At 65.2% G+C, this 56944-nt stretch carries 47 protein-coding genes (2 of these 47 running past the window's edge); 15 read left to right on the top strand and 32 right to left on the bottom strand.

Annotated features, from left to right (window positions below; genetic code table 11):
• A protein-coding gene (locus tag AC05QJ_RS19905; protein ID WP_476743002.1) for a Tc toxin subunit A-related protein crosses the window boundary here: on the top strand, window positions 1-1980 show its final stretch. The gene continues 2130 nt to the left of window position 1, outside the view; 1980 of the gene's 4110 nt are visible here — the last part of the coding sequence; its start codon lies beyond the left edge, outside the window; the stop codon is at window positions 1978-1980.
• Window positions 1981-2244: 264 nt separating this feature from the next.
• Here AC05QJ_RS19905 and AC05QJ_RS19900 read toward each other — a convergent pair whose 3' ends face one another.
• The 11 genes from AC05QJ_RS19900 to AC05QJ_RS19850 form a co-directional block, all read right to left on the bottom strand.
• A complete protein-coding gene (locus tag AC05QJ_RS19900) occupies window positions 2245-5091 on the bottom strand; it encodes an RHS repeat-associated core domain-containing protein (protein WP_476743001.1) in 2847 nt (948 codons plus the stop codon).
• Window positions 5088-9389, bottom strand: a complete 4302-nt coding sequence (locus AC05QJ_RS19895) for a SpvB/TcaC N-terminal domain-containing protein (protein ID WP_476743000.1) — start codon at window positions 9387-9389, stop codon at window positions 5088-5090. The genes AC05QJ_RS19900 and AC05QJ_RS19895 overlap by 4 nt, the downstream gene beginning before the upstream one ends.
• 98 nt (window positions 9390-9487) lie before the next feature.
• On the bottom strand, window positions 9488-10339 hold the full coding sequence (locus tag AC05QJ_RS19890; RefSeq protein ID WP_476742999.1) for a CAP domain-containing protein: 852 nt from the start codon (window positions 10337-10339) through the stop codon (window positions 9488-9490).
• Window positions 10340-10534: 195 nt separating this feature from the next.
• Window positions 10535-11155, bottom strand: coding sequence for a cell wall hydrolase (locus tag AC05QJ_RS19885; protein WP_476742998.1), 621 nt, complete (start codon window positions 11153-11155; stop codon window positions 10535-10537).
• Window positions 11156-11529: 374 nt separating this feature from the next.
• Entirely contained in the window at window positions 11530-12237 is a 708-nt protein-coding gene (locus AC05QJ_RS19880; protein ID WP_476742997.1) for a GNAT family N-acetyltransferase, read from the bottom strand.
• A gap of 108 nt (window positions 12238-12345) precedes the next feature.
• On the bottom strand, window positions 12346-12621 hold the full coding sequence (locus AC05QJ_RS19875; protein WP_476742996.1) for a hypothetical protein: 276 nt from the start codon (window positions 12619-12621) through the stop codon (window positions 12346-12348).
• A gap of 228 nt (window positions 12622-12849) precedes the next feature.
• Window positions 12850-14475, bottom strand: coding sequence for a methyl-accepting chemotaxis protein (locus AC05QJ_RS19870; RefSeq protein ID WP_476742995.1), 1626 nt, complete (start codon window positions 14473-14475; stop codon window positions 12850-12852).
• 112 nt (window positions 14476-14587) lie between these two features.
• A complete protein-coding gene (locus AC05QJ_RS19865; RefSeq protein WP_476742994.1) occupies window positions 14588-15442 on the bottom strand; it encodes an AraC family transcriptional regulator in 855 nt (284 codons plus the stop codon).
• On the bottom strand, window positions 15439-15759 hold the full coding sequence (locus tag AC05QJ_RS19860; RefSeq protein ID WP_476742993.1) for an AzlD domain-containing protein: 321 nt from the start codon (window positions 15757-15759) through the stop codon (window positions 15439-15441). The genes AC05QJ_RS19865 and AC05QJ_RS19860 overlap by 4 nt, the downstream gene beginning before the upstream one ends.
• Window positions 15759-16454, bottom strand: coding sequence for an AzlC family ABC transporter permease (locus AC05QJ_RS19855; RefSeq protein ID WP_476742992.1), 696 nt, complete (start codon window positions 16452-16454; stop codon window positions 15759-15761). Before AC05QJ_RS19855 ends, AC05QJ_RS19860 begins: the two co-directional genes overlap by 1 nt.
• Before the next feature lie 76 nt (window positions 16455-16530).
• A complete protein-coding gene (locus tag AC05QJ_RS19850; RefSeq protein WP_476747972.1) occupies window positions 16531-17175 on the bottom strand; it encodes a sel1 repeat family protein in 645 nt (214 codons plus the stop codon).
• 269 nt (window positions 17176-17444) lie between these two features.
• Between AC05QJ_RS19850 and AC05QJ_RS19845 the strand changes: the two genes are divergently transcribed.
• The 3 genes from AC05QJ_RS19845 to ahpF all read left to right on the top strand — a co-directional run bounded on the left by AC05QJ_RS19845 (window position 17445) and on the right by ahpF (window position 22196).
• Window positions 17445-19805: a DNA polymerase II gene (locus AC05QJ_RS19845; protein ID WP_476742991.1), complete on the top strand. Its 2361-nt coding sequence runs from the start codon at window positions 17445-17447 to the stop codon at window positions 19803-19805.
• Window positions 19806-19950: 145 nt separating this feature from the next.
• Window positions 19951-20514, top strand: a complete 564-nt coding sequence (ahpC, locus tag AC05QJ_RS19840) for an alkyl hydroperoxide reductase subunit C (RefSeq protein ID WP_476742990.1) — start codon at window positions 19951-19953, stop codon at window positions 20512-20514.
• Between the two features lie 119 nt (window positions 20515-20633).
• Window positions 20634-22196, top strand: coding sequence for an alkyl hydroperoxide reductase subunit F (ahpF, locus tag AC05QJ_RS19835; RefSeq protein WP_476742989.1), 1563 nt, complete (start codon window positions 20634-20636; stop codon window positions 22194-22196).
• Window positions 22197-22352: 156 nt separating this feature from the next.
• Here the strand turns inward: ahpF and AC05QJ_RS19830 are convergent, their stop codons facing one another.
• The 5 genes from AC05QJ_RS19830 to ribBA all read right to left on the bottom strand — a co-directional run bounded on the left by AC05QJ_RS19830 (window position 22353) and on the right by ribBA (window position 27623).
• Window positions 22353-23501: an ABC transporter ATP-binding protein gene (locus AC05QJ_RS19830; protein WP_476742988.1), complete on the bottom strand. Its 1149-nt coding sequence runs from the start codon at window positions 23499-23501 to the stop codon at window positions 22353-22355.
• A gap of 19 nt (window positions 23502-23520) precedes the next feature.
• Window positions 23521-24330 (bottom strand): ABC transporter permease, encoded by an 810-nt coding sequence (locus tag AC05QJ_RS19825; RefSeq protein ID WP_476742987.1) that lies wholly within the window; start codon window positions 24328-24330, stop codon window positions 23521-23523.
• A gap of 6 nt (window positions 24331-24336) precedes the next feature.
• Complete coding sequence (locus AC05QJ_RS19820) at window positions 24337-25260, bottom strand: ABC transporter permease (RefSeq protein ID WP_476742986.1); 924 nt, start codon at window positions 25258-25260, stop codon at window positions 24337-24339.
• Window positions 25257-26282 (bottom strand): ABC transporter substrate-binding protein, encoded by a 1026-nt coding sequence (locus AC05QJ_RS19815; protein ID WP_476742985.1) that lies wholly within the window; start codon window positions 26280-26282, stop codon window positions 25257-25259. The genes AC05QJ_RS19820 and AC05QJ_RS19815 overlap by 4 nt, the downstream gene beginning before the upstream one ends.
• A 225-nt stretch (window positions 26283-26507) precedes the next feature.
• Complete coding sequence (gene ribBA, locus AC05QJ_RS19810; protein ID WP_476742984.1) at window positions 26508-27623, bottom strand: bifunctional 3,4-dihydroxy-2-butanone-4-phosphate synthase/GTP cyclohydrolase II; 1116 nt, start codon at window positions 27621-27623, stop codon at window positions 26508-26510.
• Window positions 27624-27700: 77 nt separating this feature from the next.
• Between ribBA and AC05QJ_RS19805 the strand changes: the two genes are divergently transcribed.
• On the top strand, window positions 27701-27994 hold the full coding sequence (locus AC05QJ_RS19805; protein ID WP_476742983.1) for a DUF1330 domain-containing protein: 294 nt from the start codon (window positions 27701-27703) through the stop codon (window positions 27992-27994).
• 102 nt (window positions 27995-28096) lie between these two features.
• Here AC05QJ_RS19805 and AC05QJ_RS19800 read toward each other — a convergent pair whose 3' ends face one another.
• Complete coding sequence (locus tag AC05QJ_RS19800) at window positions 28097-28819, bottom strand: pirin family protein (RefSeq protein ID WP_476742982.1); 723 nt, start codon at window positions 28817-28819, stop codon at window positions 28097-28099.
• Window positions 28820-29023: 204 nt separating this feature from the next.
• Here AC05QJ_RS19800 and AC05QJ_RS19795 point away from each other — a divergent pair, with 204 nt between their 5' ends.
• Window positions 29024-29974, top strand: coding sequence for a GlxA family transcriptional regulator (locus AC05QJ_RS19795; RefSeq protein ID WP_476742981.1), 951 nt, complete (start codon window positions 29024-29026; stop codon window positions 29972-29974).
• Here AC05QJ_RS19795 and dsdC read toward each other — a convergent pair.
• The 3 genes from dsdC to AC05QJ_RS19780 all read right to left on the bottom strand — a co-directional run bounded on the left by dsdC (window position 29971) and on the right by AC05QJ_RS19780 (window position 33087).
• A complete protein-coding gene (dsdC, locus tag AC05QJ_RS19790) occupies window positions 29971-30903 on the bottom strand; it encodes a DNA-binding transcriptional regulator DsdC (protein ID WP_476742980.1) in 933 nt (310 codons plus the stop codon). The genes AC05QJ_RS19795 and dsdC overlap by 4 nt on opposite strands.
• Complete coding sequence (dsdA, locus tag AC05QJ_RS19785; protein ID WP_476742979.1) at window positions 30903-32240, bottom strand: D-serine ammonia-lyase; 1338 nt, start codon at window positions 32238-32240, stop codon at window positions 30903-30905. Before dsdA ends, dsdC begins: the two co-directional genes overlap by 1 nt.
• Before the next feature lie 154 nt (window positions 32241-32394).
• Window positions 32395-33087 carry an N-acetyltransferase family protein gene (locus AC05QJ_RS19780; protein ID WP_476742978.1) on the bottom strand — a complete coding sequence of 231 codons (693 nt, stop codon included), beginning with the start codon at window positions 33085-33087 and terminating at the stop codon, window positions 32395-32397.
• 456 nt (window positions 33088-33543) lie between these two features.
• On the opposite strand from AC05QJ_RS19780, the gene AC05QJ_RS19775 reads away from it, so the two are divergent.
• Complete coding sequence (locus tag AC05QJ_RS19775; RefSeq protein ID WP_476742977.1) at window positions 33544-34749, top strand: sugar transporter; 1206 nt, start codon at window positions 33544-33546, stop codon at window positions 34747-34749.
• On the opposite strand, the gene AC05QJ_RS19770 is transcribed toward AC05QJ_RS19775, so the two are convergent.
• From AC05QJ_RS19770 to AC05QJ_RS19735, 8 genes are all read right to left on the bottom strand, one after another.
• The gene (locus AC05QJ_RS19770; protein ID WP_476742976.1) at window positions 34716-36239 is read right to left on the bottom strand and encodes an FAD-dependent monooxygenase; all 1524 of its coding nucleotides are present in this window, start codon (window positions 36237-36239) and stop codon (window positions 34716-34718) included. The genes AC05QJ_RS19775 and AC05QJ_RS19770 overlap by 34 nt on opposite strands.
• Before the next feature lie 63 nt (window positions 36240-36302).
• Entirely contained in the window at window positions 36303-36878 is a 576-nt protein-coding gene (locus AC05QJ_RS19765; protein ID WP_476742975.1) for a TetR/AcrR family transcriptional regulator, read from the bottom strand.
• Window positions 36879-36944: 66 nt separating this feature from the next.
• Window positions 36945-37649 carry an SDR family NAD(P)-dependent oxidoreductase gene (locus AC05QJ_RS19760; protein ID WP_476742974.1) on the bottom strand — a complete coding sequence of 235 codons (705 nt, stop codon included), beginning with the start codon at window positions 37647-37649 and terminating at the stop codon, window positions 36945-36947.
• A gap of 2 nt (window positions 37650-37651) precedes the next feature.
• Window positions 37652-38251 (bottom strand): DsbA family protein, encoded by a 600-nt coding sequence (locus AC05QJ_RS19755; protein WP_476742973.1) that lies wholly within the window; start codon window positions 38249-38251, stop codon window positions 37652-37654.
• Window positions 38252-39221: 970 nt separating this feature from the next.
• A complete protein-coding gene (locus AC05QJ_RS19750; protein ID WP_476742972.1) occupies window positions 39222-41369 on the bottom strand; it encodes a TonB-dependent receptor in 2148 nt (715 codons plus the stop codon).
• Window positions 41370-41638: 269 nt separating this feature from the next.
• On the bottom strand, window positions 41639-42439 hold the full coding sequence (locus tag AC05QJ_RS19745; RefSeq protein ID WP_476742971.1) for a class II aldolase/adducin family protein: 801 nt from the start codon (window positions 42437-42439) through the stop codon (window positions 41639-41641).
• Between the two features lie 60 nt (window positions 42440-42499).
• The gene (locus AC05QJ_RS19740; protein ID WP_476742970.1) at window positions 42500-43444 is read right to left on the bottom strand and encodes a D-isomer specific 2-hydroxyacid dehydrogenase family protein; all 945 of its coding nucleotides are present in this window, start codon (window positions 43442-43444) and stop codon (window positions 42500-42502) included.
• Entirely contained in the window at window positions 43441-44637 is a 1197-nt protein-coding gene (locus tag AC05QJ_RS19735) for an acyl-CoA dehydrogenase family protein (protein WP_476742969.1), read from the bottom strand. The genes AC05QJ_RS19740 and AC05QJ_RS19735 overlap by 4 nt, the downstream gene beginning before the upstream one ends.
• Before the next feature lie 284 nt (window positions 44638-44921).
• Here AC05QJ_RS19735 and AC05QJ_RS19730 point away from each other — a divergent pair, with 284 nt between their 5' ends.
• The 3 genes from AC05QJ_RS19730 to AC05QJ_RS19720 all read left to right on the top strand — a co-directional run bounded on the left by AC05QJ_RS19730 (window position 44922) and on the right by AC05QJ_RS19720 (window position 47977).
• The gene (locus tag AC05QJ_RS19730; RefSeq protein ID WP_476742968.1) at window positions 44922-45887 is read left to right on the top strand and encodes an ABC transporter substrate-binding protein; all 966 of its coding nucleotides are present in this window, start codon (window positions 44922-44924) and stop codon (window positions 45885-45887) included.
• 14 nt (window positions 45888-45901) lie between these two features.
• On the top strand, window positions 45902-46861 hold the full coding sequence (locus AC05QJ_RS19725) for an aliphatic sulfonate ABC transporter substrate-binding protein (RefSeq protein WP_476742967.1): 960 nt from the start codon (window positions 45902-45904) through the stop codon (window positions 46859-46861).
• Window positions 46862-46936: 75 nt separating this feature from the next.
• Window positions 46937-47977: an NADP(H)-dependent aldo-keto reductase gene (locus tag AC05QJ_RS19720; protein WP_476742966.1), complete on the top strand. Its 1041-nt coding sequence runs from the start codon at window positions 46937-46939 to the stop codon at window positions 47975-47977.
• A 736-nt stretch (window positions 47978-48713) separates the two neighbouring features.
• Here AC05QJ_RS19720 and gloA read toward each other — a convergent pair.
• Together gloA and AC05QJ_RS19710 are read right to left on the bottom strand one after the other, a co-directional pair.
• Window positions 48714-49235: a lactoylglutathione lyase gene (gloA, locus tag AC05QJ_RS19715; protein ID WP_476742965.1), complete on the bottom strand. Its 522-nt coding sequence runs from the start codon at window positions 49233-49235 to the stop codon at window positions 48714-48716.
• Window positions 49236-49427: 192 nt separating this feature from the next.
• Window positions 49428-49787, bottom strand: a complete 360-nt coding sequence (locus AC05QJ_RS19710) for a histone-like nucleoid-structuring protein, MvaT/MvaU family (protein ID WP_476742964.1) — start codon at window positions 49785-49787, stop codon at window positions 49428-49430.
• Between the two features lie 340 nt (window positions 49788-50127).
• Between AC05QJ_RS19710 and AC05QJ_RS19705 the strand changes: the two genes are divergently transcribed.
• The gene (locus tag AC05QJ_RS19705) at window positions 50128-51417 is read left to right on the top strand and encodes an OprD family porin (RefSeq protein WP_476742963.1); all 1290 of its coding nucleotides are present in this window, start codon (window positions 50128-50130) and stop codon (window positions 51415-51417) included.
• Window positions 51418-51456: 39 nt separating this feature from the next.
• Window positions 51457-52194, top strand: coding sequence for a precorrin-6A synthase (deacetylating) (gene cobF, locus AC05QJ_RS19700; RefSeq protein WP_476742962.1), 738 nt, complete (start codon window positions 51457-51459; stop codon window positions 52192-52194).
• 13 nt (window positions 52195-52207) lie between these two features.
• Here cobF and AC05QJ_RS19695 read toward each other — a convergent pair whose 3' ends face one another.
• Both AC05QJ_RS19695 and AC05QJ_RS19690 read right to left on the bottom strand, forming a co-directional pair.
• Window positions 52208-53464, bottom strand: coding sequence for a glycosyltransferase (locus AC05QJ_RS19695; protein WP_476742961.1), 1257 nt, complete (start codon window positions 53462-53464; stop codon window positions 52208-52210).
• A 151-nt stretch (window positions 53465-53615) separates the two neighbouring features.
• Window positions 53616-54323, bottom strand: a complete 708-nt coding sequence (locus AC05QJ_RS19690; protein ID WP_476742960.1) for a DUF899 domain-containing protein — start codon at window positions 54321-54323, stop codon at window positions 53616-53618.
• A 342-nt stretch (window positions 54324-54665) separates the two neighbouring features.
• Here AC05QJ_RS19690 and AC05QJ_RS19685 point away from each other — a divergent pair, with 342 nt between their 5' ends.
• The 3 genes in view from AC05QJ_RS19685 to AC05QJ_RS19675 are tightly spaced (each overlapping or abutting the next) and all read left to right on the top strand, a layout consistent with a single transcriptional unit that may run on beyond the window.
• The gene (locus tag AC05QJ_RS19685) at window positions 54666-55427 is read left to right on the top strand and encodes an efflux RND transporter periplasmic adaptor subunit (RefSeq protein ID WP_476742959.1); all 762 of its coding nucleotides are present in this window, start codon (window positions 54666-54668) and stop codon (window positions 55425-55427) included.
• Window positions 55424-56743: an efflux RND transporter periplasmic adaptor subunit gene (locus AC05QJ_RS19680; protein WP_476742958.1), complete on the top strand. Its 1320-nt coding sequence runs from the start codon at window positions 55424-55426 to the stop codon at window positions 56741-56743. Before AC05QJ_RS19685 ends, AC05QJ_RS19680 begins: the two co-directional genes overlap by 4 nt.
• A protein-coding gene (locus AC05QJ_RS19675) for an efflux RND transporter periplasmic adaptor subunit (protein WP_476742957.1) crosses the window boundary here: on the top strand, window positions 56740-56944 show its beginning. Its footprint extends 1895 nt past the window's final position; only the first 205 of its 2100 coding nucleotides appear in the window; its start codon is at window positions 56740-56742; the stop codon falls past the right edge of the window. Before AC05QJ_RS19680 ends, AC05QJ_RS19675 begins: the two co-directional genes overlap by 4 nt.

Below are 56944 nucleotides of genomic sequence, written 5' to 3'. Positions count from 1 at the left end.
ACCCGCGACGCGCTGGCCGAGGCGCGGCTGATGTACAGCCGGGCGCTGACACTGCTGGGGCCCAGGCCCGACAACCGCATGATCGGCCGTTGGGAGCCGGTGGCGCTGGAGGCCGCGGCGCAACCGGACCCGGCCCTGTTCGCCGGAATCGCCGCGCAATTACCGGCCACGTCCGCCCTTGCCCTGGCCCCTGGCGCCAGCCCCTGGCTGGACCTGCTCGACGTACCGCGCTTCCGCCTGCCGATCAATACCGAACTGATCGACCTGTGGGACACCCTCGACAGCCGCCTGCACAACCTGCGCGACAACCGGACCCTGGATGGCAAGCCGCTGCTGCTGCCGTTGTACGCACCGCCGGTCGATCCCCGTGCGCTGTTGCGGGCGCAGAACGGCGGCAGCGGCCTGGTGCAGCGCAGCGTCGGCAGCCTGGCGCCGATTCCGCCGTACCGCTTCCGGATAATGCTGCCCAAGATCCAGAGCGCGGTGGACCTCCTCATCCGTTTCGGCGATCAGGTACGTCTCTACCATGAAAACCGCAGCCGGACGAAGCTGGAGGAGCTGCAGCAAACCCATGTGTGGGAGATGGCGCATTTCTCTATCCGGTTGCAGTCAATCGCTTTGGATCAGAGCGAGGCGGGGATGAAAGCCTTGCAGGCCACTCGCAGGAGTATCGAGCAACGTCGTGATCACTATGCCCGGTTGGCGGAGCAGAACGTCAGTTCTACCGAGAGCACTGTGCAGAACATGAATTTCTCGATTAAGTCGATGAAGATGTTTTCCAAGGCACTGAAGAGTGTCGCCGCCGGGACAGGTATGACTGCGGTAATCGTGACGGCCGTCGGTGGCGGTCATGTCAAACCTGATTCGGCGATAGAGGGCGCTGCCGAGGGGGTTGAGATGGTCGCCGATATGCTTGAAGCCGCCAGTGAGGCGTCGCTCGTCAGCGAGCAGTATCGCCGCCGTCGCGAAGACTGGATCTTCCAGCGTGACCAGGCCGAGGCCGAGTTGTTAGCGAGCGACGAGCAGATTGCCGCCCAGCAGGTCACCCTCCGACACAGCCTCGCCCAACGGGACCAGGCTATCAAGGCCGAGGAACACGCCCAGCATCATTTCAGTTACCTGAAAACCCGCACCGCCAATGCCAATCTCTATCAATGGCTGCTCAGTCAACTGTCGACCTTCTACTTCCAGGCCTACGACGCGGTGGTGTCGTTGTGCCTGAGCTGCGAGGCCTGCTGGAATTACGAAATGGGCGACTACAAGTCGCGCTTCATCCAGCCGGACGTCTGGTTCGACACCTTCCATGGCCTGACGGCGGGCGAGGCCTTGCGCCTGCAGGTACTGCGCATGGAGGCTGCCTACCTGAAACGTTTCGAACGGCGCCAGGAAATCGTCAAGACCGTGTCGCTCAAGACGCTGTTCGACAGCCAGCCGGGTACGGATTGGGCCACGGTGCTGAAGGCGTTGCAGGAAGGCAGCACCGGCACGCTGGCTTTCGAGCTGTCGCCGCGGATGTTCGACGGTGATTACCCCGGCCATTACCTGCGCCAGTTGATCAATGTGACGGTGTCGATCCCGGCAATTCTGGGGCCCTGGCAGAACATGCGCGCAGTACTGACCCAGGTGTCGAGCCGGACGGTGCTCGAGGCCGACAAGCGTGCGATGAACGCGCTGTACAACCAGCCCGACCAGGACACCCGCAACATCCTCTACAACCCGCGGGCCAGCCAGAGCATCTGCCTGTCCAGCGGGGTGGACGACAGCGGCCTGTTCCAGCTCAGCTACGCCGATGAGCGTTACCTGCCGTTCGAGGGCACCGGGGCGTTGTCCACCTGGGAACTGCATTTCCCCCGGCACGGTTCGGAACAGCAACAGGCGATCCTGCAGAACCTGACCGACATCATCGTGCAGGTGCGCTACATCGCACTGCCGGGCGGGCCGGAGTTCACGGCCCATGTGGAGTCGTTGCTGGACAGCTGATCCTGTTGTTTGCCGAAGCCGGGCGCTGCAAAGCGTCCGGCTTCGCTTTGTCCGTTGTACTCATCTGATGCGCTAGAGTCCCCGCCTGCCGCTTCGCCCTCGTTCCTGCACCCTCGATTCATGTGTCGCTGAGGAAACCCTGCGTCCGGGTTTCAGGCGTGCGTGTTGATGCTCTACAGAGCGCAAGGAACGGCAGGGCGGTGAAAGCTGTGCCCAAAAAAACGGGCGCCATTGGCGCCCGGTGTTGAGGTTTGCAAGCAGGTTTCAGAAGGGCGGGGTCCCTGCCCGAGAAACAAATTTGCTTGTATCGGGCGTAGTGGCATGCGGGAACCTCACTCCGGTCGGCACGATAAGCGTCGACGACAGGATTCCACTGCAGTTGTAGCAGGCCGGGAAAGCTGCTCCCGGTAGTTGCCCGTTGCCCTTGACCAGTCTCTCCGTGAAGATGATGGCGTCTTTCAGTACCGCGTCTGTTTTTTCTTTGTCGCTCTTCAGAAGCAGGATCTTGTTTATCGCGACGACTTCGGCATGAAGCCCGGGTATCCCGTCCTCATTGCGTAGCCAGAACTTGTTCGCTTTGATGTGAAGCCTGATTCGGTGCTCGGTATAGGCGTGGAGTCTGGTACCGGCTTTTCGGTATGCAGCCTGTACCCCTCCAATCAGCGCACTGATATCGGACACGTAGTACCTGTCCGAGGCATAAGATTCGGCCTGGGGAGGAGGGATGTGAAGCTTCAAGCCCCCCGAGGACGATTTGGGCGCCTCGAGTTTCAGGTCGACACCGGGGAAGGTGTTTTTCGGACTGAGGCTGCCGGGTAAATTGAAGAAGCCGGAGCGATAGCTCGCGCCCAGGTTCCACGTCACGGCAGCGTGTGCTGTCAGGGCCTCCAGTCTTTTTTTCGTGAGCATCCCGGGGTCTCGGCGCAGGGCGAATGCCTTTTTGCTTTCCGACAGCTTCGCGAGGTCCCTTGAGTTTTCTTCTGCCTGATCACGAAGGGTCTGTGTATCACGGGAGGCCTGGGCGCCTCGTATTCTAATGATAATGTCACGCGGCCCCTCCCTGAGTTTCTCGACATTACCCGCCGAGCCCGCCCGTTCCAGCCTCTCGATGGCCTTCTTGATTCCAGGTTGCACTTTCACCAAGCCATCGTCATCAACAAAGCCGACAGGATTGTTGCCCACCATTCGATAGCGATTCAGCCCATCCACATCCCCGGCAGGGTCCGGACTGATCCAGCGCTGCAGCCAGGGCGCGTAATAGCGGAAACCGTAGTCGTACAACCCGCTGGCATCACGTTCCTTGCCGGAGTAACGCACAGTCTTGTAGCCCGCCTCGACGGCGCTGCGCCCGGCCCACCAGGCGGTGCCGCCGAACGGGTAATACTGTTCCTGGCTGATCAGGGCGCCGTTCTGGTCCAGTTCCAGGGCGCTCGAACCGAGGTGGTCGGTGAGGCCGTAGCGGATCTGGTCGTTGTCGATGCCTTCGGGTTTGCCGTCCTGCCAATGCAGCACCCGCACGTCACTGGTCAGCACCTGGCAGGTGATGACCTGCAGCACCTCGCCGGTTGCCGTGCGGCGCAGTTCCAGGCCGGGCAGGTAACGCACTTCACTCACCAGGGTTCTGCCCTTCGCCTGGGCGAGCGCGGTCTTGCGGCAGCGCTGGCCACTGCTGTCGTAGCGGTAGTGTTCGCCATCGCTCTGTTCGTCACGCTCCAGCGTCGTGACCCGGTGCAACTGGTTGCCGGTATTCCAGGTGAGCGATTGGCCGCGCTGCAGCAGACACAGATTGCCATGGGCATCGAACGCTTCGTCGAAGCCTGCGCGGGTCAGTTCCGGCGGCAGGCAGCGGTTGCTGTCGTCGGCAACCTGGTAGTCGCGGGTGAAGGACTGGCTGCCCACGTGACGCAGGTGCAGCAGATTGCCCGCGGCATCGTAGTCGTAGTGCTGGACGTAGTTGGCCATGCGCGACGGGTCGCTCGGCAGTGGCTGCAGGTCCGGCAGGGCAGGGCCGTGGCTGGCGCCCTGGCTGACCTCGCGGCCACTGGCCTCGATCAGTTGATAGAGCGTGTCGTAGCCGAAGGCGCTGACCGGCTCGGTTTTCTGGTTGGCGAAGTGCAGGGTGGGTTGGGCCAGGTCTTCGATGCTCAGCAGATTGCCGACCGGATCGTAGCCGTAGCGCAGATCCTGAACCGCGCCCCGTTGCGCGCGACGGGCACTCAGGCGCAGCAGGCGGGCGTTGGCCGGATCGTACTCGGCGTGGCTGATCACGCCATTGCCGGCGGTCTGGGTTTCGATCTGGCCCTGGGCGTTGTAGCGGGCTTCGACCAGCAGCGGGTGCGTGCTGCCATCGGCCAGTACCAGGTCGAGGCCGATCAGTTCACCGGCCTGCGAGACCCGTGGCTGGTGGCGGTTGCCCAGGGCATCGGTCTGTTCGATCAGGTTGTTCAGGGGGCCGTGGCGGTAATGGGTCAGGGCGCCGTCGCCGGGCTCCAGCAGGGCGTCGCGGTCGCCTTGCGTTTCGGGCCAGTCCGGCAGGTCGAGGTCGGCGAGGAAGTGCCGGGTCTCATCCATCACCTGGCCGGTGAGGGCGTAGCTTTGCAGCAGAAGGCTGCCGACGTCGTCGTCCTGGCGGATCAGGCGCCCGCAGCGATTGGCGGCCTCATCCCAAGGCCCGCCCCAAGTGTGCCGTTCGGCCGTGCGGGGTGGCTCTCCGTCCAGGCGTGCATGGACCGCCAGCGGGCGCAGTTGTTCGTCGTAGTCGTAGGCCCAGTGGCTGGCACGGGCATCCCAGCGCTGCCTCGGCTCGCCCGCCACCCCCGGCAACAGCAGTTGCCAGCCGGCATCGGCGTTTTCCTCGATCAGCATCTGGCCGGACAGGCTGCACAAGGTGCTCTGGTTGGGGCTGACCGTCTGGTTCGTGGCGAGCCGGGCGGACAGCCGCGGGTCCCAGTGCCGTGACCGCCGGCCACTGGCGTCGTGGCGACTGAGGGTGAGGCGTGCAGCGGCGCTGTCATCGAGTTGCGCACGGTGGTAGGCGATCTGGCGCACGCCCAGTCCACGCGGGTCGACCACCCCGAGATCGGGGCTGCGATAGTGCAGTTCGGCGCTCATGAGGCTCGCTCCTTCGAATCGATGACCTCCTGCCAGGTATCGTTCTCGTCCTCGCTGATGCCGTACCACGGCAGGTAGCGCTCGCGGCGCAGGTAGCCCTTGGCGGTGAGGCAACGTACCTGGCGGCCCAGGGGGTCGTAGAACTGCTGGTCGTGGTAGCCGGCCTCCCGCAGCGAGCTGTCGTCGATGTAGCGCCAGCGATTGGCGAAATAGGGCCGGTAGACCCGCACCGGCAAGCCCTTGTTGTTGTATTCCACCCGCTCGCTGACGCGCCAGCGCTCTTCGCTGTCGATCACCTTGGGCACGCCGTTCTCCAGCACCAGCCGGCCGTCTTCATCCACCTCCCAGGCCTCGCCCGGATCGACTTTCTGCTTGCTCTGCAGCGAACGTCCGAAACCATCGGCGCTGGTCAGGCTGATGCGGATCTGCAGTTGCGGATCGCCGGGGTAGCGGTCAGCCAGCAGCACGGCGCTCTGCACGGGCTGGCCGTTGTGCATCCAGTTGAAGGGGTCATAGAAGCAGACGCTGGCCGCGTTCTGCAGTGCGGCAGCGGGATCGGCCAGCGCCTGTTCCAGGTCGTCGCTCTCGCGCTGGTAGTCCGACAGCGGGGCGAAGCCGGCCGGCTGGCCCGCTTCGGTGCCATGGAAGCTGCTCGCCAGCAGGCGGCCAAAGCCGTCGTAGCGCGCTTCCTGGGTATTGCGGTTGGGATCGACGATCCGCACCGGTTGCAAGCTGTGGTAGTCGAACTCGGCGTGGGTGAGGCAGCCGTCGGGCAGGGCCACGTCGCTGATCTGGCACCAGTAAGGGTCGTGGCCGACCTGGGTCAGGCCGTGGCTGTTGGTCTGGCGGAAGGACACGGTGCGGTGGAAGCCGGTGGCGGGGGCGAAGTGGGTGAAGCCCTGTTGCACCGACCAGAGTTCCAGTTCCGGCTGTTCCGGCAGCAACGCTGGCATGCGCCGGTACCCCAGCGCCAGCAGTTGCTCATGGAGCTCGTCGCGGCTCATGACCCGGTCATAGGCCTGCAGCGCCGTTTCATCCAGTTCGGCGCTTTCCAGCGGGCCGGGCAGGGCCTCGAAGCTGGCCTGCCCGTCGGGCAGGTCCTGGCGCACGCGGGTGTCGGCTGCCTGGTAGCGCTGGACGCTCTGTCCGGTGAGGTGGCGCTCGGCGTCGTCGCCCAGCGGGCTTTCCGGGCCGCTGAAGTGTTCGTAGCTGATCTGCCGCACCGGCAGTTGTGCTGCCGGCAGCACCAGGGCATTGCCGCGGGCCTGCCAGGGCAGGCCGAGGCGCCAGCCCTGGGGATCGTCGAGGTGGATCGGGCGCGCCCGGCTCTCGTTGAGATAGTGCTGGTATTGCGCGTCGTCGTGGGCGTCGCGCCACCAGCGCTGTTCGTGTTCGTCTTCGAACGGCGGCGGGTCACCGGCGCGGCGACGGCGGGCGCAGTGGATGACCACCGCATGGGTGACCTCACCAAAGGCGTCGGCACGCAGGGTGATGCTGTGCTGGCTGCGCGGGTCGTCGGCCTGGCGCTCGTACTGGTGCTCGACGCTTTCCAGGGGCATCGGCAGCATGCGCGGGTAAGGCTGGTGCGGGTCGGCGGCGGCCAGTTCGCGAACCCGGTAGCGATACTCCTGCACCGAGAACGGCACGTCCCGGTGCACATCGTCGTCCAGACCGTACTGTTCGACGCGGCGCAGGCTGCCGCTGAGGGCATGGGCCATGGCGTGCTGGCGGGCCGGGTCGGGAGCGTCGATCACCTCGTCGCTGTCGTCCTGCGGGTCGTGCCGGCTCAGCAGGTCGTCGCCGAGTGTCGCCGCTTCGCGATCCTGGAAAGCGCCGCGCAGTGGTGGCGGCGGGAACTGGCCGGCGTGGTACCAGGTCTTGGTCAGCATCGGCGCAGTGAACAGCTCGTCGTCGTCGTTGCTTGCGCTTTCGCTGTCGGTCTGCAGCACCAGGCCGTAGCCGCGCAGCTCGCGTTCATGGCGGTCGTAGTGGCCCTGGCGGTAGCTAAAGAGCTGGGTCAGTTGATTGCCGGTGATTTCATCCCGTTGCTGCTGCCGGTTCACCAGGTGCAGGGCCAGTGGCATCTGGCAGACCGGCTGGGTGCCGTTGCGTTGCAGCTCGTTTTTTTCATCCAGCCATTCCTGCGCCGAGCTGCGGTACCGAAGGTTGCTCTGGGCGCCCATGTTGTTGCGGCTGAGGGTCATCAGGTACGGCTTGTCGCTGACGAAGTCCAGGCGCCAGTGGCGGGGCGCCATGTGGGGCACCGTCAGGACCAGGCTGGCGCAGCCGAGCCCGAGCAAGTCGGCGGCGCTGACCTGGCACAAGGCGTCGTAGCGCACCCCCGCTGGCCAGGGCTGCTCGAACGGCGGCTCGAAGCCCACGCCCGAGCGGTTCATGAACACCAGCGCATGCTCGCTGCACAGGTAGATCAGGTCGACGGCCCCGGAGCCATCGAGGTCGGCCAGCAGCACGCGGCTGGCGTCGAACTCTTCGTAGGTGAAGGGCAGGCTGGCCAGGTGCATGCCCCGTCCGAAGCGCCCGTGGCCGAGGTTGGGCCAGAGCCGGACCTCGTTGTGACGAATGCGCACCAGATGCTGCTGGCCGCTGCCCAGCAGGTCGGTCAAGGCCACCAGTTCACTGCGGTGGTTACCGGGAATCGGCAGGCTGTCTTCGTCATGGGGCACTTCGCGGGCGGGGGCAAAACCATGGTCGCGGCGGTTGGCGTACACCCGCACACTGCGCGGGCCGATCAGGGCCAGGTCGAGCAAGCCGGCGCCGCTGAGATCGGCCAGTTGCGCCAGCGGGTGCAGGCTCTCGCTCGGCATGGCGCTGAACGGCACGAAGGCGGACCAGTCGCGGTTCTGGTCGAGGGTGAAGCAGCCACTGAAGCCGGGGGCGTTGACACACCAGTCCAGGCAGGCGTCGCCGGTGAGGTCGCCGAGGCTCTGCTGCGGTGACTTGCTGCTGTCGGCCGCCGGTACGCGGGGCAACAGGCGCCAGTCGTCATAGACGATGGCGTCGGGGTCATCGCTGTCCGTCGCACGGCGGGGCTCGCGGTACATCCAACCCTGGTCGCTGCGGTACAGCACGCCGGCAGTGCCTTCGCCGTACAGGTCTACCAACTGGTAGCGCTGGCCGTCATTGAGGCCGGGCAACTCGGGGAAGGCGACGAACTGCCCGGGCTCGCCGGCGAAGGTGGAATAGTCGAATTCCACCGGCGGCAGCGTACTGCGGTTGCCGTCGGCATCCCAGGCCTGGTGATGGGCGGCTGCCAGGAGCTGATAGGACAGCGCTTCGGTGTGGTACTCCAGCAGCAGACGTTGCACCAGAACCGGTTCTTCACCGAGTTCGGGAAAACGGTGGAACATCAGCAGTTGCCGGCACAGGCGCAGGCAGCCCAGCTCGAAGCCGTAGGCGTAGGCGCTGTGGCGGTCTTCGCGCACTGGCCAGGGCATCTGTTCGGGGTAGCCGGGCGTGTCGTCCACGCCGCTCGGGCGCTCGCCATAGTCCAGCAGCAGTTCGAAGTGCCAGGCATGGCGGCCGATGTCGTCCGGCTGCCAGAGCATCAGCCAGGGCCAGGCCTCGACATTGCCGTAGCACACCCGCGCCAGGTAGCGTCGGGCGCGGAAGTCGCGGGGTTCTGCCTGGGCCAGGCCGGCCAGGTCCTCGGCTTTGTACTCGTACAGAATGTGCTCGCCGTGGGCGTTCATGCTTTCTTCCAGCAGCCATTCGGCGACGCGCTGCGGGTCGAGGGGATCGGCGTGACGGGCCGAGGCGGTACGGCCATACAGATGCAGGCTGCCGTCACGGCCATGGATCAGCCAGAAACCGGGGTCGGCCGGGTTGGCGCGCCAGTGTTCGAGGCGTGAGAAGTCGCCTTCGACCCGGGGAAAATGCCGGATCACCTGCCAGGGATGCTCCAGTTCCAGCTCCCGGTAAGTGTCCACTTCGCTGAACGATGGCTGGCCGTCGGCGCCGCGTTCGGCCAGCCAGACGCCGCCGTCCGGGCCGAGGATCACGTCGTCATCGTCATAGTGCGGGACTCCGCGGCTGGTACGCCGGGCGACGCAGCCCGGACTCAGGCGCCAGCCGAAACCGAAGGGGCCATTGCTGATGGAGCTCTGATAGTGCAGCGACAGCTGCGGTGCATAGCCGCGGCCGGCGGAAAGTGGCACGGCGATGTCGAAGGAAGCGGCACCGCAGGTGCCGACGCCACCCAGGCCGCTGCCGGCGCTCTGGATCGCACCGCCGCCCTTGGGCAGCGAGGGTGGGGTAATGGCGGGCGTCTGGTCCTGCATGTCCTTTCTCCATGATGAGGCATGGAGCAAGAGTGCACCGTCCTGAAATTTTCGGTAACTGACAAAAATATCAGGTCGGTGGGGGCGTCACCGACCGGTCACGGGGTGCCGAACAGGGCGGTCCAGTAGATCCCGGCATCGCTTTTCGGGTCGGTGGCGTAGGCGGCGCCCAGCTCGCGCAACTGCGGGTTCATCAGGTTGGTGCAATGGCCGGGGCTGGACAGCCAGCCGTCGAGCACCTTGCGCGGACTGTCGAGGCCGGCGGCGATGTTTTCGGCGATGCCCTGGCCGCTGTAGCCGGCCAGGTCGGCGCGATCACCAGGGGTACGGCCCTCGCGGTCGATGTGGTCGAAGAAGTTCTGGTTGGCCATGGCCCGGCTGTGGCCCTGTGCGGTTTGCGCGAGCGTTTCGTTCCACACCAGCGGCGTGGTCGCGGCCATGGCCTGGGTGCCGCACTGCTGCGGTTTGGCGCGGGCGGCGTTGATGGCGTCGAGCAGTTTCCGGCCTTCGCTGTTCCAGTCGCCGAGGCGGGCGCTGAGCAGGGGGCGGGCGACGACGATGCGCCATTCGCGATCGACACGGCTGACGCCGATATCGACGAACTGCGGGTCGAGCACCACCTGGCAGAAACTCTCGCGGATTGCCTGCATGGCCGCTGCCGCATCGCGCGGGCCGGACAGGCTGATGGCCTGGACATTGACCATCGGGTAGGCGGTACGGGACAACTGCTGCTGCAGGTTGCCCATGTCGGTGATCGACAGCACCAGGCGTGGGTCGCTGCTCAGCGGTGGCAGTTCCAGCGAGGCCTGGCCGGCGCAGCCCTGGGACTGGTTGCGGTAACTGTTGATCGAGTCGATCAGTTGCGTCTCCTCGGTGGCCAGGGCCTGGCCGGCGAACACCGGTGCCAGGCAGAACATGGCGATACGCAGGACGGTAGAGCTGACGCGCATTTGAATCTCCCTTGATCTGGCACCACGCGGCTGCTGAATGGCCGGCGTGGCTGGTCTTGCGGTGAATCCGGCAGGTCGCGCTCGGGGCCTGCCGGTCGTCCCCGGTCACTTGGGGAAAAGGTTGCATGGTAGCCAGATATGGCGTGCGCGTGTCGTCTTTGTCTGGTGCAACGCGCAAGGGTTCCCTGTCGCGGCTCAACGGGCATCGCCGTTGCGCGGCTTGTAGAAGAGGAACTTGCCGGTCTGGGCGGTGCGCAGAAAGGTTTTCGACCAGTCCGGAGACACCTTGCGGTCATGGAAATACAGCGCGCCGCGGCTGTTGTCCGGCAGTTGCCGGTTGAGCACCTTGCGGGCGATTTCCTTGGCCTGGAGGTATTCGTCGTCTTCCTTGATCTGGTCGGCGCGCCCGTCGCACCACCAGGAGAACTGGCAGGCGTGGCGCTGCGAACCGTCCTTGACCACGGCGCACACGGTATCCGGAAACCCGTCGTGGCCGACCCGGTTCATCACCACATTGGCCACGGCCTGCATGTCGGCATCGGTGGCGCCCTTGGATTCCCAGTAGATGGTGCGGGCCAGGCAGGTGAGGGTGTCGTCCAGGGGCGCGGCGCCTTGCGGGTCGACGGCCTTGGCCTCGGTGGCGGTGATGGTTTCGTTGCGGGCGGGGCTGGTATCGGCCGCCTGGGTGGCGACGTCGTGCTCCAGCGCGGCGGCCTTTTTCTCGGCCTTGACGGCGATCGCCGGATCGGCGGCGAGCGCGGTGGCGGTGAACAGTACAGCGGTGAGCAGGCAGACGGCATTCAGCATGAGGCGCATGATCGGACCCTTCCCGTGACAGGAGCTACCTGGTTCGGTAGACCTGCGGGGAAGTTCAATCATTCCGGGGTTGCCGCCGGACGGTAGCGTTTCGCTTGTTTTGCGCAGGGGCGATGAGTTGCTGCCGCCGCTACAGTTGCTTGGTTGCCAGCTCCCACAGAATTTCGGCCAGCCGCGCTATCCACGGCAGGGCTCGATACCTGTGGGAGTCGGCGTTGCCGACGATGGCGTCATTGCAGGCACCCTCATTGCCTGTGCCGGCCTCATCGCTGGCAAGGCCAGCTCCCACAAGGTCCGCGCCAGGCGCACTGGCAAGCTGGGCTCGATACCTGTGGGAGTCGGCCTTGCCGACGATGGCGTCATTGCAGACAACACTAGACCAGCCGGATTTCCCGCTCTTGCATCTGCCCGACCCGCTCCTGCACAAAGGCCCGCGCATGTCGCGCCAGTTCATCAAGGTGCCGGTCGCGCTTCTTTTCGGCCTCGACCATCGACTTGCGCCCGTGCTGCTTGAGCAGGTAGCTGTGGATCTGCTGCACTTCCAGCGTGCGCCACACCGGCGCCACGTCGAGCATCACCAGCACGCCGTCGCCCGCCGCCGCGCCGCTGGCCATCAGTACCTGGGTGTCGCGCACACCTTCCACGGCGAGCCCGAGGGCCTCGAAGCAGGGCACCTTGCCCTGGGCACAGGCCAGTTCGACCCGGGTGTAGCGCTGGCGTACCGCCTCCAGCAGGGCCCGGCCTAGTCCGCGCCGACGCTGCTCCTGACGCACCGCCATCCACGCCACGGCGCAGGCGCCGGGCTCGCCGTCGATCGGCAGGCACAAGGCAAAGCCGAGCAGTTGCTGGGGATCGTCGTCGGCACAGGCCAGCACCAGTTCCGCCGGCAAACGCGAGCTGCCCAGCGCCTGAAGGTACAGGTGCACTTCGAAACCCAGGCCGTACTGGTACAGGTTGTACAGCGCGTTGCTCGGCGGCAGGGCGGTGCTGCTGAGGTCGGTGAAGGCATCCACGACCATCTGCAGAAGCTGGCTTTTCAGCGGTTCATCGGGCGGGGTGTGCAGCAGGGTGACAACGGGCATCGACAGGGGGGCTCCGGGCTTGGAAGGGCGGCCAGGCAAAGGCCAGGCCGCCAGTCTACCGCAGCACGCGCTTCCAGCCTGCACCGTTGTGGTCTGGGGCGCGGGAAATCAGCTCAGCGGGGTGAGAACGCGACCATTGGCCAGAACCCGGTAAGGTGGAATCTGGCTGCCACCTTCCTCGACAACGATCTTGTCGTTGGCCTGTACGAAGTACGGCAATTGCGAGCCATTGACCTTGACGCTCATGACGAAACCGCGGTCGTCACTGCGATCCCAGCTTTCGGCCTTGCCGGGCGTGATGACGAAAAAGGAGGTATCGCCATCCGAACCCCAGTGGTTGATGGCGACGCTGATGGTCTGCGAAAAGTTGTTGAGCACTTGCATGGTCTTGATCCTTCAAAGTGTGAGCGGCGAACGAATCGCCGGTTCCAGGTGTGCGCCCGCGGTGGCGGGCGAACAGAACCTAGTACAGGACCGCGGATGTGTCCAAATGCCACTATACGGCGGGAATCTGACAGCGCCGGTGCAAGCCGTTGTTTCAGAACACATCCTTGCCGACTGTCGGCGATCGGCTAATGCGCCATGGGCCAATGGCTTACGACGCTTTAGGCATCAGACCCGAAAGCGCCCCACCAGCGCCGTCAGTTCCTGGGCCAGCCCCGACAACGTCTGGCTCGCCACGCTGGTCTGCTGTGCGCCCTCGGCCGAGCGGGCCGAGAGTTCGCGGATGTTGAGCAGGTTGCGGTCGACTTCGCGGGCGACCTGGGCCTGCTCTTCGGCGGCGCTGGCGATCACCAGGTTGCGCTCGTTGATCTGGCCGATGGCGGCGTAGATGCCTTCGAGCACCTGTTCCGACGCCTGGGTGGTGTCCAGCGCGGCACGGGCGCGTTCGGCGCTGGTGTGCATGGAACTGACCGCCACCTCGGTGCCGCTCTGCACGCTGCCGATCATCTGTTCGATTTCCTGGGTCGACTGCTGGGTGCGGTAGGCCAGGGTGCGGACTTCGTCGGCCACCACCGCGAAACCTCGCCCGGCTTCTCCGGCCCGGGCCGCTTCGATGGCGGCGTTCAGGGCCAGCAGGTTGGTCTGTTCGGAGACCGCGCGGATCACCTCCAGCACCTTGCCGATGTCGCGGATTTCGCCAGCCAGGTGTTGCAGGCGTTCGCTGCCGGCCTGGACTTCACCGGCCATGGCCTGGGTGCCGTCGAGGGTTTCGCTGACCTGGCGACGGCTTTGCTCGGCCAGGCGGTTGGAGTCGCTGGCGGCCTGGGAGGTGGAAACGGCGTTGCGCGCCACTTCTTCCACGGCGGTGGTCATTTCGGTGACGGCGGTGGCCGCCTGTTCCAGTTCTTCGTCCTGGCGGCGCAGGCTTTCGGCGCTCTGTTCCGTCACTGCATTGAGGGCCTGGGCGGCGCCTGCCAGCTGTCCGGCGCAGGCGCTGATGCTGCCCAGGGTGTCGCGCTGGCTGTGCTGCATGCGCTGCAGTTCGGCGAACAACTGGCCGATTTCGTTGTTGCCGGGCACGGCCACGGGCTCGCTGAGGTCGCCACCGGCGATACGCTGGAAATGCCGGCTGGCATCGCGCAGCGGATGCAGCACGCGGCGCTGGATGAAGCCCCAGCACAGGCCAGCCAGCAGCAATGTAGCGAGCAGCAGGGCCAGGCTCAGGATCTGCGCGTTGCGCAGGCGTCGCTCCGACGCGTCCATGATCTGCTGGCCACGCTCGTTCAGGGCCTTGACCAGTTCCTGGCGCAGGCTCTGCAGCTTGCCCATGGCGTTGCCGGCATCGACGTTGACGGCGAAATAGTGGTCCAGGGAGTTGGCGAGCGTGGCCTCGCGCTGGCCGGCGATGGCCTTGGCGTAGACGGCGAAGGTGCGTTGCAGGTCGTCGGCGACCGGTTCCAGCGGCGTTCCACGGGCATTGGCGACGAAGGCGTCGGCCAGTTTCAGGCTTTCTCCGATCAGTTCCTCTGAACGCACCAGCCGGCCCCTGGCGCTTTCGGCATGGCCGCCTTGCTGCTCGATGAAGCCCGAGGACACGTTGGCGCTGGAACGGATCGCCATCAGCAGGGCGTTGTTCAGGCGGTCGGACTGGTGCGCGGTGTCGTCCAGTTCGTTGATCTGCGCGTCACTGCCCACCGCGCCGCGCCAGGCGCTGACGGTGGAAAACAGCAGGGTGAGGCTGAACAGCGTCAGCACCCAGAACATTCCGGTGCGGATCTTGAGGTCGGCGAACATGCGGGCAGGGCTCCTGTAGGTCGAGGTCCGCCACTTTTTGTACCGGGCGGTTCGTTCTGCTATCGGAGCGACAAGGTGACGACTTGAGGGGCGATGGCCGGGTTGTGTTCGATTACCGAACCGATAGTGAAATCGCACTGTCGGCGCAGGCGCGGCGGTACTCGCCGGGGGTGACGCCATAGGCCTGCTTGAACTGGCGGCTGAGGTGACTCTGGTCGGCGAACCCCAGGTCGAAGGCGACGTTGAGCGGCGCGCCGCCCTGGCGCAGCATCGTCCGGGCGCGGGCCAGGCGGCGCTGCTTGAGCCAGGCGTGAGGTGGCAGGCCGGTGGCCTGGCGGAACACCCGGGCGAAGTGGAAGGGCGACAGGTTCACCGCCGCCGCCAGTTCTTCCAGCGACGGCGGGCAGTCGAGGCGGGCGTCGAGCAGTTCGCGGGCACGGGCCACCGCCAGCGGCTCGCTGCCCGGTGCGCGCGCCTCGCCGACCCGGGCGTGACGCTGCATCAACAGCAAGGCGACCTCGCGCCAGGCCGATTGCTGCTCCAGCGCGCCGGCGCCTTGCTGCGCCGTGTGGTTCAGGCCGAGCAGCGCGCGGTAGACCAACGGGTCTTGCAGCACGCTGCTGGAAAAGACCGGCGTGCCCGCGTGGCGAACGTCCAGTTCGTCGAGTACGCCGGTCATGTGGGCGATGTCCGGGTAGCAGCCGCGGTAGCTCCAGCCCGCCTCGTGGGCGCGGGAGCCGGTGTGCAGTTCGTCGGGGTTGATCAGCACCACGCTGCCCACCGGCGCCAGGTGGTCGGCGCCGCGGTGCCAGAACACCTGGGCGCCGGCTTCGATGGCAATGATCGAATAGCCTTCGTGCACATGCGGGGCGAAGCGCTGCTGGTAGTAGCGGGCCTGCAGCAGCTCCAGGTTGCCAAGCGCCGGCGCCTGCCAGAAGTGGGTCTGTTCCCGAGGAGCCTGTGTCATGGCAAGCCGAGCCACCACCGATAAGTGAAGAAGAAACCCATGCTCAGCAGCATGCTGACCAGGGTGTTGCGGGTCCAGAGTACCAGCCCGATGGCCAGCAGCGAACCCAGCAGGTAGGGGTTGAGCGGGTCGAGGTTGAGCTGGTGGTTGGGCAGGAACACGATCGGCCCGCAAATCGCGGTGAGCATGCCCGGCACGGCAAAGCCCAGGAATTGCCGGGCGTTGGAACTCAGGCGCAGCGGCAGGCGCGGTTCGAGAAAGGCATAGCGGTTGAGAAACACGATCAGGCCCATGGCGACGATCAACAGGAAAATCATCAGCGTGCTCCCTGGAATTTCTGACAGATGAAGCCGGCGGCCATGCCCAGCAGGCCGGCGGCCACCAGCGCGGTTTCCCAGTGCCAGTAGCTGAACAGCACCGAGCAGAACAGCGAGACGGCCACGCATACCAGCGTCGGCACGTTGCGCACGCACGGTGCGATCAGGGCGACGAAGGTGGCGGCAATGGAGAAGTCCAGCCCCAGCGTGTCCAGATGCGGGATGTTCTGACCGAGGATGATCCCGGCCAGGGTGAACAGGTTCCAGGCCAGGTAGAAGGTCAGGCCGACGCCCAGCGCGTACCAGCGGTTGAACTGTTCGCGGTCGTATTGACTGACCAGGGCGAAGAATTCGTCGGTCAGCAGAAAGCCCAGGCCGGCGCGCCAGCGTCCCGGCAGGTCGGCGATCACCGGGCGCATCGACAGCCCGTAGAGCAGGTGCTGGGAAGTCAGCAGCAGGGTGGTGAGCAGGATCGACACCAGGTTGGCGCCGCCCTTGAGCATGCCGATGGCCACCAGTTGGGCGGCACCGGCGAAGACGATGGCGGACAGGCCCTGGCCCTCCAGCGGTGTCAGGTTGGCTTCGATCGCCATGGAGCCGGCAAGCAGCCCCCAGGGCGCGACGGCCAGGGACAGGGGCAGGCAGGCGATGGCGCCTTGCAGGTAGGCGGTGCGGGCGAGGCGGGATGCGGGCATGGCAGACAGCGACGTGAGGAATGGCAAGACAGGATGCCAGAGCGTCTGGCCCCTGCCTTGAACAATCTTGCTCAGCTCAGGGGCGGCGGGTGACGACCTGCGCGGCGCTGCCGCGGCAGCCGTTGATCTCGGTCGCCTTCTGCTGGTAGCTGGTGCGCTGGGTCGGGTCGAGCCCGGCCAGCAGGCGGTAGACCTCGGCCTGGAAGTCACGCTGGCTGCCCCATTGCAGCGACAGGCCCTGGGGGCGCTCGCGCAGGCATTGCAGGCGCACCGCCGGTTGCGGGTAGTAGCCGGCGTACAGCGAGTTGCGCGAGGGCACCTGTTCCATGGCCTGGCGGTACTCGGCGCTGCTGTTCAGGTCGGGGCACCAGTTGGCCACTTCCAGCGCCGCCGGGGCGAACCCCTGGGCCAGGCTGGAGCGCAGCAGCGGGCAGGCCTCGGCGGAAATCTGGTCGGCCGGCAGGTAAGTGATGTAGTGCAGGGCCAGGCGGTATTCGGCCACCGGGTGGCGCAGCAGGGCGGCGCGCTGCAACAGGGCCACCGCCGGTTGAAGGGCCTGGTCGAGGGACTGCACCTTGCGGATCAGTTCCTGGTCGTTGGGGGCGGCATCCAGCGGCAGGGCGTTGCCCTGGGCATCGGCCTGTTCCAGCAGCGGCAGGGCCTGACGATAGAGCAGGTCGGCGTGGGGATCGATGACGGGCTCGACAGCGGCGGCCATCATCGGCAGCAGCGCCAACAGGCAAGGGAGGTAACGATCAGAACGCACGTGATGGATCCTTGTGCCCGGTCTGTTGCGGGCGGGAAAGGGCTGGAGCGCAATTCATGGTGTGGCCCACTGTCCATAGTGAATGAAAGATTTCCATGGTCGGGCATTCTAGCGGCAGCGGCGGCGCGCCGAAACCCGTCGCGGCATTGCGCCGATAAGGTGCGCTCCCGGCGCGCCGCTCGGGTAGAATCCGCACCCTTTGCGCAGTGGTCGAGGAAACGGTGGTGCAGCAACAGCAGGGCTTTGTCCTGACCCGCCACTGGCGGGATACGCCGCAAGGCACCCTGGTGGAATTCTGGCTGGCCACCGATGGCGGGCCTCGTCGTGTGCGCCTGACGGCGCAGGCGTCGGTGGCTTTCGTGCCGGCGCAGTTCGAAAAGCGCCTGCGCGAATTGTTGCTCGGCGAGAAGGATGTGCAACTGCGGCCACTGGCGCTGACCGACTTCGACCACCGGCCGGTCCTCGGCCTGTACTGCAACCAGCACCGGCAACTGATGCAACTGGACAAGCGCCTGCGCGGCGTCGGCATCGACCTGCTGGAAGCCGATATCCGCCCGCCGGAGCGCTACCTGATGGAGCGTTTCATCACTGCCCCGGTGTCGTTCAGCGGCCAGCCCGACGCCGACGGCGTCTGGCTCGACGCCCAGCTCAAGCCCGACAACGCCTACCGGCCGCGGCTGAAACTGGTGTCGCTGGACATCGAGACCAGCGAACGCGGCGAGCTCTATTCCATCGCCCTGGAAGGCTGCGGCCAGCGCCAGGTGTACATGCTCGGCCCGGCCAATGGCGATGCCAGTGCGGTGGATTTCCAGCTCGAGTGGTGCGACAGCCGCGCCGCCTTGCTGCAGCGCCTGAACCAGTGGCTGGCCGAGCACGATCCGGACGCCATCATCGGCTGGAACCTGGTGCAGTTCGACCTGCGGGTGCTGCACGAACACAGCAAGCGCCTGAACGTGCCGCTGCTGCTCGGGCGCGACGGCCAGCCCATGGAGTGGCGCGAGCACGGCAGCCGCACCCACTTCTTCGCCTCGGCAGCCGGGCGCCTGATCATCGATGGCATCGAGGCGCTGCGCTCGGCCACCTGGAGCTTTCCTTCGTTCAGCCTGGAGAACGTCGCCCAGACCCTGCTGGGCGAAGGCAAGGCCATCGACACGCCGTACCAGCGCATGGACGAGATCAATCGCATGTTCGCCGAGGACCGCCCGGCGCTGGCCCGCTACAACCTCAAGGACTGCGAGCTGGTGACGCGGATCTTCGCCAAGACCCGCTTGATGGACTTCCTGCTGGAACGGGCCACGGTCACCGGGCTGCCGGCGGACCGCAGTGGCGGTTCGGTGGCGGCGTTCTGTCACCTGTACATGCCGCTGATGCACCGCATCGGCTTCGTTGCGCCGAACCTTGGCAGCCGCGAAGGCGAGGCGAGTCCGGGCGGTTTCGTGATGGACTCGCGGCCAGGGCTCTATGAGTCGGTACTGGTGCTGGACTACAAGAGCCTGTACCCGTCGATCATCCGCTCGTTCCTGATCGACCCGGTGGGGCTGGTGGAAGGCCTGCGCGAGCCGGATGACCAGCACTCGGTCCCGGGCTTTCGCCAGGCGCGTTTCTCGCGCACCCGCCATTGCCTGCCGGCCATCGTCGAGCGGGTCTGGCAGGGCCGCGAGGCGGCCAAGCGCGAGGGCAACGCGCCGTTGTCCCAAGCCCTGAAGATCATCATGAACGCCTTCTACGGCGTGCTCGGCTCCAGCGGTTGCCGCTTCTTCGACCCGCGCCTGGCCTCGTCCATCACGATGCGTGGTCACGAGATCATGCAGCGCACCCGCCAGTTGATCGAGGCCCGTGGCTACCAGGTGATCTACGGCGACACCGACTCCACCTTCGTCTGGCTCAAGGGCGAGCACAGCGCCGAGGACGCCGACCGGATCGGCCGCACGCTGGTGAGCGAGGTCAACCAGTGGTGGCGCGAGCACCTGCAGCAGGCGTACGGCCTGGAAAGCGCCCTGGAACTGCAGTACGAGACCCATTACACGCGTTTTCTGATGCCGACCATTCGCGGCGCCGAGGAGGGCAGCAAGAAGCGCTACGCCGGCGTGGTGGTGCGCGCCGACGGTAGCGAAGAGGTGATCTACAAGGGCCTGGAGACGGTTCGTACCGACTGGTCGCCGCTGGCCCAGCAGTTCCAGCAGGCGCTGTACCAGCGGATCTTCCGCCGCGAACCGTACCGGGAGTTCGTTCGCGACTACGTGCGGCGCACCCTGGCCGGCGAACTGGACGAGCTGCTGGTCTACCGCAAGCGCCTGCGCCGGCCGCTGGACGACTACCAGCGCAACGTGCCGCCCCATGTGCGCGCCGCGCGCCTGGCCGACGCCTTTAACGACAGCCTCGGCCGGCCGCGCCAGTACCACAGCGGCGGCTGGATCAGCTACCTGATCACCACCAGCGGGCCTGAGCCGCTGGAAAACCTGCGCAGCCCGATCGACTACGACCATTACCTGAGCCGGCAACTGCAGCCGGTGGCGGACGCGATCCTGCCGTTCGTGGGGGATGACTTCAATTCGCTGATCGACAAGCAGATGGGCCTGTTCTGACCCGGCACACAATTGCTTCTATTAATACTGCGCGGTTATAGCCAAAACCAATTGGCAGCATCATTTTTGCCAATGAGCATTGAGCGGGTCTATTGGCTAGGATCTCTCCATCAAGTTTTTACAAACCCTGAAGGAGAAACACCCGATGCCTATCATCAACAGCCAGGTCAAACCGTTCAACGCAACTGCTTACCACAACGGCAACTTCGTTCAGGTCTCCGAAGCGGACCTGAAAGGCAAGTGGTCCGTAGTGTTCTTCTACCCAGCCGACTTCACCTTCGTCTGCCCGACCGAGCTGGGTGACCTGGCCGACAACTACGCCGAGTTTCAGAAACTGGGCGTCGAGATCTACGGCGTGTCCACCGACACCCACTTCACCCACAAAGCCTGGCACGACACCTCGGAAACCATCGGCAAGATCCAGTACCCGCTGATCGGCGACCCGACCCACGTCATCTCGCGCAACTTCGACGTGCTGATCGAAGAAGCCGGCCTGGCCGATCGTGGCACCTTCGTGATCAACCCTGAAGGCCAGATCAAGATCGTCGAGCTGAACGACGGCGGTGTCGGCCGTGACGCCAGCGAGCTGCTGCGCAAGGTCAAGGCGGCCCAGTACGTTGCCGCCCACCCGGGTGAAGTCTGCCCGGCCAAGTGGAAAGAAGGCGAAGCCACTCTGGCGCCATCGCTGGACCTGGTCGGCAAGATCTAAGCAATGAAGAAGCCGGTGGCGGTCTTCCGCACCTGACTGCTGCAACCGCCCCGCAAAACGCCCGGGCGCTTTCGCCCGGGCGTTTTTATTTCTGAAGAACCGAAAAAGGAATCGCCCGTATGTTGGACGCCACGCTTAAAACTCAGTTGAAAGCCTACCTGGAGCGGGTCACTCAGCCGATCGAGATCGTTGCTTCCCTCGATGACGGCGCGAAGTCCCGCGAACTCCACGACCTGCTGCGCGAGATCGCCAGCCTGTCGAGCCTCATTACCCTGCGCGAGGACGGCACCGACGCTCGCGTCCCGTCGTTCTCGCTCAATCGCCCCAATGGCCAGATCAGCCTGCGTTTCGCCGGCATCCCCATGGGCCACGAATTCACCTCGCTGGTGCTGGCGCTGCTGCAAGTCGGCGGCCACCCGTCCAAGGCCAGTGCCGAGCTGATCGAACAGATCGCCGGGCTGGAAGGTGAATTCAACTTCGAAACCTACTTCTCGCTGTCCTGCCAGAACTGCCCGGACGTGGTCCAGGCGCTGAACCTGATGGCAGTGCTCAACCCTAACGTGCGCCATGTGGCCATCGACGGTGCGCTGTTCCAGGCCGAAGTCGAGTCGCGCCAGGTGATGGCAGTGCCGAGCGTGTACCTCAATGGCGAAGTGTTCGGCCAGGGCCGCATGGGCCTTGAAGAGATCGTCGCCAAGCTGGATACCGGCAGCGACGCCCGTCAGGCCGAGAAACTCAATGCCAAGGACGCCTTCGACGTGCTGGTGATCGGTGGCGGCCCGGCCGGTGCAGCGGCGGCGATCTACGCCGCCCGCAAAGGCATCCGTACCGGTGTCGCGGCCGAGCGTTTCGGCGGCCAGGTGCTGGACACCATGGCCATCGAGAACTTCATCTCGGTGCAGGAAACCGAAGGGCCGAAACTGGCCACGGCGCTGGAAGAACACGTCAAGCAGTACGACGTCGACATCATGAACCTGCAACGGGCCGATGCCCTGGTGCCGGCTACCGATGGCGGCCTGCATGAAGTGCGGATGGCCAGTGGCGCGAGCTTGAAGGCCAAGACCGTGATCCTCGCCACCGGTGCCCGCTGGCGCGAAATGAACGTGCCGGGCGAGAAGGAATACCGCAGCCGTGGCGTGGCCTACTGCCCGCACTGCGACGGCCCGCTGTTCAAGGGCAAGCGCGTGGCGGTGATCGGCGGCGGCAACTCCGGCGTGGAGGCGGCCATCGACCTGGCGGGTATCGTCGCCCAGGTGACGCTGATCGAGTTCGACAGCCAGTTGCGTGCCGACGCCGTGTTGCAACGCAAGCTGCACAGCCTGCCGAACGTCAAGGTCATCACCAGCGCGCTGACCACCGAAGTGCTGGGCGACGGCCAGAAGGTCAACGGCCTGCGCTACAAGGACCGCACCAGCGATGCCGAGCATGAACTGGCGCTGGAAGGGATCTTCGTGCAGATCGGCCTGCTGCCGAATACCGACTGGCTCAAGGGCACCGTCGAGCTGACCCCGCGTGGCGAGATTATCGTCGATGCCAAGGGCCAGACCAACCTGCCGGGCGTGTTCGCGGCGGGTGACGTGACCACCGTGCCGTACAAGCAGATCGTGATTGCGGTGGGCGAGGGGGCCAAGGCGTCGCTGGCGGCCTTCGATCACCTGATCCGTACCTCGGCGCCGGCCTGACCGGCCTCATCGCTGGCAATCGGATCGCCGCCCGGCCAGCTTCCACAGGGATCACATGCACCGCGAACCGTGTGGGAGCCGGCATTGCCGGCGATGGCATCCGACAAGGCAACAAAAAATCCCGGCCAATGACCGGGATTTTTTTGCAACAAGGACTCAGTGAGCCCCCGCCGCCTTGTTCAGATCACTCTCCTGCCACTCGGTATACACACAGGCATCCGCCACCGCCCAGCGCACCTTCACTTCATCCCCGGGCTTCATCGACATGCCCGCTGCCGACAGGGCTTTCACGGTCATGGCAGTACCGCCGGCCGTGACCACGCTGCAGGTCTGGCTTTCACCCAGGAACAACACTTCGCCAACCTTGGCCGTGACTTCGTTCCAGCCCGCCGGCAGCGGTTCGGCCGCGGCCTGCTCGCGGCTCAGGGCCAGGGCTTTTTCCGGACGGACCATCAGCAGCACATCCTGGCCCTGGGCCAGGCCCGCCGTCAGGCGCATCGCCACCGGCTGGCCTTCGAAGCTGGCCGCGCCGCTGCCCTGGGCCTTGACCCGCAGGAAGTTGGAGTTGCCGAGGAACGAGGCGACGAAGGCATTCGGCGGGTTCTGGTACAGGTCGTAGCCGGTGCCCAGGCCGACGATCTTGCCGTGGCTGAAGATGGCGATGCGCTGGGACAGGCGCATGGCTTCTTCCTGGTCGTGGGTTACGTAGACGATGGTGATGCCCAGCCGGCGGTGCAACTGGCGCAGTTCGTCCTGTAGGTCTTCACGCAGTTTCTTGTCCAGCGCGCCGAGGGGTTCGTCCATCAGCAGGATGCGTGGCTCGTACACCAGCGCCCGGGCAATGGCCACGCGCTGCTGCTGACCGCCGGACAGTTGCGCCGGACGGCGATGGGCGAACTTGTCCAGTTGCACCAGCTTGAGCATGGCGTCCACTTGCTTGTCGCGTTCGGCGGCGCTGCGCTTGCGGATCGCGAGGGGGAAGGCGATGTTGTCGCGCACCGACAGGTGCGGGAACAGCGAGTAGCGCTGGAACACCATGCCGATGTCGCGCTTGTGCGGCGGTACGTTGACCAGCGACTGGCCGTTGACCAGGATCTCGCCGCTGCTGGGCGTCTCGAAGCCGGCCAGCATCGACAGCGTGGTGCTCTTGCCCGAGCCGCTGGAGCCGAGGAAGGTGAGGAATTCGCCGTCCTGGATCTCCAGGTTGATGTTGTCCACCGCGGCGAAGTCGCCGTAGTGCTTGTTCAGGTTGCGCAGGCTGACGAGGGTCTTGGCCTGGGCTGCATCTTTGATGACTGCACTCATTGTTGTTCTCTCCGGGCGCTCAGGCGCTGACTTCGTTGCGCCGGCGCAGGGCGGCGGCGATCACCATGACCAGGACCGACAGACCGATCAGCAGCGTCGAGGCGACGACGATCACGGGCGTCAGGTCCTGGCGCAGGGTGGTCCACATTTTCACGGGCAGGGTCTGCAGGTTGGGGCTGGCCATCATCACGCTCAGCACCACTTCGTCCCACGACACCAGGAAGGCGAACAGGGCGCCGGCAATCATCCCCGGGCGGATCGCCGGGAAGGTCACCTTGAACACCGCCTGCAGTCGAGAGGCGCCGCAGATCACCGCGGCGTCCTCGATGGACTGGTCGAACAGTTTCAGCGAGTTGATGATCGAGATGATGGTGAAGGGCAGGGCGACGATCACGTGGCTGACCACGAAGGAAAACAGCGTGCCGGTCCAGCCCAGCTTGAGAAACAGCGCGTACACCGCCACGGCGATGATCACCAGCGGCACGATCATCGGCAGGGTGAACAGGCCATAGAGCATCTCGCGGCCGGGGAAGCGTCCGCGTACCAGGGCAAAGGCCGTGGGCAGGCCCAGGGCGACGGCGACGACCGTGGTCAGCAGCGCCACCTTGAGGCTGGCGAAGGCGGCGTCCATCCATTCGGCGTTGGAAAAGAACTGGCTGTACCACTTCAGCGTCCAGCCCGGTGGCGGGAACACCAGCCACTGGGAGGAGCCGAACGACAGCAGCACGATGAACACGATCGGCAGCAGCAGGAACAGCGCGATCAGCCCGGTGGTGGCGTAGAGTCCGACGCGCATGCGCCGGCTCATGGCATTGGGGGTCAGGAGCATGGTCGCTTACCTCGCGTTGCTGTTGCCGACCGGGGATTCCGGTTGCAGCTTCAGGTAGAAATAGAACAGCACCAGGGTGATGACGATCAGCAACGCCGCGGCGGCGCTGGCCAGGCCCCAGTTGAGGAACGACTGCACCTGCTGGACGATGAACTCGGGCAGCATCATGTTCTGCGCGCCACCCAGCAGGGCCGGGGTCACGTAGTAACCGAGGGACATCACGAACACCATCAGCGCACCGGAGAACAGGCCTGAGCGGCACAGTGGCAGGAACACCTTGAAGAAGTTGGTCCAGGGGCTGGCACCGCAGATGGAACCGGCCTGCAGGACCATCGGGTCGATGGCCTGCATGGTCGCCTGCAGCGGCAGCACGATGAACGGGATCATGATGTAGCTCATGCCGATCACCACGCCGGTGAGGTTATGCACCATCTCCAGCGGAGCATCGATGATGCCCATGGCCATCAACGCCTTGTTGATCACCCCCGAGGCCTGCAGCAGCACCAGCCAGGAGTAGGTACGGGCGAGCAGGCTGGTCCACATCGACAGCAGCACGATGTTCAGAAGCCAGCGGCCCCAGCCGCGCGGCACCAGGGTGATCGCCCAGGCCAGCGGGAAGCCCAGCAACACGCTGATCAGAGTGACGAGGCCCGCCACCGAGAAGGTGTTGAAGAGCACCCGGGCGTAGGCCGAGTTGGCGAACAGTTGCTCGTAGTTGCCTAGCCCCGGCACCGGTTCCAGCACGCCGCGCAGCAGCAGACCGATCAGTGGCGCGAAGAAAAACAACCCGAGAAACAGCAGGGCCGGCAGCAGGTTGCGGCTGCCGCGCCAGCGTTGGCGCAGCGACGGCGTGGCATTCATGGCCGCTCCCTTGCCACCGGTGCCAGGGGCACCGGTGGCCGATTGCAAGGCGTTGATGGCGACTTTCATTTGACCAGCCACTCATTCCAGCGGGTGGCGATGGCCGGACCGTTCTTCGCCCAGTAGGCGAAGTCCAGGGTGACCTGATCTTGAGCGTAGGCCGTTGGCAGGTTCGGTGCGAGCTCAGGCTTGAGCAGGCCGACGGAGTCGAGGTTCACCGGCGCGTAGGCGGTCTGGTTGGCAAACTCGGCCTGGCCCTGGGCGCTGGCGGCGTTGGCCAGGAACTTCATGGCCGCGTCCTTGTTCTTGGCCCCTTTGGGCACGACGAGGAAGTCGGCCATGACCAGGTTCTGCTTCCAGCTCACGCCCACCGGCGCGCCGTCCTGTTGCAGGGCGTAGACGCGACCGTTCCAGAACTGGCCGAGGGTCGCCTCGCCGGAAGCCAGCAGTTGCTGCGACTGGGCGCCACCGCCCCACCAGACGATGTCTTTCTTGATGGTGTCGAGTTTCTTGAAGGCGCGGTCCAGGTCCAGCGGGTAGAGCTTGTCGGCGGGAACGCCGTCGGCCAGCAGGGCCAGTTCCAGCACGCCGGGGCTCGGCCATTTGTACAGGGCGCGTTTGCCGGGGTAGGTCTTGGTGTCGAACAGCGCGCTCCAGTCTACCGGCTTGTTGCCGCCCAGCTTGCCCTCGTTGTAGCCGAGGACGAAGGAGAAGAAGAAGGAGCCGACGCCGTGGTCGGAGACGAAACGCGGGTCGATGCGGTCGCGCTTGATGGTGTTGAAGTCCAGCGGTTCGAGCAGGCCTTCGCTGGCGGCGCGCAAGGCGAAGTCGGCTTCGACGTCGACCACGTCCCACTGCACGTTGCCGCTCTCGACCATGGCCTTGAGCTTGCCGTAGTCGGTAGGGCCGTCCTGCACGACCTTGATGTTGCTGCTCTTGGTGAAGGGCTCGGCCCAGGCGGCTTTCTGCGCGTCCTGGGTGGTACCACCCCAACTGACGAAATTGAGGCTGTCGGCGGCCTGGGAGACCTGACATGCCAGGGTCAGCAGGCTGGCGGACAGCACTGCGGTTACACGTTTGTTCAACAGCATGGTTACGCCCTCGTTGCTTTTGTTATTCGAGGCGGGCTTTTCTGTCGCCCGCCAATCAGTTCGGGGAGCAGCTTTTGCAAAGTGTGGTTGGCCGTTTGTGATTGTAGGTGCCGGCCTGCAGTTTTTAAGGTCTACGGGATATCATATTATGGTATTCCAAACTTTTGGCAAGAGGGCCGGGGCGACCGGCCATCACTTGTGCCCGTATTTTTCAGCGCGTTGCTTCTACGGCTGGGGCTCGAACGGAATGCTCTGCACCACTTCCAGGTCATACCCGGTCAGGCCTGCATACTTGAGCGGCGGGCCCAGGTGGCGCAGCTTGCCGACGCCCAGGTCCTGCAGGATCTGGGCCCCGGTGCCGACTTCCGAATAGATTTTCGTCTGCCCGCGCTGGTACGGCCGTGGCGGCTGGGTCAACTGCGGCACCCGCTCCAGCAGCGCCTGGGACGATTCATGGTTGGCCAGGATGACCACCACGCCGGCACCTTCGGCGGCGACTTTCTGCAGCGCTGCCCACAGCGTCCAGTTGGCCGGCCCGGCGTATTCGGCACCGACCAGGTCGCGCAACGGATCGATCACATGCACCCGCACCAGCGTCGGCTCTTGGCGACGGATATCGCCCATGACCATGGCCATGTGCACGCCACCCTCGATGCGGTCCTCGTAGGTGACCAGGCGGAAGGTGCCGTGCACCGTCGGCAGTTCCCGCTCGCCGATGCGCTTGATGGTCTGTTCGGTGCTCAGGCGGTAGTGGATCAGGTCGGCGATGGTGCCGATCTTGATGCCGTGGCGGGCGGCGAAGATTTCCAGGTCGGGGCGGCGGGCCATGGTGCCGTCGTCGTTGAGCACTTCGACGATCACCGAAGCGGGGGAGAAGCCCGCCAGACGCGCCAGGTCGCAGCCGGCTTCGGTATGGCCGGCGCGGGTCAGCACGCCGCCTTCGCGAGCGCGCAGGGGGAAGATGTGGCCGGGCTGGACCAGATCGTCCGCCGTCGCGTTCGCGGCGACCGCAGCCGCCACGGTGCAGGCGCGGTCGGCGGCGGAAATGCCGGTGGTGACCCCGCGCGCCGCTTCGATCGACACGGTGAACGCGGTGCTGAACGCACTGCCGTTGGCCGGCACCATCTGCTCCAGGCCCAGGCGCTGGCAGTGCTCGTCGGTCAGGGTCAGGCAGATCAGGCCACGGGCTTCGCGGGCCATGAAGCTGATGGCGGCGGCGTCGCAACGCTCGGCGGCGATCAGCAGGTCGCCTTCGTTTTCACGGTCCTCGTCGTCCACCAGCAAGACCATCTTGCCCTGGCGATAGTCTTCGAGGATGTCTTCGATGCGGTTGAAAGCCATGCTGCGCGCTCACTGTGGTTCGGTAGAAATTATGGTATACCATAATACGAATTTTCCCGATTGAGGAGCATGAACCGATGAAGGCCTACTGGATTGCCCATGTCGATGTGACCGATCCGCAGCAGTATCAGGAATATACAAAGCGTGCGCCGGCAGCCTTCGCCGCGTTCGGCGGCAAGTTGCTGGCCCGTGGCGGGCGAAGCGAGGCGATGGAAGGCAGGGCCACGCCGCAGCGCAGCGTGGTGATCGAATTCGAATCCTACGATCAGGCGGTGGCGTGCTATCGCTCGGCGCAGTATCAGGAAGCCTGCGGCTATCGCCAGGGTGTGGCGAAAGCCGAGGTGATCATCGTGGAGGGGTACGAGGGGTGAGCTGCAAGCTACAAGCTGCAAGCTACAAGCTACAAGCAGGTGTGGTATCGGCGCTATCTGCTTTTTCTTGCCGCTTGAAGCTTGAAGCTTGCAGCTGCTCCTTCAGGCCATGCCTGGCAGTTCGTGAGGGCGCAGGTCGAAGATCAGCACTTCGGCGTCGCTGCCCTTGCTCAGCTCGATGAGCTGTTCCTGGCGCAAGCGCACGCCGTCGCCTTCCTGCAGTTGCAGACCGTTGAGTTCGACGCTGCCGCGGGCTACGTGGACGTAGGCGTTGCGGTTGGCCGGCAGCTTCAGCGTGGCGCTTTCATTACCGTCGAACAGGCCGGCATAGACCCGGGCGTCCTGGCGGATGTGCAGCGAGCCGTCCTTGCCATCCGGCGAGATGATCAGTTTCAGCCGGCCGCGCTTGTCCTCGGCCGTGAAGTTGGCCTGCTGGTAACGCGGTTCGGCACCGCTGACTGCCGGCACTATCCAGATCTGCAGGAAGTGCACCGGCTCGTCGTGGGAGTGGTTGAACTCGCTGTGGGTCACGCCACTGCCGGCGCTCATCAGTTGCACGTCGCCCGGGCGGATCACCGAGCCGGTACCCATGCTGTCCTTGTGCTCCAGTGCCCCTTCGAGCACGTAGGAGAAGATCTCCATGTCGCGGTGCGGGTGCTGGCCGAAGCCCTTGCCGGCGCTGACGCGGTCGTCGTTGATCACCAGCAGGTCGGAGAAGCCTTGTTCTGCCGGGTTGCGGTAGTGGGCGAACGAGAAGGTGTGGAACGATTTCAGCCAGCCATGGTTGGCCAGGCCACGATCGGAAGCTTTGCGCAGGGTAAGCATGGTGGTTCTCCTTGTGAGGTGAAGGTTGCCGGGCAACCGTCGATTCGATGGGAGTAGATTAATGGTTACCGGCTGGCGCAATAAGTAGCTGGCAATGGAATGACTGTCCTGTTCAGGTGGACAATCAGCAAGGGGTTTTCGAACCTTCCGCAGGGCACGTCATAATCCGTCGCCTGATTTCCAGAACCTGCGGTGACCCCCTCGATGAAAACTGTGGCCATGGTGCTGTTTCCGGACTTCCTCCTGCTCGACATGGCGGGGCCGATGGAAGTGTTTTCCATTGCCAACCGCTACCTGAAGCCTGAGGACCACTATCAGTTGACCACCCTCGGTGCGGTCCCGGGAGCGGTCCGTGCCTCCAACGGCTCCAGGCTGTTGCCGGACCGCGAGATCGACCCCGCCGACGGTGGCTGGGACCTGTTGCTCATTCCCGGCGGCCCCGGCGCCTACAACGAAATCTGCCCGCCATTGAGCCTGTGGCTGAAAGAGGTGGCCGGTCGCGTTCGCAGCTACGGTTCGATCTGCACCGGTGCCTTCATTCTCGGCCACGCCGGTCTGCTCGACGGATACCGCGTCACCACCCACTGGCACTACACCGAGCGGCTGATCCGCGCCTTTCCCGAGGCCGAGGTGGAAACCGACCAGATCTGGGTACGCGACCGCCAGTTGATCACCTCCGGCGGCGTCACCGCTGGCATCGACCTGGCCCTGGCGGTGGTGGCCGAGGATCATGGCAAGAAAGTCGCCCAGGACGTGGCCAAGGTGCTGCTGGTGGTGATGAAGCGGCAGGGCGGACAGGCGCGCTTCAGCCCGCTGGCCGGCCCCGTGGCCAAAGAGGAAACACCCATCAGCCGGGTGCAGCAGCAGGTGTTGGCGCAGCTTGAAGAACCCTTCGGCATCGAGCGCATGGCGGGGCTGGCGGCGATGAGCCCGCGGCATTTCTCCCGGGTGTTCCTGCGCGAGGTCAACATGACGCCCATGGCCTTTCTGCAGAGCGCGCGCATCGACCGGGCCCGCGAATTGCTGGAAAGCAGCGACCTGCCGCTGAAGACCGTGGCCTTTCGCAGCGGCTTCGGCAGCGTGCGCTACATGCGCCAGGTGTTCAGCGAACGGCTCGGCGTGACGCCGAGCGAGTACCGCGAGCAGTTCGGCTAGACACGGCTTTGTTCGCCCAGCCATTCCACCAGCGCCAGCACCCGCGCCGGCTGCCGAACCCCTGCGGGGTGCAGCAGGTAATACGAACAGCCACTGGCAGGGGCGAGATTGCCGAACGGGGCGAGCAGCCGCCCGGCATCCAGATGGTGCTGGATCAGGTGGCGGCGGCCGATGGCGACACCGATATGCTGGATCGCCGCGTTGGCGCACAGGTCGGCGCGATCGAATGTCAGGCGCCGCTCACCCTGCTCCAGTTGGACGCCGCAACTGGCCGCCCAGTGCTGCCATTCGGCGTCGAAGGCGGCATGCTCCCAGGCCAGGGCGTCGTGCAGCAGGGTGCAGTGGCGCAGGTTGCCGGGTCTGTCCTGCAATGCGTACTCCTCGGCGTAGCGCGGGCTGCACACCGGGGTGACGGTTTCGTCCATCAGGCGGTGATTGACCAGCCCTGCGGTTTCGCCGCGAGCGTACACCAGCGCAAGGTCAAGGTTCTGCGTGCGAAAGTCGAGGGTGTCGTTGCCGGTCCGCAGGTCCAGGGCGATATGAGGATGGCGACGATGGAAATCCGCCAGCCGTGGCAGTAGCCAGTCGTTGGCGACCGAGGGTCGGGCGTACAGCGCCACGGGACCGCACAGGCCCGTGTCCTGCGGCGCCAGTGTGGCCTCCAGTGATTCGACGGCCTGCTCGAGAATGGCCAGGATGCGCTCGCCCTCGACCGTCAGCCGCACCTGGCGGGTCAGGCGCTGGAACAGGCGCAACGCCAGCGCCTGTTCCAGGCGGGCGATGCGGTGGCTGACGGCACTGGGCGTCAGGCACAGTTCCTCGGCGGCGAGGGCAAAGCTCAGGTGCCGTGCGGCCACCATAAAGGTGTGCAGGTTGGCGAACTGGCTGCTGCCCAGGCGCGAAGCCAGGCGTGGCGGCAGGTTCAGCATCAGCGCGCTTCCAGGGCGTGGCGGCCTTTGGCAAGGTAGGCCGCCATTTCCGCCTCCGGCACCATGCTGCCGCCGGTGCCCCAGACCAGATGCGTCGCGTTGGCCAGCTTGCGTTCGTCGAGGCCCAGGCGCTGACGATAGCCTTGCTGCTCGTCCAGCACCCGCAGGATGCCGGGCACGCCGGCCAGGGCCGAAGGTTCGAGGCGCAGGCCTTCGCTGGCGTCCAGTTGCGCCAGCAGGCGGTAGAGGTGGTCGTCGCTGACGGTGTAATAGCCGTCGATCAGCCGCTGCATGGCGCGGCCGACGAAGCCCGATGGTCGGCCCACGGCAAGGCCGTCGGCGGCGGTGACGTTGTCGATGCCGAAGTCGTACACCGACACCTCGTCGTGCAGCCCGGTGTAGACCCCCAGCAGCATGCAGGGCGAGTGGGTCGGCTCGGCGAACAGGCAGTGCACGGCGTCGCCGAACACCTGCTTCAGGCCGAAGGCCACGCCTCCGGGGCCACCGCCTACGCCGCAGGGCAGATAGACGAACAGCGGGTGGTTGTCGTCCACCACGATACCCGCCTGGGACAACTGGCCGCGAAGGCGCAGGGCGGCCACGGCGTAGCCAAGGAACAACGGGTGGGAGTTCTCGTCGTCGACGAAGTGGCAGAAAGGGTCGGCCTCGGCCTGACGCCGGCCTTCGGCGACGGCAACGCTGTAGTCGGTGGGGTACTCGACCACGGTTACGCCATGGGTCCGCAGCTTGTCCTTCTTCCATTGACGGGCATCGGCGGACATGTGCACCGTGGCCTGGAAGCCCAGGCGCGCACTGATGATGCCGATCGACAGACCGAGATTGCCGGTGGAGCCGACGGCGATGCGGTACTGGCCAAAAAAGCGGCGGGCGGCGTCGCTGTCGAGCCTGGCGTAGTCATCGCCCGGTTGCAGGAATCCGTTCTCCAGCGCCAGCCGCTCGGCGTGGGCCAATACCTCGTAGATGCCGCCTCGGGCCTTGATCGAGCCGGAGATCGGCAGTTCGTTGTCGGCCTTCAGCCACAGTCGGCCCAGGTTTGCACCCAGACGTGCTTGCAGGGCGGGCAGGGGGTACAGCGGCGACTCGATCAGCCCGGCCGCGTCGCGTGTCTCGGGAAAGGCAGATTGTATAAAGGGGGCAAAACGCTGCAGACGTGCGCTTGCGTCATCCATATCGGCGCGACTCAACGGTACATCGCCGAGCGCTTCGGCGCTGGGGGCGATGGCAGGGTTGAACCAGGTGCTTTCCTTCAGCGCGACCAGGTCGGCGAGCAACGGGTGTTCCTGGCACCAGGCGGTGACGGGTTTGTTCAAGGGCATCGGCTTCTCCGGCGGCGCTTCTGGGGGAGCGCCGTGCGGGCCTTCGCAGCGTGTTCGAGATCGCGAGGGCCTGCACAGCCGGTTCATTTAGCCCCGGCTCGTGCCCCGGGACAAGGGATATCCCGGGAGAGCACAGGTGATTTCACTTCATCCGTCAGGCCAGTTCCGCCTTGGGCACCGGTGCCGGCCGCGCCTTGCACAGCGGTGCCAGGCGCGAGCCGCTGTACTGGCTGTGGCGAAACAGCTTCCAGCGCCCGAACAGGCCGTACACATGCACCACGCGCCCCTGTTCGTGGTAGCCCATGCGCACATGCAGCTTGAGCGCCGGGACATTGTGGGTTTCCACCACGTCCACCACGCGGGTGCAGCCCTGTTCGCGCATGGCGTTCCACAGGTGCACCTGGGCGTCCACCGACAGGCGGCTGCCGAAGAAGGCCGGGATCATCTCGCCGCCGAACTCGAAGAAGTCGCCGGGCGCCACCGGGAAGGTGCAGCCGTAGTAGTGACGGTCGTGGTAGTCGCGGGTGCTGGCCCAGATGAAGGCCACGGCGTCGCCGGCCTCGTCCAGGTACATATGCCCGGTGTGGCCTTCGCGGGCCAGTTCGCGCATGGTTTCCACCCGGTCACCGAAGTGGCGGGCGAAGGCGTCGGCGTTGTCTTCGGTGATCAGCGCCAGGCGCACCGGTGGGTGCTCGCGCAGGCTGTGCGGACCGACGGGCGTGGTCAGGTCACGTTCCATCCACAGCAGTTCCCAATGGAAGAACACATAGCGCTCCCACAGGGTCGCCAGAGTCCGGCGCAGCCCTTTGCGCTTGATTCGGTCGTGGATGGTTCGCAGTGCTCGCATGGTGCCTCCCGTACCGCTCTGTGGCGGTTCGTCGTGTGGAAAGACGGGCAGGGCGGCAGGCTGAAACCCCAGCGTTGACGGCGGGCCCGAGGGTGAAACGCGGCGAAGATGAAACTTTTTTCATGGTATAGCGCAGCGTTTTGCCATCGTGTCAAAAAGCCAACGTGAGCAGTTGTATCAAGATGTGTAATATTTGGTAGAGTGCTCTAGGATAATGCTTTTGAGCCTGGTGCAGGTGGTCGGAAAGCCTTGGCGGTTTTTTGACGTAAATCTGGCGCCTGTTTTCCCCGCGGCCTGAAGAAGTGGCCAGCAAGCGTTTGCGACGCGGGTTGCGCTGACGTAGACTGCCGCCTATTCATTTTTCCTACAAAACCCGCTTGGCACATCCGAACTGTCGGTTCATGGGTGCTTTTGTCACGTCCGGGTTTTGCCTGTCCCAGGAGCGCTGCGCCCCGCATGAACAATCCCACCGACAATCGCCAGGGCAGTTGGCTCAGTGTCTTCGCCCTGGCACTGGGCGCCTTCATCTTCAACACTACCGAATTCGTTCCGGTCGCGCTGCTCAGCGACATCGGCCGCAGCTTCGACATGCCCACCGCACAGGTCGGGCTGATGCTCACTGTCTACGCCTGGGTGGTCTCGCTGACCTCGCTGCCGATGATGCTGCTGACCCGTAACATCGAGCGCCGCCGCCTGCTTGGCCTGCTGTTCGTGCTGTTCATCGGCAGCCATGTGATGTCGGGGCTGGCCACCAGCTTCGGCCTGCTGCTGGTGAGCCGGGTGGGGATCGCCCTGGCCCACGCCGTCTTCTGGTCGATCACGGCGTCGCTGGCCGTCCGGGTGGCGCCGCCCGGCCAGCAAGCCAAGGCCCTTGGCTTGCTGGCCACCGGCACCACGCTGGCGATGGTGCTGGGCATTCCGCTGGGGCGGGTGGTGGGCGAGGCGCTGGGCTGGCGCACCACCTTCTTCGGCATCGCCGGCGTGTCGGTGCTGACCTTGCTGTGGCTGATGCGTTCGCTGCCGCTGCTGCCCAGCCAGAACTCTGGCTCGCTGCGCAGCCTGCCGCTGCTGATCAAGCGTCCGGCGCTGATGTCGGTGTACGCCCTGGTGGTGCTGGTGATCACCGCGCAGTTCACTGCCTACAGCTACATCGAGCCGTTCAGCCAGCAGGTGGCGGCCATGAGCGGCGAGATGACCACCATCCTGTTGCTGGTGTTCGGCGGCGCTGGCGTCTTCGGTTCGATCCTGTTCAGTCACTTCAGCGAGCGCTTCCCCAAGGGTTTCCTGATCGCCTCCATCGCCGCGCTGGCGTTCTGCCTGTTGATGCTGTTGCCGCTGGCGGGCGTGCCGTGGCTGCTGTGTGCGCTGAGCGCGCTGTGGGGCATGGGCATCATGTGTTTCAGCCTGGCGCTGCAATCGAAGGTGCTGCAACTGGCGTCGGACGCCACCGACGTGGCCATGGCGATGTTCTCCGGCCTCTACAACGTCGGCATTGGCGGCGGCGCGCTGCTGGGCAGCATCGTTGCCACCCACGTCGGGCTGTCGGATATCGGGCTGGTGGGCGGGGCAGTTGCGGTGGCTGGCCTGCTGCTGTGCCTGCACGCCACCCGCCGTTACTTCGTGATGCCTCAGCAGGGCCTGAGCGAACGCTCGGCAAAATAACGCTCCAGCACGGCGGTGGACGCTGAGGTCTCCGCCAGCGCCACATAGCTGTCCGGACGCAACAGGTACAGCGCATTGCGCGCGAGCCCGGCGCCTTCGCAGGCCGGGCTCCAGGGGAACACCTGCAACGGGATTCGCCGCGCCGCGCACCAGCCCACCAGGTCCTTGCTGGCCAGTCCGTAGACCTGCACCTGCCAGCACGGCGTCACCGATCCGGCGAAGTTGTCGCCGTCACTGTCCCTGACCCAGGGCATGCGGTCGCCGCCGTGGACATGGCCGGCGCTGCCGAAGCTCAGCGGCATCAAGCGATAGTTCAGGCCGATCTGCGACACGGTGCGGAACATGAAATGGCGCACCTGGTTCATGGCGGTCAGCCGCGACAGCAGCATCGGCGCCACGCGGGTGCGCATCAGGTTGGCCAGCCGGCTGTTGGCGGTGATGAAATTGAACACCTGGTCGGTGGTCGCCACCAGACGCTCGGCGAAGGCCTTGCGCTCGATTTCATAGCTGCCCAGCAGATCGTCGCCGGCCTTGCCGTGCAGCACGCTGGCCAGTTTCCAGGCCAGGTTGATGGCATCGCCGATGCCGGTGTTCATGCCCTGGCCGCCGGCCGGGCTGTGGACATGGGCAGCATCGCCGAGCAGGAAGGCGTGATGCCGACGGAACTGCTGGGCGACGCGATGATGCACGCGGTAGGTGGAGAACCAGTTGACCTGCTCCACGTTGATCTTCATGTGTTCGATGGCGCGCTGGCCGATATCGGCGAAGGTCAGGCTTTCCGGGTGTTCGGCGCGTTCGTCGCGGACCGTGCCGATCAGTCGTGCGCGGCCTTCGCCGGCCAGCGGGAACACGGCAACGAAATCGGCTTCGTCGATGTCGACGTGCAGCTCGCCGTTGATCGACGGTCCCGATGCCTGCACATCGGCGACATAGAACACCTGCTGGTAGGTGCCACCGGGAAAGCCGATGCCCAGCGCCTTGCGTACCGCCGAACGGGCGCCGTCGCAGCCCGCCAGGTAGCGGGCTTCGCAGTCTTGCTCGGCGCCATCGGCCAGGCGCAGGCGGGCGCGGACCTGGTGCTCGTCCTGATTCAGTTCCAGCAGTTCGGTGTTCCATTCCACCGCCACGCCGAAGCCCTGCAGGCGCTCGATAAGCAGCCGTTCGTGCTCGTCCTGCGGGTAGATTTCGAGGAAGGGGTAAGGCGTCTGGCCGGCACCAATGTCCTGCAGCGACAGCCGTGCTGCCGGCTGGCCCTTGACCCACAGGTTGGCGGCCGGGACCTGATGACCGCGCTCGACCACCGCGTTGGCGAGATCGAGCTGGCGATAGAGTTCGAGGGTGCGGGCCTGAACGGCCAGGGCCCGCGACGTGGTGCCGGGGCCGGCGGCCTTGTCGACGATGCGCAGGCTCACCCCCAGCTTGCTCAGCCACAGGGCCAGTACCAGCCCGGTCGGGCCTGCGCCGATGATCAGGACTTCAGTGCCGCTCATGCCAGACGCTCCGCTCGGGGTGGTCTGAGAGAGTGTAGAGGGGCTGGTGGATTGTGCCGGGGGTCAGTCTTGCGGGGTGTCGCCGGGGAAGGTCTCCAGCAGGAAGGCCTGCACGGTGTCGAGTATTTCCAGTGCCAGGTCCTCGTCGGCACTGGCCCGGGCCAGGCCGAGGGCGCCGACCATGGCGCTGAAGGCGACAATGGCCTCCTTGCGCCGCTCGCCGTCGCGATCGCCCAGCAGCGCGGCAATCCCCTTGAAATTGCCCTGCAGCTTGCGGGTGTACAGGGTCCGCGCCTCGCCCTGCACGCGGCCGATATCGCTGACCAGCGCGCCCACGGCGCAGCCGGTGCCGACGCTGTCGCGGTGGGCCGGGCTGAGGTACTCGCCCACCAGCGTCTGGAAGTCGGCGCGGTGGGTGCGCTCGGGCGTTTCGGAGCGCTTGAATGCGGTGTCCAGGGCCTCGGCCACCAGTTGCTCGCGAGACTCGAAATGCTTGTAGAAGCCGCCGTGGGTCAGGCCGGCTTCCTTCATCAGGTTGGCGATGCTCAGGCCGTCGAGGCCCAGCTCGCAGAACCGCTCCGACGCGATGTTGACGATGCGGTCGTGGGTGTTCTGCTTGCTGGCTTGGGAATGGCCCATGGTCGTTGTCCTGTGTGGGGAGGTGCGGGGGCGGATGATAGCACCCGCCCCGGTTCCCGGTTCAGCTCACCAGGTTTCGCCGAAGGGGCGGATTTCAGCGAGGAACGACCAGGCGCTGCGCGGTTGCTGGATCAGATGGCCAACCTCGTCGGCGATATCCGCTGGCTGGATGAAGAAGTCGTCCGGTTTGGTCGGGTGCAGCTTGCGTGTCCATTCGACGTCGATCACCGCATCGATCACCAGGTACGCCACATGCACGCCCTTGGGCCCCAGCTCGCGGGCGATGGATTCGCTGAGAATGCGCTGGGCCGCCTTGGTCGGGGCGAACCCGGCGAAGTGGCTCTTGCCGCGCAGGGCCGAGGTGTTGCCGGTGACGATGATCGCGCCCTGGCCTTTTTCCACCATCGGCGGTGCCAGCCGGCGGGCCAGTTGCAGCAGGGCGCTCACGTTGGTCTGGAAGTTGTGCTCCAGCGCTTGCGGATCGATCTCGAGGAAGTTGCCGAAGGTGGCGCCGACGGCGTTGTGCACCAGCACATCGGTGTGGCCGAGTCGTTGCTGGATCAGGTCGAGGGTCTGCTCCAGTTGCGCGCTGTCGCTGACATCCACGGGGAAGGCGTGGACATCCGCCAGTTCACTGGCCAGTGCATCGAGGCGTTCGGCGTTGCGGGCCAGCATTGCCACCCGGTAGCCGTCGGCAACCAGGCGGCGGACGATGGACGCGCCGGTGCCGGGGCCGACACCGGTGACGATAGCGAGTTTTTTCGGGGTCATGATCAGGCTTCCTTCACGGGGTTGAGGGCGGCGCGGACGAAGTCGAGGCGGTCGTTGCCGAAGAACATCTCGTCATCGCAGAAGAAGGTCGGTACGCCAAACACGCCGCGGCGGGCGGCTTCGTCGTTGTTGGCGGCCAGTTGGTCGCGGATCGCCGGGCTGTCGGCGAGTTGCCAGAGGTCTGTATTCAGGCCCAGTTCGCTGACGAAATGGTCGCGGCCCTGGGGGCTGGCCAGATCGGCGTTGCCGGCCCAGACCGCCGCGAACAGGGCCGGGTGGAGGGTTTCGAATACGCCGGTCTGTTGCGCGGCGAGGGCGGCGCGCACCAGGAGCGCGCCATCGACCTGGCCTTCGCGCATCGCCTGGAAGAACGCCGAGTTCGGCGCGAACGGCACCTGATACAGCGCGGCCCAGCGGCCGGCGTCGATGCCGGAGTAGCGGGCCTTGGGCGGGCAGGCGGGTGAGGGCTGGTTATTGAACTGCTTCATTACGGCGATGATATCGACGGCGATGTAGTCGACCGGGTGGTTCAGGCCGGGCAGGCGGGTGTTGGCGAGGTAGGCGTAGGGGCTGCGGTAATCGAAGACAGACTGGAGATTCATGGATCTCTTTCCTGTGTCGGTGGGGTGGGGGAATCTGGGCTGGATGTTAGTTGTCATCCTGAGTGGATGTCAAATGGCATCCTGATTGGGTTCGGTTGCGTTTGAGTGGGTTGGGGTTTTGGATTTTTTTCTGGTTCTGGTTCTGGTTCTGGTTCTGGTTCTGGTTCTGGTTTCGCGTGAATATCCATTATTTTCGGCGACGTTGCCGGCCCGTTCCGCCCTTACGGCGGCTTACTTTTGTCTTGGCAAAAGTAAGCAAAACCGCTGGCTCCCACATCCGGCCCTACGCTTCGCTCCGGGTCCCCTCGCTCCGGTGTCCTCCAGGGGCCGCGCGGCCACGATTTGCTGCGCAAATCTAAGACTCGCGCTCTTCGGCTACGCCGAAGGGGGCTGCGCCCCAGCCCCTTCCGAACACCTCCACTCGGCCTCCTGAAGTCGCAAGTTACGGGCGGCGCTCTTACGGACGGATCTTCGAAATTCGGGTCTGATTTTGACAGGCGACCCAAAGAGCCAGAGCTTTTGCTCTGGCTTTTGCTCTTCATGCGCGTCAGTTCAGGCGCCGCCAATTGCGACTTCAGCCGGCCGAGTGGAGGTGCCTGCAGGGGCCGGGTGCGTAAGCACCCTTCGGCGTAAGCCGAAGACGCGAGATGTAGATTTGCGGAGCAAATCGTAGGCCGCGCTGGCCCCGAAAGGTGCCGGAGGGAGGGGACCCGAAGCGAAGCGTAGGGCCGGATGTTGGGAGCGGGCGGTTTTGCTTACTTTTGACAAGACAAAAGTAAGCCGCCGTAAGGGCGGAACGGGCCGGCAACGTCGCCGAAAATAACGGATATTCACGCAAAAGTGGCGCCTAAGGCCCTTGTGCCATGTGAATTGGGCCGCTGCCGGAGTGGCCAGTTCTTGGCGCAACAGCGCAGCACCAAACCGGCGAGAAGACGCCCGCCGGGAATTGATTGGCCTGGCGCCTGAACCGTTACAGGTCGTACCGCACACTCAAGGTAACAGTCCGCGGATCGTTCACCGAGTAGTACGCGGTACTGCTCGCCGCCGAGTAGGCAATGCTCTGCGGATAAGCCCGGTTGAGAATGTTCTTGACCCCGAGCGTAGTGGTCCAGTGCCCGTCGCCGCTGCTGTAGCTGGTGTTGGCGTTCCAGAAGCTCTGCTGCGGCACCTCGTAGATATCACCGTTGACCGCGTTGGCATACGACTTGGTCTGGAACTGCCAATCGGTGCCGGCCACCAGCGCCCCCGGCAGGTTCACCGGCACGGTCCAGTTCAGGCCCAGCGCCAGGTTCCAGCGCGGCGCGAACACCATCCAGTTGCCGTCGGCATCCACGCCAGGGCCGGCGGCGTTCTTGAAGTCGTCGTACTGGGCCTTGAGGTAACCGAGGTTGACGGTGGCGGTAAGGTCGCGGCCGAGCAGGGCGGTGTTTTCCAGCTCCACCCCGTAGCTGTGGGCGCTGCCGACGTTGGTCCGCAGGTTGGCGCTGATGGCCGGGTCCCAGGCGTTGGTCTGCAGGTCCTTGTAGTCGTTGTAGAACACCGCGATGTTGCTGCGCAGACGACCGTCCAGGTAGTCACCCTTGAGTCCGGTCTCGTAGGTGATGACGTTCTCCGGGTCGAAGCCCTGCAACGCGGCGAGGCGGGTCGGTGCGCGGTTGTCGAAGCCGCCGGCCTTGAAGCCCTTGGCGACGTAGCCGTACTGGGTAAGTTGGTCACTCCAGGCGTACTCCAGACCCAGTTTGGGGCTGAAGGACGCCCAGCTTTCGCTGGTCTCGGCTTCGAAGTTGAGGCCGGTGATGTCCCGCGCCGTGGTGATGCGATAGTTCTTGTAGTCGAAGTTCTTGTGCTCGGCGGTGTAGCGCAGGCCGGCGGTCAGCGACAGGCGCGGGGTCAGTTTGTAGGTGCCCTGGCCGTAGAGCGCGTAGCTCTCGGTGTCGGTGGTGCTGTACTGGCCGCTGGCGTTGACCCGGTCGGCGGCGACCGAGTAGGTGAGGCTGTCGCGTTCGGCACGGAAGCGCTCCTTGTACAGGAAGGCGCCGAGGGTAAAGTTGAGCCGCTCGTATTCGCCGTTGAGCTGGAATTCCTGGGTGGCGTAGCGCTGCTTGTAGTGGATCAGGTTGTTCTGCACCGGTGCGGCGTTGCCGCTGTTGGCTTCGCCGGAGTTGTCATAGTCCACCGGCTGGTCGAAAGCGGACCAGGCGGTGACCGATTTGAAGCTCAACTGGTCGTCGAAGCGGTAGATCGAGCGCAGCACCGCACTGCCCTGGTCGAGGCGGTTCTTCGGGTCGAGGCTGCTGTAGGTCTTGAACTTGTCGAAGTGGCCGTTGGCCGGGTCGAACGGGGTGTAGCTGGTGGTGTCGCCGCGGTCGAAGGTGCCGGCCAGGGTCAGTTGCGTGTCCCAGGGCGAATCCACCGGCGCCAGGCGCAGCTTGCCGCGGTAGGACTGGATATCGATGTCGTTCACGTCCTTGTGCCGGGTACGGTTGTACACGGTGCCGTCGCGGCTCAGGCGCAGGGCCGAGAAGCTGCCGAACAGGGTGTCGTCCACCAGCGGCCCACTCACCAGCAGGCGGCCGTTGCGAGCGTCGTAGTTGCCGGCGCCGAGTTCGACGAAGGCGCGGGTCTTCTGGTCCGGATCGCGGGTTATGACGCGGATCGCCCCGGCCGCGCTGTTGCGGCCGTACAGGGTGCCTTGCGGGCCGCGCAACACTTCGACGCGCTCGACATCGTTGAAGTCGAGCATCGAGGAAATTGCCCGCGGGATGTACAGGTCATCGGCGTACACCGCCACGGCGGCTTCCTGGATCGGGTCGGTTTCGCCGATGCCGCGGATGCCGTAGGTCTGCGCACTGTAAGAGATCGACTGGCGGTTGAGGGTCAGGTTCGGCACGCGCCCGGAGAGGTCGCGGATGTTGTTGATCTGCTGGTCGCGCAGGGTGGTTTCATCGAAGGCGCTGATCGCTACCGGGGTTTTCTGCAGGTTCTCCTGGCGGTGCTCGGCGGTCACGGTGACGCTGGGCAAGCGTTCTTCCTTGATGGCTTCGGTGGCGGCGAGAGTGGTCAGGGGCAGGGACAGCAGCAGTGGCGGCAAGGTGTGGCGCAAGGCGGGTCTGGGCATGGAGCGGGCTTCCTGTCGGGTGTCGGGGTTCCTCCCTGAGTGGGGTCGGGCAGTGGGTGTTGTTGGTGTTGAGGGTCTCAGCGCAGGCATGGATAGTGCGCAGGCAAGCAAAAGTCCCGGTGGGAGCGGCTTCAGCCGCGATTGGCTGCGTAGCGGCCATGAAGCCTGTACTCCCGGTTTTCCAGAAAAATCGCGGATTCAGGTTCTACGACGGCTGCGCCGCCGATCGCGGCTGAGCCGCTCCCACGACGATTGCAAACGATCGGTTCTCAATGCTTGTAGTCATCGCCCTCGCGATCCAGCTGGCGGATCAGCGCATCCCAATGGCGCTGGATGCCCGGGCTGTTGCCATCGAGGAAGGCGGCGGTCTGCTGCTTCACTTTTTCGATCGACGCGTCCGGGGCGAACAGCAGGTCGGCATTGCCGCCGGCCTGCGCGGCGATCTGGATGTTGCAGGCGCGCTCCAGGCCGTGCAGTTCGCGGAAGGCGTGCTCGACGCTGACGCCGCCAGTGAGCAGGCCGTGGTTGCGCAGGATCAGGATGTTGCTGTCGCCCAGGTGGGCGATCAGGCGCTGTTGCTCGTCCAGGTCCAGGGCCACGCCTTCGTAGGTGTGGTACGCCACCCGGCTGTAATAGGCCAGGGCGTGCTGCGAGAGCGGCAGCAGGCCGTCGCGCTGGGCCGACACCGCCGCACCGTCGCGGGTGTGGGTGTGCAGCACGGCCTTGAGGTCCGGGCGCGCGCGGTGGATGGCGCTGTGGATCACGTAGCCGGCCTGGTTGATGCCCAGTCCCAGCGGGTCGTCGATGATCGTGCCATCGACATCCACCTTGACCAGGTTCGAGGCGGTGATTTCATCGAACAGCAGGCCAAAGGCATTGATCAGGAAATGCTCGTCCGGCCCCGGTACCCGCGCCGAGAAGTGGGTGTAGATATGGTCGGTCCAGCGGAACAGCGCAGCCAGGCGATAGGCGGCGGCGAGCTTGACCCGCACCTCCCATTCCTCGGCGCTCACCCGCTGGCGCACGCTGTCGAGATCGGAGGAAACGGACAGAACGGAAACGGCAGTCATTGCAGGGCTCCCCACGCGCCGGGCGGCGCGTTCAAGTTCGGTAATCAGGGTCGGTAGGGTTCAGTAGCCGCGCTGGTGGTCCACCAGATTGCGCAGCGGTTGTTCCTGGCGATAGCGCAGGAAGTTCTCGATGAAATCCTCGGCGAAGCCGCGGATGCCTTCGGTGGAAATGGCGCAGGTGTGTGGCGAGATGAACACCCGGGGGTCGCTGTACAGCGGGTGGCCGGCCGGCAGTGGCTCGGGTTCGGTGACGTCGAGGGTGGCGCGGCCGATCCAGCCGGCCTCCAGGGCCTCGAGCAGGGCCTGCTGGTCGAGCAGGCCGCCACGGGCGATATTCACCAGATGCAGGCCGGGTTTGGCGCTGGCCAGCACGTCGCGGTCGATCAGGTTGCGGGTCTGGGCGGTGAGCGGCGCGGCCAGCACCAGATGATCGGACTGGCCGAACAGTTGCTGCAGATCAGTCACGGCCTCCACCGGCACGCTGGCCTCCAGCGGCTGCCCCGGACGGCCGAGGGCGATGACCCGCAGCCCCAGGGCATGGGCCTTGGCCGCCAGGGCGCGGCCGATGCTGCCCAGGCCGAGGATGCCGAGGGTCTTGCCACGCACCGGTTGCAGCGGGCTGAAGCTCCAGTCGTCATCCTTGACCCAGATGTTCGGCAGTTGCTTGGCCGCCGAGAAGATCGCCGCCAGGGCGAACTCGGCCACCTGCTCGGCATTGCTGCCCTTGCCGCTGGTCACCGGCGGGCCCTGGAACAGCCAGTCGGGATAGAAATCGATGCCCGACGACACCAGCTGCACCCAGCGCAGCGACCACGGCCAGCCTGCCGGCGGCTGATCGACGCGGCGGCCGCGGACGTTGACCGGACGCACGATCAGCACATCGGCGCGCTCGGCATTGAACTGGTCGGGGGAAAGGTCCAGCACCCGGTGGCCTGGCAGCAACTGGCGCAGCAGTTCGTTGGCCCGGGGATCGAGCTGGCTGGCGATCACGCTGATTTCGCTCATGGTGCGGACTCCTCGTTGAGTGCCGTGCGGCCGGTGCCGTGGAATACCACGTCGTCCTGCGGGGTATGGATACGGCTGCACAACACGTCGCGGTAATGCCGCTCCAGCGGGTTGTGCCGCGACAGGCCGGGGTTGCCGGTGGCCTGGATCGCCAGTTCCACCGCCTGGATGGCGTTTTGGGTCACCAGTTGCTTGAGCTGCCCGGCGTTCTTCGGCTCCACCAGGCCGATGGCGGCGGAGTCGAGCAGGTTGCGGTTGGCGAACAGCAAAGTGTCGATGCGCCCGACGATCTCCTGGAAGCGCGGCAGGCTCGCCAGCGGCTGGCCGAGGTTGGACGGTACGCGCTCGCGCAGGAAGCCCAGCAGCCAGTCGCGGGCGGCCTGGGCCACCGCGTCGTAGATACTCGACAGCAGCACCGCCATCCACACGATGCCTTCGCCGTCCAGTTCGGGACGCGGCGTGCTGGCCGGACTGACCGCCACCGCGTGGTCCAGGGGCAGCAGGACGTTGTCGAATTCGACCCGGTGGCTGCAGGTGGCGCGCATGCCGAGGTGGTCCCACTCATCGACGATACGGATGCCGGGGCTGTCCTTGTGCACGAGGAAGCCGCCCACCAGCGGATCGGCGTCATCGCTGCGGGCCCACACCAGGTACCACTCCAGGCCGTGGCTGCCGGTGGAATAGAGCTTGGTGCCGGACAGCCGCCAGCCTTCGGCGGTGCGCCGGGCGAGGGTAGCGGGCAGGCCGCCCCGGGCAGGCGTGCCGAGTTCGGGTTCGACGCGGAACGCGTTGATCAGCGCGCCGTTTTCCACCGCCTCGCGGGCCAGCCGCTCGCGCAGGTGCACCGGCCAGCGCTGATCGTCCTGCAGGCGGAAGTGCTGCAGGTACTGCATCACCAGGATCAGCGCGGTGGAGGGTTCGCCCTTGGCCACGGCGGCGATCACCTTGCGCGCTGTCGGCAGGTCGGCACCGCCGCCGCCCAAGGCTTTCGGCACGGTCAGGCCGAGCAGGCCGTGGCGTTGCAGCAGGGCGAAGTTGGCGGCCGGGAAGGCGCCACTGCGGTCGTGTTCGGCGGCGCTGGCGGCCAGTTCGCGGGTGAGGGTGGAAAGGACGACCGGGTCCAGGCCGGACGGGGCACTGGCCGAAGGCGTCGGTCGGTGCAGCGGGACAGCAGTGGCGGAAGACTGGCTCATCAGGCACTCATCGCATAAGACGCAGGGAGCGCTCGCAGGAGCGCCATGGGCCCGCCCTGGACAGCGGATCCATGCCGGCGGGGCTTATGACCGTATGCTTGGCAAAGTGCTATGTAAAATTCTTTATGGTTCTAAGCTAATCACGAGAATGAAAAATTGTTCGCATATTAGGTTATGACCAAAATGCATTTCACTGATTATCGACTGCCCGGTACAGTCCACTGGCATTCGCGACGAACGGCGGATGGAACCCAGAACCTGACAACAGCTTGAGGAGTGTCGCGATGATCCCCTTTACCCGAATCCTGGCCCTGGGCGCGGCCCTGCTGCTGGCCGGCCACAGCTACGCCGCGGAGCGCCTCGAACTGCGCATCGGCGACCAGAAGGGCAACATGCGCGCCCAACTGGAAGCCGCCGACGCTTTGCGCGACCTGCCCTATGACATCCGCTGGGCCGAATTTCCTGCTGCGGCGCCCTTGGCCGAAGCGCTGAACGCTGGTGCCATCGATGCCGGCATCATTGGTGACGCGCCACTGCTCTTTGCGCTGGCGTCCGGGGCGCAGGTCAAGGCGATCGCTGTCGACAAGTCCGACGCCTACGGCACCGCGGTGCTGGTTGAACCGAAGTCGGCACTGAACAGCGCGGCCGATCTCAAGGGCAAGCGCATCGCCACCGGTCGCGGCTCCATCGGCCACTACGTGGCGTTAAAGGCCCTGGCTAGCGCCGGCCTCAGCGAGAAGGACGTGGAGTTCCGCTTCCTCGGCCCGGTGGACGCCAAGGTCGCCCTGGCCAATGGCTCGGTGGACGCCTGGGCGACCTGGGAACCCTATACCGCGCTGGCCGAGCTCAGTGGGCAAGGCCGGGTGCTGGTCAACGGTCGCGGGCTGTCCAGTGGCAACAGCTTCCTGGCCGCCACCGACAAGGCCCTGGCCGACCCGGCCCGCCGTGAGGCCCTGCAGGACTATCTGACGCGTCTGGCCAAGGCGCAGGACTGGGCCAACCGCAACCTCGACAGCTACTCGAAAACCCTGGCCCAGATCATCGGCTTCCCGGTGGAGGCGGCCCGTCTGCAATTCGAGCGTCGGCAACTGCGCTGGCAGACGGTGGACGCGCAGACCATCGGCGAGCAGCAGGACACCGCTGACTTCTACCAGGCCCATGGCCTGATTGCCGAGCGTCTGGAGGTCAAGCCCACCTTTGCGAGCGGCTTCGTTCTGCCGGCCGCTGACGCCCTGACCCAAACCCCCTGAACCGGAGCTTCCCCATGATTCCTTTCAAGCGTCTGTACCGGCTGGCCGCCGCCGTAGTGCTGGGCGCCAGCCTCGCCGGCACGGCCAGCGCCGCCGAGACCCTGCGCATCGGCTACCAGAAATCCTCGACCCTGCTGACCCTGCTCAAGGCCCAGGGCAATCTGGAGAAAGAGCTCAAGGCCCAGGGCATCGACGTCACCTGGCATGAATTCGCCAGCGGCCTGCCGTTGCTGGAAGCGCTGAACCTCGGCAACGTCGACGTCTCGGCGGACGTGGCCGACACCGTGCCGGTATTCGCCCAGGCTGCCGGTGCCAAACTGACCTACTTTGCCCGCGAGACCCCGTCGCCGCTGGCCCAGGCGATCCTGGTGCCGGCCGATTCGCCGCTGAAAAGCCTGGCCGACCTCAAGGGCAAGAAAATCGCCGTGACCAAGGCCGCTGGCAGCCATTACCTGCTGATCCAGGCGCTGACCAAGGCCGGGTTGAACTTCAGTGACATCCAGCCGGCCTACCTGATTCCGGCCGATGGCCGTGCCGCCTTCGAAAACCGCAAGGTGGACGCCTGGGTGACCTGGGACCCGTTCGTTGCCAGTGCCCAGCGCCAGCAACATGCCAGGGTACTCAGCGATGGCGAGGGCCTGTCCAACTACCAGCGCTACTACCTGGCCTCCAGCGATTACGCCAGGGCACATCCGCAGGTGCTGAACACGCTGTTCAAGGCACTGAGCGGGGCGGGCAAGTGGATCAAGGCCAACCCGACCGACGCGGCCAGGGTGCTCGGACCGCTCTGGGGCAACCTCGATGTAGCGACGGTCGAGCAAGCCAATGGCCGACGCAGTTATGATGTGCAACCGGTACAGGCCGACAACCTGGCCGAACAGCAGCAGATCGCCGACGTGTTCTTCGCCCAGGGCCTGCTGCCGCGCAAGATCGACGCCAGCGCCGTGGAGCTGTTCAAGCCTGCCGTGCGTTGAAGCCGTAACCGGGTACGGGCCGTCGGCGCCTTTCAGGGGCTGGCGGCCGCGCCGTTTTCAACCAAGGAGTGATTCATGGAAAAGCGTCAACTGGGCAACAGCGGAATCGAAGTCAGCGCCATCGCCCTCGGCACCATGACCTGGGGCGAGCAGAACAGCGAGGCCGAAGCCTTCGAACAGATCCGCGTGGCCCGTGAGGCCGGTGTCAATTTCATCGACACCGCCGAGATGTACCCGGTGCCGCCGATCGCCAGGACCTACGGCGAGACCGAGCGGATCATCGGCAATTACTTCGCCCGCTTCGGCGGTCGCGCCGACTGGGTGCTGGCGAGCAAGGTTGCCGGTCCGCACCGTATCGAACACATCCGCAACGGCAGTACCCGGCTCAATCGCGCCAACATCACCGCGGCGCTGGATGCGAGCCTGGAACGGCTGAAGACCGATTACCTGGACCTGTACCAGTTGCACTGGCCGGACCGCCAGACCAACTTCTTCGGCCAGCTTGGCTATGTCCACGATGCCGCCGACAACGATGCCGTGGCCATCGAGGACACGCTGGAAGTGCTGGCGGACCTGGTGGCCTCGGGCAAGGTGCGGCAGGTTGGCCTGTCCAACGAGACCCCGTGGGGCGTGCATCGCTTCCTGCACCTGGCCGAGACTCGCGGCTGGCCGCGGGTGGTGTCGATCCAGAACCCCTACAGCCTGCTCAATCGCAGCTACGAGGTGGGGCTGGCGGAGATCTCCATTCGTGAGAAGGTTGGATTGCTGGCGTATTCGCCGCTGGCCTTCGGTGTGTTGTCGGGCAAGTACCTGAATGGCGAGCGGCCGGCGAATTCGCGGCTGGCGTTGTTCGATCGCTTCCAGCGCTATAACAATCCGGAAGTGGAGCGGGCCACTGAGGCCTATGTGGCGCTGGCGCGGGAGCATGGGGTGGATCCTGCGCAACTGGCGCTGGCGTATGTCACCAGCCGGCCGTTCGTGACCAGCAATATCATTGGGGCTACCAATCTGGATCAGTTGGCGAGCAACCTGGCCAGTGTTGAGCTGAAGCTGACGGATGAGTTGCTGGCGGGGATCGAGGCGATTCATGTGCGGCAGCCGAATCCGGCGCCCTGATTCGCTGTTGGGTGGGGGCGGTTGTTTGGTGCTTGATTTGTGGGCATATCCGTTATTTTCGGCGACGTTGCCGGCTCGTTCCGCCCTTACGGCGGCTTACTTTTGTCTTGTCAAAAGTAAGCAAAACCGCCCGCTCCCAACATCCGGCCCTACGCTTCGCTTCGGGTCCCCTCCTTCCGGCACCTTTCGGGGCCAGCGCGGCCTACGATTTGCTTCGCAAATCTACATCTCGCGTCTTCGGCTATCGCCGAAGGGTGCTTACGCACCCGGCCCCTACAGGCACCTCCACTCGGCCGGCTGAAGTCGCAATTGGCGGCGTCTGAACTGACGCGCATGAAGAGCAAAAGCCAGAGCAAAAGCTCCGGCTCTTTGGATCGCCTGTCAAAATCAGATCCGAATTTCGAAGATCCGTCCGCAAGAACGCCGCCCGTAACCTGCGACTTCAGGAGGCCGAGTGGAGGTGTTCGGAAGGGGCTGGGGCGCAGCCCCCTTCGGCGTAGCCGAAGAGCGCGAGTCGTAGACTTGGCGAAGCAAGTCGTAGGCCGCGCGGCCCCTGGAGGACACCGGAGCGAGGGAACCCGGAGCGAAGCGTAGGGCCGTATGTGGGAGCCAGCGGTTTTGCTTACTTTTGACAAGACAAAAGTAAGCCGCCGTAAGGGCGGAACGGGCCGATAACGTCGCCAAAAATGCTGGATAATCACTCAAAACCAGCACAGACTCCCACCCTCAGCGAAAATCAGAACTCGGTCGGCTGAATAATCTCGACCCAGTAATCATCCGGATCCTTGACGAACGCCAGATGCTTCATACGCCCATCGCTCAAACGCTTCTGGAACGTCACACCAAGCGCCTCGAACCGCTCGCACGCCGCACGAATATCCGGCACGGAAATGCAGATATGGCCAAACCCGCGAGGATCGGTATTGCCATTGTGATAGGCAAACGCCGGATCGTTCTCGGTGCCGTGGTTGTGGGTCAGTTCGAGAATCCCGGGGATCGATTTCATCCACTCGGTACGCTTGGCCGCATCGGCCGGGATCTGCGCCTTGTCCACCAGGGCCAGGAAGTACAGGCTGAACTCGGCTTCGGGGAAGTCGCGCTTCTCCACCAGGCTGAAGCCCAGCACGCGGGTGTAGAAGTCCAGGGACTTGGCGACATCCTTGACCCGAAGCATGGTGTGGTTGAACACGAAGTGGCGGGTGGCGGCATCGGGTTGCGCGGTGACGCCGGGAAGGTTATCGAGATCTTGCAGGCTCATGGGCACTCCGCTGTAGGAAAAATCAGAAGGCCATGATACGGAACTGAAACCATTGCGCAAACAATTGCGCCCCGTGACTCGCGTCACGGAGCGTCGGAATTAGAAGCCCGCCGAAGCGGGCGCATGGGGCGCTAATCCTTTAGCAGTCTTCATCCTGATCCACCCCTTGTGAAAAATCTGTGAAGCGGGAGATCAGGTGCGCAACCAGTTGTCGACTTCTCCGGCACCGTATTGCTGCTTCCAGGCTTTCAGCCCGCGATGGTTGCCGCCCTTGGTTTCGATGAGTTCGCCGGTATGCGGGTTTTCATAGACTTTCACCACCCGCGCCCGCCGTTTTTTCGACGGTTGTGCCAACGGGCGGGTGGCCGCGGCAGGGTCGAGAATCGCAATGATGTCACGCAGTCCTTTGTCATAGCTCTTCATCAGCGCAACGAGTTTTTGCTCGAACTCGATTTCACGTTTGAGTCCGGCGTCCTGTTTAAGCGCCTCCAGTTGAGCGAGCTGTTCCTGTAGGGCTTTTTCCGCGGCTCGAAACTCTGCAAGTCTGGACACGATAATCACTCCTTTATGGTGTTGCGCACTGCGATAGAGGCAATTAACACAACGATCACGGGGGCTGTAACAACAGCATACTAAACAGTGTAGCCAATCGCCCGTGGACTTACAGTTAACTTTTATTGTTGTAGCACGTTGAACTTTCAAACTTGCCGATGTTCCGCGTGCAACACACTCGGCAACGGCTTGCCGGCGACGCCTTCGACCATGGTCCAATGGGCCGGGCCAGAGCGCTTGCCGATAATCCGCGGCCGCCGTGCGCAGTTGCCCGGTGCAGAAGGCCCCATCATTCGGAACGGGGCCGGTTGCTGGCCTTTAATTCGGATTGCCGTGGCTCATGCTTTGTTTTGTTTCCTGCTCTTCCGGGCGCCATCTGTGCGGTCTGGCGGGTTTGCTCGTCAGTGTATCGGCCCAGGCCGGTGGTTTTCTGGAAGACAGCAGTGCGCGTGTCGAGGCGCGCAATGTTTACTTCAATCGCGACTTTCGTGACGGCCACAGCAGTTCCGCGCAGGGCGCGTCGAAACGCGAAGAATGGGCGCAGGGTTTTATTCTGAACATTCAATCCGGCTATACCGAAGGCCCGCTGGGCGTTGGTGTCGATGCGCTGGGCATGTATGGATTCAAACTCGATTCAAGTCCGGCTGACAGCAACAGTGGGTTGTTGCCGTCCCGCGGACATGACCCGCGGCGCTCGGTGGATCAATACGCCAAGCTCGGTCTGACCGGCAAAGTTCGTTATTCGAAGACCGTGCTGAAATACGGCGCGATGCTGCCGGACATGCCGTTGCTCAAATACAACGACGGTCGCCTGTTGCCGACAATGTTCCACGGTGCCGCGTTGACCAGTGAAGAGTCGAGCGATCTGCGCCTGAGCCTGATGCGCCTCGACCAATACACCGCCCGCGATTCCACCGATGCCCAGGACATCCGCGTGCACTGCAAGAACAAGCGCTATGCCTGCGATACCACCGCCGATCACTTCGACCTGGCCGGGCTGGACTATCGCATCAACGACCGTGTCAGCGCCCAGTATCAGGTCGCCAGGCTGGAAAACATCTATCGTCAGCACTTCCTCGGCCTTGCGGCCAGCCAGCCGCTGGCGCTGGGCGCGCTGTCGGCAGACCTGCGCCTGATCAAGAGCGATGACGTCGGGCGCGCCCGTGCCGGCGACATCGACCACCGTGCCTTCAGCGGCATGTTCGGCTACAGCCTCGGCGGCCACAAGTTCAGCGCGGGCTGGCAGCGCATGTACGGCGACAGCGCCATGCCGTACCTGGATGGCAGCAACCCGTACCTGGTGAACTACGCCCAGGTCAACGACTTCGCGGCGGCGCAGGAGCGTTCCTGGCAATTGCGTTACGACTACGATTTCAAGGCCCTGGGCATTCCAGGCCTGACGTTCTTCACCCGCTATATCAACGGCGACCACGTTGCCGTGCTCGGCAGCATGGCCGAGGGCAAGGAGTGGGAGCGCGACAGCGAGCTGAAATACCAGGTGCAGAGTGGCACCTTCAAGGATGTCAGTGTGCGCCTGCGCAACGCTACCTACCGCAGCAACTACGAGAAATATGCCCGCGACATGGATGAGACACGGGTGATTGTCAGCTACAACTTCTCCATCTGGTAACGCCGGTGCGAGCGGTCCGGTGCCTTTCGGGAGTTCGACATGAAGCACCTGCTATTGATCGGCATCGGCCCGGGCAACCCGCGGCAGATCACCCTGGAAGCCATCGATGCGATGAACCGGGCCGACGTGTTCTTCGTGCTCGACAAGCACCAGAGCAACGACGACATGCTGCAACTGCGCAAGCAGATGCTCGCCGACCTGGTGACCCGTCCGTTCCGGCTGGTGCAGGTGGATGATCCGCGCCGCGATGCCGAGGCCGGCGACTACCTCGGCGCGGTCCGGGACTGGCACCAGCAGCGTGCCGCGCTCTATGCCCGGTTGCTGGCGGACGAGTTGGGTGAAGGGGAGTGCGGGGCCTTCCTGCTGTGGGGTGAGCCCGGGCTGTACGACAGCACCTTGCGCATCCTCGAGCAGGTGCAGGGGCAGGAGTTCTGTCTGGAGGTGATTCCCGGGATCAGCAGCGTCCAGGCGCTGGCGGCCCGTCATCGCGTGCCCCTCAACCGGATCGGCGAGCCCATCCAGATCCTGCCCGGACGCCGCCTGGCCGAGGTGGCGCGGATCGACAACCTGCTGGTGATGCTCGATGGCAAGTGTGCGTTCGCCGAGCTGGACGACCCCGAACTGGATATCTACTGGGGTGCCTACCTCGGCAGTCCGGACGAAATCCTGATCAGCGGGCCGCTGGCGGCGGTCAAGGCCAGCATCCTTGCCGCCCGCGAAGAGGCGAGGGCGCGCAAGGGCTGGATCATGGACACCTATCTGTTGCGCCGTCGCTGAAGGGAGCCGCGTTTCAGTCCGTTTGCGGATGCTTGCGCTGAAGGCGGCGCAGCATCGTTCCGGTGAAGTTGTACAGGCGCTGTGCCGGCAACTCCTCCAGGGTCTGTTCGATCCGTTGCGCCAGCGCGGCGCTGTGCCGACGTCCGTCGTAGCGGGCACCCAGCAACTGGCGCGCGTCGCGTTGGGCCTGATTCCAGCGGGCCTCGTCGCTGTACAGCAGGGCGGCGGCCTGGGCCAGGCCTTCGGCGGTCTCGGACACCAGGCCCGGCCATGGCAATGCGCCTTGCAAGGCTTGCGCGCCGATCGGTGTGGTCGCGCAGGGTGTGCCCGCCTGCAGGGCGTCGAGCAGTGTGCCGTTGATGCCTGCGCCCACGCGCAGCGGCGCCAGGTACACCCGAGCCTCGTCCAGTCTCTGCTGCGGCCCGTCGGTGTTTTCGAGGATCAGGAAGCCGTCTTCCGGGGCGTGCAGGGTGGCGGCCTTGGGCGAGCTGCCGAGGCTATGGATATGCAATTGCGCCTCGGGCAGGCGGCGGCGGATCATTGGCCAGAGGTTGTGTTTCAACCACAGGACCGCGTCCCAGTCGGCCGCATCCCGCACATTGGCGAGGCTGACGAAGTGTTCGCGTTCGGCAAACGGCGGCGGCGTTTCGCCCCTCGGGTGCAGCATCGGCGGACACCAGTGCAGCAGATCCGGCGGCACGGCGAAGCCGTTGACCAGCAAGTCGATCTCCACATCGGACACCACCAGGCTCAGGTCGCTGCGGTAGATCGCGGCCAACTCGCGCTGGGCCAGGTCGGCGGGGGCCATCTGCCGGTACAGGTCGGGACCGGAGGTGGCGAACAGTTCGCGAAAGTCGTTCGGGTCCAGGCCGAAGGTCAGGCGTTGGCGCAGCATTACCTGGCGGGCGTCGCGCAGGCTCTGCAGTTCGGCGACGTCCAGCACCCGCAGGGCATCCGGGCAATGCTGTTCCACGCGCCAGCCGAACTGCTCTTCCAGGGTGAAATGGTCGAACAGCACCACGTCCGGAGCCTGTTCGCTGACAAACTCGTCGAAGCGGCTGCCGTCGGGTTCGATGCGGTGCTCGGTGATGCCCCGCGCAGCCAGGCCAGCTGTGTTTTCGCTGCGTGCTGCCGGGCTGCTGAAGGTCACGCGCCAGCCGCTTGCGAGGACGCTGTCGAGGATCTGCATCTGGCGGTTGCCGGCTGAAGGCGCGGACGGTTCGGGCCAGGCGTGGCTGATGACCAGCACATGAAGGGAAGGGTGAGGCATGGGGCGAGCCTTGGGAAAAGCGCGTATTAAAGCAGATTCGTTCGGGCTCATGGCTGGCATGAGGTCTCATCGCCGGCAACGCCGGCTCCCACGGGATGGACTGCGGTGCACGCGATCCCTGTGGGAGCCGGCATTGCCGGCGATTGGGGGGTCAATGGCAGCAGTGCGCTTTGTGGTCGCCCTCGTACCGATCGTGGTGCCGCACCCAGTCCATGGTGCCGTCCTCGTTGCGCCCCAGCGGCATCAGGTCGAGGAAGTTGTAGGTGCCGACGAGAATGTCCAGCCCCCGGGCATAGCTGGAGTAGGTGTGGAAGATCTCGCCCTCGTCATCCTTGTAGAACACGCTCAGCCCCGGCAGCTCGGTTTCGTCGCCCTCATAGGGCGCGTAGTTGTATTCCCCCGACGGGGTTACGCCAAAGTCCTCGTTGAAGCGGGTGCCATGGGACGACACCCAGTCGAATTTCCAGCCCATGCGCCGGCGAAACGCCTGGAATTCGCCGAACGGCGCCCGTGACACCGCCACCAGCGAGACGTCGTGATGAGCCAGGTGCAGGTTTGCGCCGTCGAAGTGGTCGGCAAGGAACGAGCAACCTGGACAGCCTTCGTCCCAACCGTCGGCGAACATGAAGTGGTAGATCAGCAACTGGCTGCGCCCGGCGAACAGTGCCTCCAGGCTCAGCGTGCCGGTATCGCCCTCGAATCGGTAGGGCTCGGTCACCCGTACCCACGGCAGGGCGCGGCGGGCGGCGCTGAGTTCGTCGCGCTGGTGGGTGAAGGCCTTTTCGTGGAGCAGTAGCTGGCGGCGGGCGGCGAGCCATTCACTGCGGTTCACGGTCCGGTGCTTGGAGGGGTTGTCCATGGCGGTCACTCCGGGGGGTGGGCTTGTCCTGCTGGTCGATTGGAGGGGGCAGGCTTTCGACAGCCCTGTCGGACAATCTTCATCGAACCGACGAGCGGCCGGCTTCCGCCTCAGGAAAAACCTTGATAGCATCCGGCCACTTGATTGAGAGTCCATTTTTGTGACGACGTTCTCATTTTCCTTCCGGCGCCCGGCCGAGGCTCCGCTTCTCCTTTAAGTCCCGTGCAACCAAGCCCCGTGCAACGGCCACGACAGGCACTGACCAACGGCTTCTCAGGTTCTTTCCAGAGCCGCCGATACCCAAACTGAAACAAATCAAAACCTTTACAGGGATGTACCGAGATGAAGCAGGTAGCGTGGTGGGCGGTGTTCGCTCTGATCAGCGGTGTGGCCCAGGCGGCGAGCGACAGCGATCCACTGCTCGAGGGCAGCAGTGCCACCGCCAGCGAGGTCCGCGGTGTGCTACGCGCCCGCTCCCAGGCGGTGCTGGCCAGCGAACTGCCCGGTCGCGTTACCGAGATCCCGTTCGCCGAAGGCCAGTCGTTCAGCAAGGGCGATGTGCTGGTGCGCTTCGATTGCAGCGCGTATCAGGCCCAGGCCAATGCCTCCGGCGCTGCGGTACGCGCCGCCCGTGAAGAACTGCGCAACAAGCAGCAACTGGCGGCGCTCAATTCTGTCGGTCGTTTCGAAGTGGCGCTGGCCGAGGCGCGTCAGGCCCAGGCCCAGGCCGAGTCGCAGGTCTATCAGGTGCAGGTCCAGCGCTGCCAGGTGAAGGCGCCGTTCGATGGCCAGGTGGTCGCGCGTCGGGTCCAGGCCCACGAAAGCGTCGCCAGCGGCGCGCCGCTGCTGGAAATCGTCGACAACCGCTCCCTGGAAATCCATCTGCTGGTGCCATCGCGCTGGCTGGGCAAGCTCAAGCCCGAACAGACCTTCAGTTTCGTACCCGATGAAACCGGCCAGCCGATCAACGCGGTGGTCAAGCGCCTTGGCGCGCGCATCGACGAAGGCAGCCAGACGCTGCTGCTGATCGGCAGCCTGCCGGCGAGCACTCCGGGCCTGCTGGCCGGCATGAGCGGCACGGCGCACTTCGCGGAGCCGCAATGAACGCTCCCGTCCCCGGTGCGCTCGAGCAACTGCTCGCCCACTATCTGAAGCTGGAGCGTCAGGCCCGTGCTGCGGCATCGGTGGAGGTGCTGTCGTTCAGCATGGTCAATGACAGCCAGCCGTTGTTCGGTTTTCGTCACGCGGCATTGCTGATCACCGGCAAGGTGCGTGCCCTGACCGGCATCAGCGTGGTCGAGCCGAATGCACCTTTCGTGGTGTTCATCGAGCGGGTTGCCGCCCGGCTGGCGGCAAGCGACCGTTTCGCGCTGCCCGGTGCGGTGCCACCGGAAGACCTGGATCAGGCCAGCCGCGATGACTGGCAGGCCCTGTCGGCGCCCCATGCGTTCTGGCTGCCACTGAAGAACCGTGAAGGCGAAGTCTTCGGCGGCCTGTGGCTGGCCCGCGACAATCCCTGGAGCGAAGCCGAGCAGGCGCTGCTGGCGCAACTGGGCGACTGCTACAGCCACGCCTGGCGGGCGCTGCACCCCGGCAAACCTTGGCGTCTGCGCTGGCCGGCGCGGACCCGCTGGGCCATCGCCGGTGCGTTGCTGCTGATGCTGCTGGTGCCGGTGCGCCAATCGGTGCTGGCACCTGCGGAAGTCGTTCCGCGCAACGGCCAGGTGGTGGCCGCGCCGCTGGACGGCGTGGTGGCGGAATTCCTGGTCAAACCCAACCAGTCGGTGAAAGCCGGCGACGTGCTGGTGCGCTTTGACGCCACCAGCCTCAAGGCTCAGGCCGATGTCGCCGAGCGCACCCTTGGCGTGGCCGAGGCCGAGCTCAAGGCCAATACCCAGCGTGCCTTCTCCGACGCCGATTCCAGCGCCCGGATCGATTTGCTGGCAGCGAGGGTGGAGCAGAAGCGTACCGAACGTGATTACGCCCGCGACCTGCTGGCCCGCAGCGAAGTGCGCGCCGAGCGCGATGGCATTGCGGTGTTCGCCGATGCCCAGCGTTTCGTCGGCAAGCCGATGCGGACCGGTGAGCGCCTGATGGAAATCGCCGATCCGGCCCAGGCCGAGTTGCGCATCGAGTTGCCGGTGGCCGACGCCATCGGCCTGGAGCAGGGCGCTGAAGTGGCGCTGTTCCTCGACAGCGATCCGCTGAACCGCCACAGCGCCATCCTGGAGCGTGCGGCCTACCAGGCGCAGAGCACGCCGGCCGGGCAACTGGCGTACCGGCTCGATGCGAATTTCGAGAATGCGCCGCCGCGTATTGGCCTGCGCGGTACCGCCAAGGTCTTCGGTGACCGCGCACCGCTGGCCCTGTACCTGCTGCGCCGGCCGCTGGCCGCCTTGCGTCAGGCGGTGGGCCTGTGATGTTGCCGGCGCTGCGTCCCGACCTGCAGCTCTCGCCGGGTGCGCCGGGGCTGGACGGTTCGCCGCAATGGACCCTCGCCGATCCGCTGCGCGGGCGTTATTTCAAACTCGGCGCGCCGGCCATGCGCCTGCTGCGGCACTGGGCCCTGGGCGACCCGTCGCGGGTGCTCAAGGCCGCCAACGCCGAGCCCGGTGCGCCCA

The organism is Pseudomonas sp. TUM25319 (assembly GCF_056388475.1).
This window is presented reverse-complemented; position numbering and strand designations above follow the sequence as displayed.

Coding starts and splice junctions, on each gene's coding strand:
- AC05QJ_RS19815 (WP_476742985.1), bottom strand. CDS start 26,282: ATGCTGTTGAACAAACGTGTAACCGCAGTGCTGTCCGCCAGCCTGCTG.
- AC05QJ_RS19695 (WP_476742961.1), bottom strand. CDS start 53,464: ATGCCTCACCCTTCCCTTCATGTGCTGGTCATCAGCCACGCCTGGCCC.
- AC05QJ_RS19680 (WP_476742958.1), top strand. CDS start 55,424: ATGAACGCTCCCGTCCCCGGTGCGCTCGAGCAACTGCTCGCCCACTAT.
- AC05QJ_RS19805 (WP_476742983.1), top strand. CDS start 27,701: ATGAAGGCCTACTGGATTGCCCATGTCGATGTGACCGATCCGCAGCAG.
- AC05QJ_RS19765 (WP_476742975.1), bottom strand. CDS start 36,878: ATGGGCCATTCCCAAGCCAGCAAGCAGAACACCCACGACCGCATCGTC.
- AC05QJ_RS19725 (WP_476742967.1), top strand. CDS start 45,902: ATGATTCCTTTCAAGCGTCTGTACCGGCTGGCCGCCGCCGTAGTGCTG.
- AC05QJ_RS19740 (WP_476742970.1), bottom strand. CDS start 43,444: ATGAGCGAAATCAGCGTGATCGCCAGCCAGCTCGATCCCCGGGCCAAC.
- AC05QJ_RS19795 (WP_476742981.1), top strand. CDS start 29,024: ATGAAAACTGTGGCCATGGTGCTGTTTCCGGACTTCCTCCTGCTCGAC.
- AC05QJ_RS19745 (WP_476742971.1), bottom strand. CDS start 42,439: ATGACTGCCGTTTCCGTTCTGTCCGTTTCCTCCGATCTCGACAGCGTG.
- AC05QJ_RS19750 (WP_476742972.1), bottom strand. CDS start 41,369: ATGCCCAGACCCGCCTTGCGCCACACCTTGCCGCCACTGCTGCTGTCC.
- AC05QJ_RS19820 (WP_476742986.1), bottom strand. CDS start 25,260: ATGAAAGTCGCCATCAACGCCTTGCAATCGGCCACCGGTGCCCCTGGC.
- AC05QJ_RS19830 (WP_476742988.1), bottom strand. CDS start 23,501: ATGAGTGCAGTCATCAAAGATGCAGCCCAGGCCAAGACCCTCGTCAGC.
- AC05QJ_RS19850 (WP_476747972.1), bottom strand. CDS start 17,175: ATGATGGCCGCCGCTGTCGAGCCCGTCATCGATCCCCACGCCGACCTG.
- AC05QJ_RS19705 (WP_476742963.1), top strand. CDS start 50,128: ATGCTTTGTTTTGTTTCCTGCTCTTCCGGGCGCCATCTGTGCGGTCTG.
- AC05QJ_RS19870 (WP_476742995.1), bottom strand. CDS start 14,475: ATGTTCGCCGACCTCAAGATCCGCACCGGAATGTTCTGGGTGCTGACG.
- AC05QJ_RS19895 (WP_476743000.1), bottom strand. CDS start 9,389: ATGCAGGACCAGACGCCCGCCATTACCCCACCCTCGCTGCCCAAGGGC.
- cobF (WP_476742962.1), top strand. CDS start 51,457: ATGAAGCACCTGCTATTGATCGGCATCGGCCCGGGCAACCCGCGGCAG.
- ahpC (WP_476742990.1), top strand. CDS start 19,951: ATGCCTATCATCAACAGCCAGGTCAAACCGTTCAACGCAACTGCTTAC.
- AC05QJ_RS19865 (WP_476742994.1), bottom strand. CDS start 15,442: ATGACACAGGCTCCTCGGGAACAGACCCACTTCTGGCAGGCGCCGGCG.
- AC05QJ_RS19730 (WP_476742968.1), top strand. CDS start 44,922: ATGATCCCCTTTACCCGAATCCTGGCCCTGGGCGCGGCCCTGCTGCTG.
- AC05QJ_RS19685 (WP_476742959.1), top strand. CDS start 54,666: ATGAAGCAGGTAGCGTGGTGGGCGGTGTTCGCTCTGATCAGCGGTGTG.
- dsdA (WP_476742979.1), bottom strand. CDS start 32,240: ATGCCCTTGAACAAACCCGTCACCGCCTGGTGCCAGGAACACCCGTTG.
- dsdC (WP_476742980.1), bottom strand. CDS start 30,903: ATGCTGAACCTGCCGCCACGCCTGGCTTCGCGCCTGGGCAGCAGCCAG.
- AC05QJ_RS19690 (WP_476742960.1), bottom strand. CDS start 54,323: ATGGACAACCCCTCCAAGCACCGGACCGTGAACCGCAGTGAATGGCTC.
- AC05QJ_RS19775 (WP_476742977.1), top strand. CDS start 33,544: ATGAACAATCCCACCGACAATCGCCAGGGCAGTTGGCTCAGTGTCTTC.
- AC05QJ_RS19885 (WP_476742998.1), bottom strand. CDS start 11,155: ATGCGCCTCATGCTGAATGCCGTCTGCCTGCTCACCGCTGTACTGTTC.
- AC05QJ_RS19890 (WP_476742999.1), bottom strand. CDS start 10,339: ATGCGCGTCAGCTCTACCGTCCTGCGTATCGCCATGTTCTGCCTGGCA.
- AC05QJ_RS19770 (WP_476742976.1), bottom strand. CDS start 36,239: ATGAGCGGCACTGAAGTCCTGATCATCGGCGCAGGCCCGACCGGGCTG.
- AC05QJ_RS19760 (WP_476742974.1), bottom strand. CDS start 37,649: ATGACCCCGAAAAAACTCGCTATCGTCACCGGTGTCGGCCCCGGCACC.
- AC05QJ_RS19735 (WP_476742969.1), bottom strand. CDS start 44,637: ATGAGCCAGTCTTCCGCCACTGCTGTCCCGCTGCACCGACCGACGCCT.
- ribBA (WP_476742984.1), bottom strand. CDS start 27,623: ATGGCTTTCAACCGCATCGAAGACATCCTCGAAGACTATCGCCAGGGC.
- AC05QJ_RS19880 (WP_476742997.1), bottom strand. CDS start 12,237: ATGCCCGTTGTCACCCTGCTGCACACCCCGCCCGATGAACCGCTGAAA.
- AC05QJ_RS19855 (WP_476742992.1), bottom strand. CDS start 16,454: ATGCCCGCATCCCGCCTCGCCCGCACCGCCTACCTGCAAGGCGCCATC.
- AC05QJ_RS19780 (WP_476742978.1), bottom strand. CDS start 33,087: ATGCGAGCACTGCGAACCATCCACGACCGAATCAAGCGCAAAGGGCTG.
- ahpF (WP_476742989.1), top strand. CDS start 20,634: ATGTTGGACGCCACGCTTAAAACTCAGTTGAAAGCCTACCTGGAGCGG.
- AC05QJ_RS19860 (WP_476742993.1), bottom strand. CDS start 15,759: ATGATTTTCCTGTTGATCGTCGCCATGGGCCTGATCGTGTTTCTCAAC.
- AC05QJ_RS19755 (WP_476742973.1), bottom strand. CDS start 38,251: ATGAATCTCCAGTCTGTCTTCGATTACCGCAGCCCCTACGCCTACCTC.
- AC05QJ_RS19720 (WP_476742966.1), top strand. CDS start 46,937: ATGGAAAAGCGTCAACTGGGCAACAGCGGAATCGAAGTCAGCGCCATC.
- AC05QJ_RS19825 (WP_476742987.1), bottom strand. CDS start 24,330: ATGCTCCTGACCCCCAATGCCATGAGCCGGCGCATGCGCGTCGGACTC.
- AC05QJ_RS19900 (WP_476743001.1), bottom strand. CDS start 5,091: ATGAGCGCCGAACTGCACTATCGCAGCCCCGATCTCGGGGTGGTCGAC.
- gloA (WP_476742965.1), bottom strand. CDS start 49,235: ATGAGCCTGCAAGATCTCGATAACCTTCCCGGCGTCACCGCGCAACCC.
- AC05QJ_RS19800 (WP_476742982.1), bottom strand. CDS start 28,819: ATGCTTACCCTGCGCAAAGCTTCCGATCGTGGCCTGGCCAACCATGGC.
- AC05QJ_RS19875 (WP_476742996.1), bottom strand. CDS start 12,621: ATGCAAGTGCTCAACAACTTTTCGCAGACCATCAGCGTCGCCATCAAC.